A 57,671-nucleotide genomic window follows, 5' to 3' on the forward strand; every position below is an offset into this window, starting at 1 on the left:
CGAAGCTAGAAAACTTCGTGCAACAGCCCCTTTTTTGCGCTACATCAGCGCATCCATCGTATCAAAGATCGGCAAAAGTACAGAGAGCACAACGAAGAAGATCATCCCCGCAATGATGACGATCATCACAGGCTCTGCCAGCGCCTCGATCCGCGCTGCATATGCCCCTGCCCTGCGTCTGCAGTAATCTGCAGCATGCTGCAAAAGACGCTCCAGATCACCCGCGGCCTCTCCTGCAGAAAGCATACCGCGAATGAGCGGCGGCAGAGATGGTGCATCTGCAATGACCTGCGCAAAGGTACGCCCTTCGACGAGACGCTGTTCCATCCGCGCGAGATGATGTGCAAGTGCACGGTTCTCTGTCACCATGCGCGCCAGCCCCATGGCGCAATCCAGGCGAATGCCGCTGCGCAGCAAGATTGCAAGTGTGCGCAGGATCATCTGCCATGCGGCGAGACGCACAAACATCCCGAGCACCGGAATGCGGAGGAGAACGCCATCGGCAAAGAGACGCAGTGACGGCAGACGAAACAGCAGGAACAGAGCAATACAGCCACCTGTGACAGCTGCGGAGATCAAATACGGCTGCCCTGCTATGAAATCCGAGAGTGTGAGCAGCATCTGCGTCGGTAACGGAAGATCTGTTCCCAGATCACGCAGCAAGGCGGAAAAGATCGGCAGGACGAACACGGTCATGAGAAGCACAGAAAGCAGTGTGGCTATGCACAAAAAGAGTGGATAAGCAAGTGCACCGCGCAGCGATTCACGCAGCATCTGCGCCTCTGTAAAAACGGATGCGGCTTCCTGCAGGATTTCTGCAAGACGTCCGCTCTCTTCTCCCGCACGCACCATCCCGATCAAGGTTTTGGGAAACGAATCTGCCTGCATCTCCATGCCCTGTGACAGAGAAAGTCCACGCAGAACCTCTGCGTGCAGCGACGAGACCATTCGCCCATAGGCGCCTGCTCCCGCCTCGTCAACCAAGCGTGCCAACGCCTCATGGACAGGCAGCCCTGCAGCAAGCAGCGCCGCTAACTCGTGCAGAAACGCAATGCGCTCCTCTGCTGTAATCCCTCCGCGTCCTCCAAGGACAGTCGGCAGGGAAACGCTGCGCCGCTCTTTCAGATGCAGAACAGCCTTTCCTTCTGCCGCGAGAACGCGTACAGCGTCAGGTTCGGATGCAGCAGCAATCGTCCCTCGTACAGAGGTCCCGTCAGCGGCGCGTGCACGATACGAGAATGTCCTCATCCGATCAATCCTCTGACTCGCAGCGCAGTCTCAGCCATCTCCGCCGTCTGCATCCCCTGCGCCGCTCCGCTCATCATAACCGAGGCAAGCTGACCATAGTTTCCCTGCCGCAGTATATTCCGCACCGCAGTCGTTGCCGAAAGCGCTTCGAATATCGCGACACGTCCGCCTCCTTTCCGAGGCAGAAGACGCTGCGCAAAGATGCCTATCAGTACATCTGCAAACTGCGCCCGCACCGTATCCCGCACATCCGGAGGGAACATCCCCTCTACACGCAGTGCCGTCTGTGCTGCCCCCCGTGTATGGAGTGTGCCAAGTACGAGCACTCCAGTTGTTGCAGCCATGAGTGCTGCTTCCATCGTCGCACGGTCGCGAATCTCACCGATAAGCAGGATATCGGGATCCTCACGCAGGGCAGAACGCACCGCATCCGGGAATGCAGAAAAGTCACGTCCCGCCTCACGCTGGCTGAAAAATGCGCGCACTGGCGTAAAGAGATACTCGATGGGATCCTCGAGCGTGATAATGTGTGCGCTCCGCGTTTGATTGATAACTTCGATCAGAGCCGCAAGTGTGGTCGTCTTGCCTGCGCCTGTTGCACCGCAAATGAGAGCAAGACCGTCACACACCGCAGCAATCGCTTGGAGAGCCTCTGGCATACCAAGCTCCTCCGGCGTCGGTATGTGCTGTGGGAGAAGCCGCAATGCAATACCTAGCCCCTCCTGCATGCGGTAAACATTCCCGCGAAAGCGTCGCTCCTGATAGCTCCATGCAAAGTCAACATCGCGTTTACAGAGACTCTCCCAAGCCTCCTTTGAAATTATGCTTTGAACAAGGCTCTCCAGAAAGGAAGGGGTCGGAATCATCCCCTCCGGCACGAGCACCCCCTCCAGCCTCATCTGTACATGCTGATATGGCCCTGCGTGCAAATCAGATGCCTCCAGCGCAATCATGCGCTGGAGAATATCCTCCCATGCCGCTTTCTCATCCATAGAGTGCCCTCCCCACCTCTGCAAGGGTTGTCTCACCTGCAAGAACCTTTGATGCACCGTCCTGCCAGAGTGTCTCAAGCCCATCTTCCTCAGCCGCCTTTTGGAGGGCACGCTTGCTGTCTGCCGCGAGGATCACCGTGCGGATTCGCTCTGATATGGGCAGGATCTCATGGATTGCCATACGACCGCGATACCCTGTTCCGTGACAGCAGTCGCAGCCCCGGCCGCGCACGAGCATCATTCCAGGATGGTAGAGTTCTCCCAGTGCCAGCGCCTCACGTGAGCCGACAGTCACAGCATACTCCTCACGGCAGTTCACACACACCCGCCGCACAAGACGCTGTGCAATTACCCCCGATAAAGTTGCTGCAAGCAAATAAGGCGGAACGCCCATCTCAATCATACGAAGGATTGCTGAAACGGTGTCCTCTGTATGAAGCGTCGAAAAGAGTGCATGCCCCGTAAGAGCGATCCGCACAGCCATCTCCGCTGTCTCGCGGTCGCGAATCTCGCCGAGCAGGATCTTCTGTGCATCCTGACGAAGTGCCGCACGCAAGCCCGCAACAAAGGTCAGACCTGCCTCTGGATTCACCTGAAATTGGCTGATCCCCGCGATTCGACGCTCAACGGGGTCCTCGAGTGTCATGATGTGGCAATCCGGCTCATTCAACGCAGAGAGGGCCGCATAGAGTGTCGTTGTCTTACCCGAGTTCATTGGGCCACAAAGGAGGAGCAAACCCGTGCTTCGATGGATCAGACGCTCAAAGATTTCCCGATTGCGCGGCGTAAGATCCAGCTCATCACAGCTGAGAAAACGCTCCGCCGCATCCATGATGCGCACAACCATGCGTTCCCCGTCGACGACAGGAAGAACGGCTGCGCGCATGTCAATTGATCTGCCCTCATGTACATAGCGGATCTGTCCATCCTGCGGACGGTTGCGCTTTGCCGTGTCGATTCCTGCCATCACCTTGAGGCGAGCAATGATGACTGGTGCAACCTCCTGTGGAAACTGGAGCGGACGCTCACGCAAAAATCCATCTATGCGTATACGGATACGCAGGCCGCTCCCCATTGGCTCGAGATGAATGTCCGTTGCCTCCTCTGCAAGCGCCTCATTGAGGATGGCATTAACGAGACTCACGACATGGCTGCCGCGTGTCCCCTCCTCAGACACACCGCGTCGCAGTTCGCGGGCAGCCTCACCCACAAGTCGCTGTACCGTCTCCCATGGCATACTCAGCCCTCCCTTTCATCCAGCGCGGCGGTCTGCATATAGTCAACCGAGAGGAGGTACAGGCCGCAGGCAGGCGCTGTCGGGCTTGCAAGACGTCGATCACAGGCAGCAAAGATCTCGGCAAAACGATCCAGGGAAATGCGGCCAAGCCCAACATGCACTACTGTACTCATGATATTTCTCACCATATGGTAGAGAAAACCGTTCCCATGAAGATAGCAGGAGAGGCGTCCCTCCTCCTCTGTATCAAGGCGTATCTCGTCCAGTGTGCGTATGGGAGACATCGGCGCGCCTCCCGCTGCGCGAAACGAAGAGAAGTCGTGTGTCCCAATGAGCAGCGACAACGCGGCTCGCATTGCATCCACATCAAGGGGGCGAAAGATCTGCCATGCATAATTTCTCGTAAATGGATCCGGCACCGTACACTGCGCGAGACGGTAGATATAGGCCTTTCCTCTCGCCGAGTGACGCGCACTGAAATCCCATGCCACCTCCCATGCTGCAGTGACGACAATGTCCGGCGGCAGGAGGCCATTCACGGCACGCGGCAGACGTTCGACAGGAATACGTCCGTCCGTGAAGAAGTTTACGACCTGACCGTAGGCATGAACCCCCGTATCTGTACGCCCGGCAGCGGCGAGTTCCACCGCTTCCCCGCAGACCTTTGCCAGTGCGCGTTCGAGCACATTCTGCACGGCAACGACAGGCGGCGTCTGCCGCTGAAATCCATGATAATGCGTGCCGTCATAGGCAACGGTCAATGCCAGATTGCGTGCACGCGCCTTCATCCGCTCGACGCTCTCAGGGCGCAATGGGCAACCCTCCGAGACTCACGGCGCAAATCCCTGCCGCACCGAGCGTGAACACAGCAATCGCGGCGTAGTCGAGCCGCTCCGCACGCAGCTCCTTCATCTGCGTACGTCCCTCCCCGCCGCGATAGCAGCGTGCCTCCATCGCAAGCGCCAGCTCATCTGCGCGGCGAAACGCAGACAGGAAGAGCGGAACGAGGATAGGGACAACGGCACGCAGACGGCGTACAATATTTCCCTGCTCAAAGTCTGCTCCCCGCGCCTTCTGTGCCTTCATAATGCGATCCAATTCCTCAAGCAGCGTCGGCACAAAGCGCAAGGCAATCGTCATCATCATTGCCAGCTCATGCACCGGTACATGAAGACGTCTGAGCGGCGAGAGCAGAGCCTCCAGCCCATCGGTCAGGCTCAGAGGACTCGTCGTGAGCGTCAGGAGAGTGCTGAGCAGGATGAGCAAGACAAGGCGCAGTCCAATGTATGCGCCGCGCGCAATTCCCTCCCATGTCGCTGTGAGGGGGCCAAGATGAAATGCCTCCGCGCCTGGCGTCATAAAGAGATGCACGCAGAATGTAAAAAGTACGATCCAGAGGATCGGTCGAACTGAGCGCAGCTGCATCATAAGCGGTACTCTGGAAAATACCATGAGAAGTCCGACACTGAGTGCCAATGCGGCAAACCCCGCCATATTCTCCACAAAAAAAATCAAGAGCAGAAAGAAAAAGAGCAGAACGATCTTTACGCGCGGATCCATGCGGTGCAGAAACGAGTCTCCAGGAAGATACCGTCCGATCTGAATATCTTGCAACAAACTGATCACATCCATTTCGTTTTTCCCATTATACCATCAAAGCTGGCCTTTTTCATTTCTTTTCAGGCATATTTATGCTATAATGCTGTCATCTGTAAGAAGTTTTCAAAAGAATTTCCATTTCCGGTGAAAAACACCTGTGTAGATTTCATCTAAACCATAGAAAGGTTCCCTATGAAGGAAGCATTTATTGGCCGGCAAGCTATACTGGATCAGCAAAAACAAGTATACGCATATGAGATTCTCTTCCGCAGCGGTCTGCAAAACGCATTTGACCCTACCCTTGACGGTAATGTCGCAACGCAGAGCGTTATGGTCGGGGCTATGCTCGAATTTGGTCTCAAAAAACTGGTATCCGATAAGAAAGCATTCATCAACTTTACCGAGCAAAACCTGCTGAACCGAGCTCCGAAGCTCCTCCCACCGGAAAACGTCGTCGTGGAGATTCTGGAAAATGTACATCCAACTCCAGAGATTCTCGAAGCCGTGCAGGAGCTCAAAGAGGCAGGCTATAAGATCGCCCTCGATGATTTCGTCCTCATGCCAGGTTACGAAAAACTCATCGATATGGCAGACATTATCAAAGTAGACTTCCGCATCACGGCAGATCCCAAGGAGCGCAAAAAGATGCGTGATGTCCTCCCAAAACATATTCATCTCCTTGCGGAAAAAATCGAAACAGAGGAGGAATTCCAGCAAGCCGTTGAGTTTGGCTACGTCCTCTATCAAGGTTATTTCTTCTGTAAGCCGGTCATCCTGCACCAGAAGAAGCTTACGAGCAATACGCTTTCAAAAATGCGCCTCCTCAAGGAAATCAATCGACAGAACGTCGACTTCTCTTCGATCACCGGCGTCATCTCCTCCGATACCAACCTTGTTCACAAGCTTCTCACCTATATCAACTCCGCTGGTATGGGTCTCACCAATCACGTCTCCAACCTGAAACAGGCAACCGTTTTACTGGGCGTCAGTGGTGTACGTCGCTGGGTAACACTTGTCAGCCTCCAGACATTCTCTGAGGATAAACCGCCCGAGATCTTCACACTCTCACTCCTGCGTGCGAAGTTCTGTGAGCTCATCGCCAGCGAGCTCAAGCGCCCCGATGTCACACCGGATACCGGCTTCCTGATTGGAATGTTCTCTCTGCTCGATGTACTGCTCAGCCTCCCAATGGAAGAGGTGCTCAAGGAGGTCGCCCTCGCGTCCGATCTGAACGACGCTCTGCTCGGTAAGGACAACGATCTGCGTCGCATCCTTGACCTCGTCGTCGCTTATGAACAGGGTGACTGGGACAAAGTTCTCGTCTGCTGCGAGCGCGAGCAATATCCCATCGAACAACTGAAACCAAACTACGACGCCGTACTCGAGTGGTACAACCTGCTGCAAAGCGTAAACTAAACAATGAAAAGCCCGTCAGAGCAACTGAACCGCTCTGACGGGCTTTTAAACAGACTCATATGTTATTTGGGATTGTACTCGACAATTGTGATCTTCGTGTTCTCATTGAGATCGATCACCTCGTCATCCGAGATCGTGACAATCGGAAGAGGCACCACACCATGCGGGTATGCCGTAATCGTTCCCTCGCGGTGATTGCTGAGCAGCACACGCGAACCGAGGAATGCATTCTTGATATTCGTCAGCACGGGGATGCAGACTTCTGGGTCGAGCGCAGTATACATCTGACGTGCGATCTCCGACACAGCATCGAACGGCGTGCGGCGCGGATAGCCCTCACGTTCAACCGTGATATTGTCATAGAGATCAGCAACGGCAACGATGCGTGCATAGAGGTGAATGTCATCCCCCTTGATGTTAAATGGAAATCCGCTTCCATCCATCCGCTCATGATGCTGCAGTGCTGTCAGGCGAACGCCCTCTGTCAGCCCCGCAACATTGTTGAGGATCTGTGCGCCATCGACGGTGTGCTGAATATAGCGTTCATAGTCCTCTCCCTCGAGTGTCGCAATATTTTTTTCAAGAAGACGCTGATCAAATTTCGACTTGCCAACATCGTGCAGGAAACCAGCAAGGACTACATCCTTTGCTATCTCGCGATCGAGATGCATCCACTTTGCGATAACCCCCGAGAGAATGGAAACTCGAAGGGAATGGTTATAGATGTCGCTCGCCAGATGGTTGATCTCATTCAAATAGTCAATCGTGCCACTGCGGCGCGAAAGCGGCAAGAGATCTGTCTGCACCATCGTATTCGTCTCAGCAACAGGAACATTTCCCGTCTTCTTTGCCTCTTCGAAGATCGACTTCGCAGTCCCGACCACATTTTCATACTGCTTGATGAAGAGATTGCTGCGCGAAAAGATTGGGGATCGATCCTCCCGCAGCTCCGTCTCATCCTTGATATAGACAACGGGGATCTTCAAGAACTTGAGACGTGTGATATGCGCGTCGGTCAGCTCTGTATTCTCCGATACGACAACAACACGTTTAGCATTGACGATCGTTCGCGCAAGTATCATTCCACCTTCAAGATCGCTCACGGATATTGCACGCAAGATAAGCCCTCCCTCGATTACCCTTGCAGAGGCACACTCAGTCAATGCCTCTTCTATTTATATACGAAACTATTGCACCTATAAATATTTCGACCTTTAGGAAAAAAACCCTGCCTCAATAAAATAAAACTTGACTTTATTTTAATCTATACCGTATAATAACTTTACATCAGTACTTTATCTTGTTAAAGTAAAAGAATATAAGGAGCGATGTAAAGATGAATTTGAAAAAATTACTTACAGGGGCAGCGATCTTTGCACTGTCGGCGACAATTCTTGCTGGATGCGGCGGCGGAGATAAGGCTGCGGCGCCGGATAAAGCAGCGGATAAAGGGAAAATCGTTGTCGGACTCGATGACAACTTCCCCCCCATGGGCTTTAAGAACGAAAAGAATGAGATTGTCGGTTTCGACGTCGATCTTGCAAAGGAGGCGGCAAAACGTCTCGGGCGTGAGGTCGAATTCAAAGCAATCGACTGGTCGAGCAAGGAGGCGGAGCTCAAGAGCGGCCGCGTACAGATCCTATGGAACGGACTCGACATCACGGACAAACGCAAGGAGAATATGCTCTTCTCCAACCCCTATATGGACAACCGTCAGATTATCTTCGTGAAGAAGGGCAATACCGCCGTTACGGACGAAAAGAGCCTGGCAGGCAAAACGATAGGCACCCAAAGTGCAGGCACTGCTGAGGAGTACATCGATGCAACGCCCTTCTACAAGAACGATGTCAAAGAGGTCAAGAAGTACCCCGACTATGTTGCGGCCTTCATGGATCTTGAGAATGGACGTCTCGATGCGGTCATCGGCGATGAGATTGTCGGACGTTACTACATGAGCAAACATCCCGAAGAGCTTGAGGCTCTTGATGTTGTGGTCGGCCCAACGAGCGAGTTTGGAATTGCCTTTGCAAAAGACAATACGACACTGCGCGATGAGGTGCAGAAGGTGCTCGATGAGATGCAGAAGGACGGCACAACGGCAAAGATCTCGAACGACTGGTTTACGAAGGACATTACAAAATAAATTAATGGAAGCAGGCTGCCGTTTTGTGCGGCAGCCTTTTTCTTGTAAGGGCGATAGAACGAATGGATAAAACACTGGATACTGTACTGCTCATGCTCGAGGGTTCGACCGTAACCCTCGAAATTTTCTGCGTCACGCTGGCACTCGCCCTCCCGCTTGGACTTTTTGTCGCACTTGGGAGACTCTCACGATTTTGTCTGCTCAGTCGTCTCCTTGAAATCTACATCTGGATTATGCGCGGCACACCGCTCATGCTGCAGCTCCTCTTTGTCTACTTCGCCCTGCCGATGGTCGGCATCATGCTGCCCGACATCGCAGCGGCACTGCTTGCCTTCGTTCTCAACTATGCCGCCTACTTCGCCGAGATCTTCCGCTCCGGCATACAGGCAGTCCCGCGCGGGCAGTTCGAGGCGGCACGCGTACTCGGCATGAGTGCGCCGCTCACCATGCGGCGCATCGTCCTGCCGCAGGTGCTGCGCATCACACTTCCCCCGGTCAGCAACGAGACGATCAACCTCGTGAAGGATACCTCCCTCGTCTATATCCTTGCCATGAACGACCTCCTGCGCGTCGCACGCACCATCGTCCAGCGTGAGTTCGACATGACTCCCTTCCTCATCGCCGGCATCTTCTACCTCACAATGACCGCCGTACTCACCTATGGATTCAAAAAGCTGGAGGCACACTATGGCAGATACGAAAACTAACGAGATCATGCTCTCCATGCGCGGCATCCATAAATCCTTTGGTGATCTCAAGGTTCTCCGCGGCATCGACCTCAGCCTCGCACGCGGCGAGGTGCTCGCCATCATTGGCTCCTCCGGCTCCGGCAAGTCGACACTCCTGCGCTGCATCAACAAACTCGAGACGATCGACTCCGGCGACATCACAATTCGCGGAGAAAAACTCTGCTGGACGAAGGACGGCGAAAGCACCGCAACGTATGCGGGCACGAGTGACGTACGCCGCATCCTTATGTCAACAGGGATGGTCTTTCAGCAGTTCAATCTCTTCCCCCATATGACTGTCATCGAGAATCTCATTGAGGCTCCCTGCCACGTCAAAAGCCAGTCAAAGGATGAGATTCTCCCATATGCGCGCGAGCTGCTCGCCAAGGTTGGGCTGTCTAATCGAGAAAACTACTATCCTAGTCAGTTATCCGGCGGACAGCAGCAGCGCGTCGCCATCGCACGCGCACTTGCCATGAAGCCCGATATCATGCTTTTCGATGAGCCGACCTCTGCACTCGACCCCGAGCTTACAGGCGAGGTTCTGCGTACTATGCGCGCCCTTGCTGCAGAACGCATGACCATGATCGTCGTCACGCACGAGATGGCATTCGCCCGCGAGGCAGCAACCGATGTCATCTTTATGGATAACGGCGTCATCGTCGAGCAGGGAGAGCCACAGAGCTTCTTCTCCGCGCCGAAGGAGGAACGCACACAAGAGTTTCTTAGGAATATGCTTTAGTATTTCTACTCGGATATCATATTATTTTCATAACAAAACGGCACGCCGTACCTCGATGATTTGAGACAGCGTGCCGTAATTTTTTCCTATTATGCAGATATTTTTGGGGGTACTTTCCGCAGTGTCCGCTCTGTCCAGAAATAAGCGATAACAACAGGAATCGCCGCGCCGATCCATGCAAGGGGATGTGCCATGCATGCGCCGAGAAAACCGAGTGAACTGCAGAGGAAAATGGCTGCAACGGCACGCATGATGAGCTCCATCACACCCGCAATGGTCGGGATGACACTCTGTCCGAGGCCCTGCAGGACATTGCGGTAGACGAGCAGAAGCGCGAGGATGGTGTAGGTCGAACCGGTGACGATGAGATACGTGTGCCCATAGGCGATAACCTCCTCCGCCCCTGCCGCGTCTGCGCCGACAAAAAGCTCCAGGAAGAATGTGCCGAACGCGATCAGGAGGACGCCGATGCCGACGGCAAACGCTATCGACATTTTTAGACACGCATGCACCCCCATGCGGATGCGCTCATACTTCTGTGCGCCGTAGTTCTGCGCCGTGTATGCTGCCATTGCATAGCCGAACGAGAGCATGGGCATGAGCGCGACAGCGTCGATCTTCTGCGTCGCTGCGTATGCCGCAACGGGCAGCGCACCGAGATTGTTCAGCGCGACTTGCACAATGATCGCACCAATGGCAATGACAGAGGACTGGAACGCCATCGGCAGCCCCATGCGCAGATGAGCCATAAGGACGGAGGTATTCGGCTTCCAGTCCGACCAGCGCGTATGCAGCGCTGGTACACGCCGCCGAATATAGATCCAGAAGAGGAGCGCACCGATGCCCTGCGAGAAAACCGTCGCGAGTGCCGCGCCCGGGATGCCCCAGCCGAGCACGAGGATCGCGACTGGCTCGAGTGCGACATTGATCGCAAGCGTAACGGCAAGAAGGATGGTCGGCGTCTTGCTGTCGCCGAGCGCGCGAACCAGACAGTTTTGCAGATAGAGCAGGAGGAAGATCACAAGCCCCGCAAAGATGATCGAGATGAAGTCATACGCTCCGTCAATGATCTCGGGCGGTGTCTCCATCAGAATGAGCAGGGTCCACGTAAGCGGCAGGACAATCGCCGTCAGTGTAAGCGCCACCGCCGCACCGAGCAGAATGCACGCCGCCGCGCTCTGCCGCACGCCGCGCCGATCCCCTGCGCCAAAGCGCTGTCCCGTGTAGATCGTAACGCCCGTACAGAATCCCATGATGAAGCCCAGTGTCAGAAACATGAGGCTGCCCGTGCAGCCGACTGCCGCTAGCGCATTCACCCCGAGGAATCGCCCGACGATAAGCGTATCGACAAAAGCATAAAGCTGCTGCATCATATTGCCCGCAACGAGCGGCAGGGCAAAGAAGAAAATGAGCCGTGCGGGATTGCCCTCCGTCATGTTCTTCGTCATTCGAGGTGCCTCGTCACAAAGATGCGAAGTTTTTCTTGAAGATATACCGTGTTTGTGAGAAGCGCAATTGCATTCGGCGCAAATTTAACGAGATAGAGCTGCGGATTGCCGCTCACCCAAAAGTCTGCAGGATACGGCGTCACAGCAACTCCCTCCTTCTCAAAGTTGAGCACCGAGCGCGGCAGATGGAACGCCGAGGTCACGAGGATGGGGTGCGTAAAACCTTCGCTTCGAAGAATCTCCGCCGAGTAGCGTGCATTCTGCCCCGTCGTAAGACTGCGTGTCTCGACGTAGATCATCTCATCGGGCACGCCGAGCGAGAGGAGAACACGCCGTGCAATCTCTGCCTCCGAGCCCGTATCGCTGAACACCTGCCCGCCTGAGAGGAGAATTGGCAAGTTGTATAGGCGATGGAGGCGCAGCGTCGTGAGCAGGCGCGAGGACGGGCTCTGCGCGAGCATCCCCACTCCGTCCACATCCTGCACATCCGCAATTGCTCCGCCGCCGAGCATGACAATCACATCTCCCTCTGGATGCGCCGGCACTTCATACGTCCGCTCGAGACTGCCCATCAGCCGATCCGAGACAGCACCGATGGAAAGCAAATAAAGCGCAAGCGAAAGAGCGGCGAACAGCCCCGCTGTACGCTGCTGATTCCGTTTTTTCCAAAGGCAGGCGGCAAGCCCGAGTATCGCAAGAATGAAGATCCCCGGCGGCAGAATCCAACTCGCCCCGAATTTCAAAATATAAATCATAAAAAAGGAAAATACGCCTCCATCGCGAATATTTAGAATATAACAAAGCACATTTTCCAGCGCGCTTCGCTTCCCCATTCTATCAGAATCTGTGTAGAATTACAAAGGAGAGATCATTTCATGGCGATTATTGAATCCGAATACGTCGATGCCGAGAAGCGCTTCGGCGGCAACGGTACGATCCACATCCAGAAACTCATCGGTCCCGCAGAACTTGACGGAAAATGTGCGATGTATGCGCGCGTGACGATCCCACCCCACGCATCGATGGGTGTGCACAAGCACGAGGGCAATACAGAGACCTACCATATTCTCTCGGGACGTGCGCGTTACAATGACAACGGCACGGAGATCGAGATCGGCCCCGGAACAACGACGTTCTGCGCCGAGGGCGAAGTACACGCCATCGCCAATGCCTCCGAGACAGAGGATCTCGTATTTATGGCACTGATTATCAATAAGTAAAACATGATGAAACAAGCCCGCAGCGGAACATTCTGCTGCGGGCTTGTTTATTGGGTACTTTCCCGATTACTCATACCTAAGCGCGTCGATCGGATCAAGCCGTGCCGCCTTGCGTGCAGGATAGATGCCGAAGAATAGACCAATCCCGACGGCAAAGGAGAAGGAGACGAGGATCGGCAGGACAGAGATGGTGGTCGTGAGCCCGCCGAACGATCCGATTGCCTTGGAGAGCGAGACTCCGATAACGATGCCGATCACTCCGCCGACAATGCCGATAACCATGGACTCGATCATAAACTGCATGAGCACATTTGAGGAGGTCGCACCAAGGGCTTTGCGGATGCCGATCTCGCGCGTGCGCTCGGTGACGGAGACCATCATGATATTCATGATGCCAATGCCGCCCACAAGCAGAGAAATGCCCGCAATCGAGCCCAGGAGCAGCGTGAGCATATTCGTATTTTCCGTAAAGCTCTCCATGAGGCTCGTCATGTTGCGAACGGCGAAATCATCCTCTGCACCATGCTGAATGTGATGCCGCTGACGCAGCAGACTCTCGACGTCTGCCTGCACCTGATTCATCCGTTCGGGGCTCGATACCTGTATGTTGATAGAGTGGATGTGTGTAATGGCGAGCATGCGCTCCTGCGCCGTCGTGATGGGAATGTAGATGACATCGTCCTGATCCTGTCCGATGGACTGCCCCTTTTCCTCTGTCAGTCCGATGACCTTGAACGGCTGATTGTTGATGCGGATGTTCTTGCCGACAGGATTCTCCGCGCCAAACAGATTGCTTGCGACGGTCGGCCCGATGACGGCGACGCGGCTGCGCTTCTTGATGTCGCTCGCCGTAATAAACGAACCACTTGCAACCTTCAGAGAGCGAATCTGCATGAGTTCGGGAGCAACGCCCTCTACTGTCGTATTCCAGTTGAGATTGCCATTGACGACCTGATAGGCGGTGGAAACGGTGGGAGAAGCGTAGTCAATTCCCTTAATCTTGGCTGCAATCGCCTGGGCATCGTCGTATTTGAGCGATTTACGCGAGCCCGCTCCCCCATGTACGCCGCCATGATGCGCCGAACCGGGCATGACGATGAGCATATTCGAGCCGAGACTCGCAAAGGAGTCTGCAACACTCGTCCGCACGCCCATACCGATGGAAACCATCGCGATGACGGCGCCAACGCCGATGATGATGCCGAGCATGGTGAGGAGGGAGCGGAGCTTGTTCGCAAGGAGAGCATTCAGTGCCATGCCGAAGCATTCCTTAAACAACATCCATCACGACCCCCTTCCCCTCATCACGCGTAATCCTGCCGTCACGGACGAGCAGCTGACGACTCGCACGCATGGCAATCTCCGGCTCGTGTGTGACGAGAATGATCGTATGCCCCTTCTCGTGCATCCGCTCAAATATGTCCATGATCTCCTTCGTGGACTTCGTGTCGAGGTTGCCCGTCGGCTCATCCGCCATGATAATGTGCGGTTCGTTCACAAGAGCGCGTGCAATGGCGACGCGCTGGCGCTGTCCGCCCGAAAGTTCATTGGGGAGATGCTTTCCGCGGTCGGCAAGTCCCACGGCACTGAGCACCTCCTCCGCACGCTCCGTCCGTGCACGCCGTCCCACGCCTGCATAGACCAGTGGCAGCGCGACGTTGTCCAGTGCGGAGATACGCGGAAGCAGGTTGAAGTTCTGAAAGACAAAGCCAATCTTCTTGTTGCGCGTCGCGGCGAGCGCATCGTCGCTGAGCCCCGCGACCTCCGCGCCGTCGAGCATATAGGAGCCCTCACTCGGACGGTCAAGACAACCGAGAATATTCATGAGCGTAGATTTCCCGGAGCCCGAGGGTCCCATGAGTGCGGCAAATTCACCGCGCCCAATATCGAGGTCGATGCCGTCGAGCGCGGCAAGCGTCTCACCGCCGATGCGGTAGAGCTTGCGAATCCCGCGCAGGCGAATGGTCGAGGGCATTTCTTTTTGTTCCATCGAAATCCCCCCGTATCAGAACGGCGGCGGTCCGCCCGCCTGCATACTCATCGGAACGACCTTTGCCGTGTAGGTACTGACGACGCGCTCTCCCTCACTGAGTCCCGAAAGGATCTCCACATACTCATCGCTGTAGATGCCCGTCTCCACGTAGCGAGTCTCCTGCGTCCCATCCTCCTGCAGGACGAGGACATAGGATCCCACTGCGTCCGTCTTGAGCGTGGAAAGAGGCACGACGAGCGCATCGTTCCGATCTGCCGTATTGATGACAACGCGCGCCGTCATCGCAGGCAGGAGGAGATTGCCCGGATCGTCCACATCAAGCGTCACATAGTAGTAGATGACACTCGCGCTCGACGAGGAGGATGAAGACGACGAACTCGTATCCCAGCTGTTCGACACATCAGTCTGCGAGATCTTTGAGACGCGTGCCGTAAATTTCTGATCGGTATAGGCATCGACGGTGAAGGTCGCCTCCTGCCCGATACGGATGTTTCCGATGTCGGTCTCGTCCACCTTCGCCTTGATCTGCTTTTTCGAGAGATCCGCGATGCGCATGATGACGGTCGGGTTATCCGAGCCCTGCACTGCCATCGATCCTGCCGTCTTCGGCTCGCCCACGACAACACCCGAGATCGGCGCGGTGATGATCGTCTCGTTCGCATCGGAGTTCGCTTCCTCCAGCGTCGACTGCGCCGTATCGTAGTTGTATTCCGCATCCTCGAGATCGGACTTGGACTTCGCCCCGATGCTCTCGAGGTAGCTCATGCGGTTGTATTTCGCCCGCGTATTCGTCACGCGGTACTGTGCCTGATCCCGCTTTGCCTCATAGTCCTTGCCGTCGAGTGTCGCGACGATCTGCCCCGCTGTAACGGTATCGTTCTCCTTGACGAGAACGGAGGTGATGCGCGCCGTGATCTTGGAACTGACCTCCACAGAGTCCACAGGACGGATCGTGCCCGTTGCCTCAACGGTCGACTTGATGTCCATGCGCTGCACTGCTACCGTCTCGACTGCCTGTGCCGATTGGTCTGCCGCACTCGATTCCATATACCAATATACGCCGCCCGCGACCAGTACAGCCGCCAAAACGCCGATGCCGATGATTTTGCCACGTTTCATTTACTTCACCTTCTTCGCTGCAGCATCCGTACCGCCCTCAATATATGACGCCTTCGCTGCTGCACGCTCCTCTGCGGTCACAGCGGGAAGCCCCTCAGCCGCCGCATGCTCGCTTTCCGTCAGTTCTGTCCCCATCAGATTCTCGACCTGTGCGCGATAGCGTGCGTAGTCATAGCGCGCACTGATCGCATTCGTCTCCGCCGTGGCAAGCGCCGTCTGCGCGTCGATGATGTCGAGGAGAATGCCCTCACCCGCACGATAGCGTTCATTTGCAATATGATAATCCTCGCGTGCCTGACGAACCGCATCCCCGGTTGAGGTGAAGCGCTGTTCTGCCTCACGCATATTGAGGTATGCCTTGCGGAGGTTCAGATCAATGCTCTCTTCCTCCTTCTTCACGTTCAGCAGGGCGATGTCGCGCTCCGCCTCTGCCTCCTCAATCGCTCCGCGCGTGACACCGCCGTCAAAGATGTTCCAGCTGACGCCGACGGAGGCAGACACGTCTGAGCTCGTATCATGACGCGGCCGGAACTGACTGGTCAGCCCCGTGCCGAGCGTGAGATTGACGCTCGGTCTCTTCCCTGCCCGTGCACTCTCGACGGCGAGCTCGCGCTGACGGAGCTTTGCACGCGCGGCGGCGAGGTCCAGTCTGCTGCGATGGGCATAGGAAATACAGTTGTCGACGGAGGTGTCGAAGGGCTGATACGAAACCTCTGTCGTGAGCGTCAGCGGTTCCGCACGGTCAATGTTCAGCAGGTTCCGCAGAGTCGCGAGATGCACCACATAGGAATTCTCAGCGCGAACGAGTTCCTGCCGCGCATTCGATAGCTCCACAGAGGAGCGCAGCACATCGATTTTCGCCTGTGCACCCGCCTCGTAGAGCGCGGTGACATTCTTCAGATGCGCATCGTATTTATTCACTGTATCGCGCTGCACATCGATCTTTTTGCTTGCCTCCACTGCATCCCAGTAAGCGGCGGTCACCTCGTATTTCAGCTCCTCACGCGCACGCTCGGTGGTGAGACGCGCCGCACGCGTGCCGATCTCACTGGACTCAATGTTCGCCTCATTTGCACCGCCGCTGTAGAGCGGAAGACGTGCCGAGACAGACAGACTGTTGCTTGTCTGTGCATCCTCGTCCTTCACCTTGCTGGTACGCAGTGTGTCGGATACCTCTGCTGAAATGCTGTTCTTCCCACGCGCCTGCTTCAGCGCGGCATCTGACGTCCGCTCACCCATCTGCGTGACGCGCAGCCCCGTATTCGCGGCAAGCGCCGTCTGGATTGCCTCCGCGAGCGTAAGGTTCATCGCATCTGCAGGCATGGGCAAAGCGAGCGCCGAGCTCAGCACAAATGCGGCAAACACATGCCGTCTGCGCCCCTCTTTATGCATAAAATCTTCCTCCATACTAGGGACACACTGATAAATTCAGCACCGTCATCTTAGCCTATCTTTTTCGCCCTGTCTTTGTCGACAAATCCTTCACATAGCTTTGGCTATGCGTCCGGTTTATCTCCTTGACAGGACAAAAAAACTGCACCAATCCGACGGATTTCATTTTATCAGCGATTCCCTAGGAAATAAGTCCATATAATAATGCGCCCATGCTAACGCAAGGGCGCTATGCCTTTATTAGAGAAGTGTTATTTTTTCCTTAAAGCGAAGGATGTTCCGTGAGATACTGCTTCGCCGCCTCGAACTGAACATCCTTCGTATCGGAGGGCGAACGCTCAATGACAATATCCGGCGTGATGCCTGTGCCGTCGATGGAGCGGCCGTTTGGCGTCACATACTTTGCAATCGTGAGCTTCAGCCCGTCCTCGTGAAAGAGCGGCAGAACGGCCTGTACGGAGCCTTTGCCATAGGAGGTCGTGCCGATGATCGTACCCGCACCTGTATCCTGCAGGGCACCCGCGAGGATCTCCGAGGCACTCGCGCTGTTCTCGTCAATGAGTACGACAATCGGATATTTTCGTGCGGCAAGGGAGGAACGATAGACCTCCTCTCCCCCGTCGCGGTCGATCACAGAAACGATCGTACCCGCTGGGACAACCTGTTCGGCAACGGCAACACAGCTTGTAATCAGGCCCCCCGGGTTTGCACGCAGATCGATGATGAGAGAGGTCATACCGCTCCCCGCAAGACGGTTCATCTCTGAGGTGAACTCATCTCCCGTATGCTCAGCGAACGAGCCGATGCGAATGTAGCCCATTGTCGTCCCCTCGACCATCATCCCCCGAACAGACGGCACCTGTATGACATCGCGCGTGATCGTATAGTCCTGTTCCGTTCCATCACGCAGGATACGGAGAACAACCTGTGTCCCCGCCTCACCGCGGATACGCAAGGCAACCTCCTCATTCTGCAAAGCATTCGTCGGCGTACCGTCCACCGCGAGAATCTCATCCCCTGCACGCAAACCTGCAGTCTCACCCGGTGTGCCCTCGAGTACAGAGATGATCCGCACGACATTGTCCTTAAACCCCATCGTCACGCCGATGCCGCCAAACGATCCCTCCGTGTGCTGGCGCAGTTCCTTGAACATCGAGGGCGGCATATAGACGGAATGGGGATCGTCAAGCGATGCAACCATGCCGTCAATCGCACCGTCGATGAGTGCAGTCGTATTCGGCGCATTCACATAGCGTGCCTGGATGAACTTCATCACGCCGAAAAATCGCAGTACATCGTCCGCATACAGGCCCATGGAGCGGAGACCCGCCCCCGCCGCGAACAGTGTCAGCATACTCCCAAGGAGGGCTGACAGAACAACGACGATAATTAGTTTTTTTCTGTTCATATTCTCTTTCGTTTACAGATACGCCAGTGGGTTGACCGGCTCACCATTCACACGCACCTCAAAGTGACAATGCGGTCCCGTAGAGTTGCCCGTCGATCCGCATTCGGCGATCAGCTCGCCCTGTTCCACACTCTGTCCCGTGCTCACATCGAGCGACTGACAGTGTCCGTAGAGTGTGGAGATGCCTCCGCCGTGGTTGATGATAACGGCATTGCCATAGCCCGAGATCCAGCCCGCATACTCGACTGTCCCCGCCTGTGCCGCATAAATCGGATCGCCATAGTCACCGCCGATGTCAACGCCGCTGTGGAATCGCTGGGTTCCCGTGATGGGGTGTGTACGCCAGCCAAAATCGGAGGTAATCGGTCCCGCGAGCGGCCAAATCATCGCACCCGAGCCCTGCACGGGGAGATTGCGCAGGCCGCTGCGCTGCAGCATACGGGTAATGCGTTCCGACGCCGCGCGAGATTCATCCTGCTTGCGGTCAATCGTCGCCTTGTCGTACTTCATCTGGTCGATGAGCGCCTGCTGCGCCTCGACCTTCTCCTCCATTGCGAGACGCGCCTCACGAGCCTTCTTCTCAAGCGGTTCCTGCGCCGCCCGATCCTTCTCGAGCTCCTCTTTCAGCGCGAGCATCGCATTGCGTTGGGTCAGCACCTCATATACGAGGTCATAGTCCTGCTTGATGACGCGCTTTAGGAGATCCATGCGCGTCAGGAAATCCGAAAAATCCTTTGCCCCAAAGAGGACATCCACATAGGAGATCTGACCGTTGATATAAATATCGCGAACACGTTTCCCAAGCGCATCGCTCTTGCGTTCGTAGTCACGCTCGGCAGCCTCAAGTTTTTCCTCGTTCTCCTCGAGACGCTCGAGTGTCGCATTGAGTTCGGCACGACGCGCCTTGTGTTCGGCGATTGCCGTGCCGGCCTCCTCGTCAAGGATGCGCTTCTGCTCCGAGAGCGAGTCGATCTTGCCCGCCAGCTCCTCGCTCTGCCGCCCCAGCTCCTCAGCCTGCGCATCATAGTTGTCACGCTCCTCCTCGAGCGTTGCCGCCACGCCCTGCCCAGCCGTAAAAAAGGTCACGGCAAGCGCAAAGCAGAGCGTTTTTTTCATTGCTGATCTCATCAATTACACCTTCAGGAACCGTTTGAGGGACACCCATGCGCCCGCCGCACCAATCGCCATGCCGAGCAGAACAATGACAATGCTCACATACGTCATGAATGGGGACTGCGGAATGAGCGGGAAAAACGCCAGCGTATCGTAGACCTTGCTCGTCACACCCGCATAGAAGCTGCGCAGGACAAAAGCAGCGATCATCCCGCCGATGCACCCAAGAACGACGCCCTCAAGCACAAACGGCCAGCGGATGAACTCATCCGTCGCCCCGACGTATTTCATGATCGCAATCTCACGCCGCCGCGCAAACACCGTCAGGCGAATCGTATTCGCAATGATGAAGACCGTTGCGCCGCCGAGCAGGAGAATCAGCAATACGCCAAAAATGCGGACGAGGCGTGTAATATCAAAGAGATGCTCCACCACATCCTGACCATATTTCGCCGACTCCACGCCGTCCATGCGCTCGATCTGCTTTGCCGCCGTCTCTACCATATCTGGCTGACGCACTGTCACCTCATAGGCATTCGGCAGCGGATTCTTGTCCCCGAGCGCATCCAGCAGATATTTCTGCTCACCCAAGCGCTCCGAGAGGCGTGCGCGCGCCTCCTCACGGCTCACATAGGTAACCGACTCGATCCCTTGCAGCGCACGGATCTTTGCTCCCAGCTCTTCCTCCGCGTCCTCCTCGATATCATCCTGCATATAGACACTGATCTGTACCTGCGACTCGAGGAGCGATGCCGCCCGATTCATATTGAGCGCGAGAATGAGAAAGACGCCGAGGATGAAAAGAGATACCGCAACCGTACCGACCGCCGCGAACGTCATCCAATTGTTGCGGCGCAGGGAGCGAAAGACCTCCTGCACATAGTATTCGGCGGTTCTAATCTTCATATCCATAACCTCCGCGCAGCTCATCACGCACAATGTGCCCGCCCTCAATGGCAATGACACGGCGCTGCATCGTATCGACGATGTTCTTGTCATGGGTCGCCATGACAATCGTCGTCCCTGCGGCATTGATCCGCTTGAAAATATCCATAATATCCCAACTCGTCTCGGGATCAAGATTCCCCGTCGGCTCATCCGCAATGAGGATTGCGGGATCGTTCACGATCGCACGCGCAATGGCCACGCGCTGCTGCTCACCGCCCGAGAGCTGTGAGGGGAAATTACGGTACTTATCACGCAGCCCGACTACGTCGAGCACGGCATTCACACGCCGCTGGATCATCTGGCGCGGAGCCTCGATAACGCGCATCGCAAAGGCAACGTTCTCGTATACCGTCTTGTCCGACAACAGCCGATAGTCCTGGAAGATCACGCCAAGTCCACGCCGGAGATACGGCACATCCTTGAGATCCATGTTGACGACATCATGCCCATTGACGAAGAGCTCCCCCTCCGTCGGCAGCTCCTCGCGAAAGAGCAGCTTGATGAACGTGGACTTACCGGCGCCGCTGACGCCGACGACAAAGATAAAATCCCCCTTGCCAATCTCAATGCTTACATGATCGAGTGCAACGGCGCCATTATCATATACTTTTGAGACATTTTTCATTCGAATCATAGGTTCGTCTCATTCCTCTCCAATTCTGGGTGCCTCCATATGAATCAGGAGTCCCTAAAAACCATCCCTCATTATATCACAAATCAAAAAAACTACAAAACGGTGCGTTGCCATTTTTTCCCACACATGGTATTCTTCTTGATAAAAGTTATCTATAATTTAGAGGAAATCCAATGATTTTCAAAAAAATTTTCTATGTATCCCTCGGTCTTCTCAGCCTGGGACTCGGTATACTTGGTGCCTTTCTTCCCATCCTGCCGACCGTTCCTTTCGTTTTGCTTGCGGCCTTCTGTTTTGCCCGAGGGTCGCACCGCATGGATGCATGGCTGCGCACGACACAGATCTATCGCCAGACCATGCTCCTTATGAGGAACGGACGACGCGGCATGACCATCGCACAGAAACTGCGCATCATGCTCCCCATAACCACCCTCATGGGCATTTCCATACTCCTGACCGATCACCCACACGCACGCATCGCCATTGCTGTCATGTGGGTGCTGCACGTTATTCTTTTTGTCTTTCGCATTCCCACTATCTGAAAATAATTCGAGTAAATCCATAGGGAATCAATGCCGTATTTCATTTGACAAAGTGATACGGATTCGCTAGAGTATATATGTTAGCATATGCAAATCCATGGAGGCTATTTATGACAAACTGCAAAGAAATAAATTGGCATAGTACGCGGCTCAACCGTTTGATGAGCATACGCGTCTATGGGAATGCCTCCGGCGTTCCCATCCTCGTCTTTCCAACGCAAGATGCGATGAGCGACAACTTCGAGAACTTCGGCATGATCGATGCCGTCTCGGATGATCTTGCACGCGGTCGCATCCAGCTCTTCTGCGTGGACACCGTCGACACTGAGACATGGTCGAATACCTGGGGCGACAAAAGTTGGCGTGCAAACCGACAGGAACAATACTACGCCTACATCATTGACGAGGTCGTGCCGCATATACGAGCAGAGAATACGAGCGGACGTCTGCCCGTCGCCGCTGGATGCAGCCTCGGCGCGCTCCATGCTGCCATCGTGTTCTTCCGTCGTCCCGACCTCTTTGACGGCGTACTTTCCCTCTCTGGCGTCTACGATGCGAAATTCTTCACCGACGGCTGGATGAACGATGTTCTCTACGACAACTCACCGATCGACTTCCTCTCCAATATGCCGGGTGAACATCCCTACATTGATCTCTACAACCAACGGCGCATCGTCCTCTGCGTCGGACAGGGACGCTGGGAGGAGGAAGGCCGCCGTACAACCGCGCTCATGGGCGACATTCTCTACAGCAAAGATATTCATGCATGGATCGATTTCTGGGGCTACGATGTCGATCATGACTGGGACTGGTGGAAGAAGCAGTTCGTTTACTTCCTCCCCTTTGTCCTGCGTGAAGAGGCTTGAGGAGGTATCCTGATGAACTTTATCTTTATTTCTCCACAGTTCCCACGCGTCTACTGGAACTTCTGCGACCGCCTGAAAAAGAAGGGCGTCAACGTCCTCGGTATCGGCGACACTCCCTACGATCAGCTGGCGCATGAGGTACGCGAGTCGCTGACCGAGTACTACTTTGCCCCATCGCTGGCCGACTACGATCAGATGCTGCGCGCTGTCGCATTCTTTACCTTCAAATATGGACGCATCGATTGGATCGAGTCCAACAATGAGTTCTGGCTCGAAAGCGATGCACGCCTGCGCACAGACTTCAACATCCGCACGGGCTGGCAGAGCTCCGACATGGAACATATCAAGAACAAGTCCGCCATGAAGCCATACTACAAAAAGGCAGGCATCCCAACGGCACGACTCACAAAGGTTACAACCCTCGCCGCCGCAGAGGAGTTCCTGGCGGCGGTGGGCTATCCCGTCATCGTCAAGCCCGATACGGGTGTCGGTGCCACAGACACCTACCGCATCGACAATGGCGATGAGCTGCACCATTTCTACGCCTCAAAACCAATCCATCCATATGTCATGGAGGAATTCGTAACCGGTGACATCTGCTCCTATGATGCCATCGTCGACGCAGACTCTAATCCGATCTTCGAGTCCATGACCGTCTGGCCCCCATCCGTCATGGATATTGTCCTCTATCAGCTCGACCTCTCCTACTACACGACGGATATCGTTCCTGAGGCACTGAAAAAAGCTGGCCGTGCGACACTCAAAGCATTTGGCGTGCACAGCCGCTTCGTTCACTTCGAGTTCTTCCGGCTCACGAAGGCAAAGCCTGGACTTGGCGATGTCGGTGACTTCGTTGGACTCGAGGTCAATATGCGTCCTGCAGGCGGCTACACAACCGACATGATGAACTTCGCCCACTCCACGGATGTGTACGAGATCTGGGCAGATATGATCACAGCGAACCGCCGCCTTCTCCCCGATCGGAACGAACACTGCTACTGCGCATACGCAAGCCGCCGTGATTTCCATCACTACGTGCACACACATGAGGAGATTCTCGCACGCTACGCAGGCAAAATTGTCATGTGCGAGCGCATGCCGGAGATGATGTGGCCGCAGATGGGCAACCATATGTATACGGCAAAGCTGAGCGGGCAGACAGAGACCGATGAGTTTATCCGTTTTGTCCACGAACAGCAGGTATAACGGCACTAAAAAAGTTGTTGTATGAGATCATGTAGTGACCCCCAAAAGTTAGATTCTCTAAGTCTAACTTTTGGGGGTCAGGTCAACCTCGTACAACAACTTTTTATTACCGCACACCGCGCACGGCGATCCAATATTCTCCGTCCTGAAAGTCCATGTGTACAGACTGAAACCCCGCTGCACAGAAAAGCTGCTCGAACTCCTCAGGGGTCGGATTCGTCAGATTATAGTCCGCAATCTTCGTGCGGATGCCCGCAGGGAGATCATCCCGCCCGTAGATGTCTGCAAGCAGGAGGAACGTGCCGCCCGGCTTTATCACACGAGCGACTTCCTTCAAACATTCTTCGGGCCTCGGCCAAAAATAAAAACTCTCCACCGTCACTGCTGCATCGAAATGCGCATCATCAAAAGGAAGTGCTTCGACCGATCCGTGTAGGATCTCCGCACGTCCCACCTCGATGAGTTCGGCATTGAACGCACGCGATGCCTCTACCGAGGTCTCAGCGTAGTCAATTCCTGTGAGATGCCCCTCGGTCACGCGCTCCGCCATCCGTGCGAGTGTATTGCCGCCGCCGCAGCCAATATCGAGCACGGTATCGCCCGCACGGAGGTCGATGTGCGTGAGGCCCCAGTCCACGAGCCGCGCATGGCTCTCGTTCATACGCGCCAGCATCGCACGCCCTGCAGGCCCCTCGGGGCGGCGCGGATTCCCTTCTGCCGTCTCAGGATCTATTTTCTGCCAGTCTGCCTCTGCCATTTATTCCACCCCCATGGTCTGTTTCGATAGATCAAAGCCGAACTGCATCGGATCGACAGGATCCCATATCCTGGTCTCCTCGTTGTAACGTGCAGGCACGTAGAACGTCACCGTCCCCACTGGTTCGAGCTGACGAAACGCCTCCACCGTCGCATCCACTGCCGTTTTGCGCACTTCCTCGGGGGTGCTGTCCAGCTTCATCCGCTGACGCAGGAGGGAGGTTGCCTTTTCGCGTGCCGCCGGCATGTTAAACCGTGTCACCGTCACCTCAACTGTCGCAACTCCCTTTCCCTGCTCTGACAATGCCGTCTCAACGGTCGCACTCCGCAGCGACTCCATATAGGCGTCACTGATCTCTGCCGCCTCCTCCGGTGAGAGAATGGCCCCTGTTGTCTGGAGGGCATTCGCGAATGCCGCTTTCATATTGAATGAGTCCGTCGGTGCCCCATAGGAAGTCAGCTGCTTCTGCGCCGCCTCATCCTGGCGCACGAACGCATCACAGTACATTTTGATGCTCTCAGCGGCATCCGCGCGCTCCATGCGGCCAACCGTCCCCGCATACAGAGCAACCAGACTTGCTATGGAAAAAATCCCAATGACGATCACTGGGAATCGAATCTTTGATGGTATCACCTATTTATCACTCCTCTACTATATTCTATCGCACAAAGCTCCGCACCGTATTAGGCGCGGAGCTTTATTTCATCAGAATATAATATGTTGACCGTGTTAACCCCGTGTTCCAGTCTTCCTCATGCAGCTGATTGAGATCAAATCCCCACTCCTCGAAGAAGTCACTCGCGCGGAGCAGACAGATAGCCTCCTAAAAAACACGGCTGATCTCAGCCGTGTTTTTCGTTCATATCAAATCCCAAGGGCCGCGATCCAAGAGTTGATCGCCATGGGCGTCTCCCCCATCTCGAAGCGGCGGCCTTCCTTTACCACAGCTCCCTCTGCGGAGGGGCGCAGATGTACCGTGGTCTGCCCCATCGAGCTGCCGCCCGAGGTCGCAAACGGTATGATCGTCTTGCCTGTAAGGTCATAGCTCTCAAGAAAAGTGTTGATGATGTGTGGCGCCACATACCACCAGATTGGAAAGCCAATGAAGATAACATCGTATGGTGCAAGATCGGGCAGCGGCTCCGCAATCGCAGGACGGCTGTTAGGATCACGCATCTCGATGCTGGAGCGGCTCTTTTCGTCATTCCAGTTGAGGTCATCCTGTGCATAGGGTGTCGCCGGCACGATCTCATAGAGATCTCCGCCGATCACGTCCACAATTTTATGTGCAACCTGCGCTGTTCTCCGCGAGGGAGATGCAGAGAAATAGGCGATCAGCATTTTCCCATGCATACTATCTCCTCCTAGCAAGGTATTCGGAAGCAAAGCCAGGATTCTCCAGCAGAATATCCGACTCAAACATGCGATTCCACGGGAAAGTCACAACGACGCTGTCGACCTCCGCGATCGGCGGCAGGTTCTCCTCTATGAAGCGGTTCATCATACGTGTCGATCGCATCCCAACCGCATCGATCTTCGTTCCGAGACTGCCGTAGAAACCATCGCCGCGCAGCCATGTGAGCTGACGTGCGATGATATTGCGTACGTTCGCCTGATATGCCCAGTCATCGAGGTAACGCGTCGTGAGCAGGTGATCGATGGAGTCCCCATCCATGTGACGAACGAGCATCCCCTGTCCGAGGACAAAGCCGGAACTGTTTGTCGGCGTATTCCAGCCGGCATATGCCTGTATCTTGTAGAGCAGACCGCGTCGCTGAAGCTCCTCCAAGAGGGCGTTGTCGGCACCGTTGGCAAAGGCCACATCAGCAATCGAGACGGGGTATCCTTTTGCAACGTAGTCCGCCACAACATCTGCGAAATACGCAGTGCCGTCACGCGGCGTTCCGTCATTGAGCGGAGCATTCGCCTCATAGGTGCGGCCGTCCGGGTTCGTATTCACCGTAAGTACAACGTCAGCTTTCTCTGGTGCACGCACCATCATGCCGCCCGCTGCGATGACAGCATCACCGATTGATGTTCCGATCTTTTCATCCGAGTAAGCTGGCACGGTATCCGCACCACGTCCCCAGTTATAGCGTGCAAATACGAAGGGAACCTCGTGCTTCTGCTCGTTCACGGCACGTGTCAGCATGAGCAGGGCAATCTCATCAATGCCCGCCATAGTCTGGAAGCGCGTCTTGCCGAGATCGGCGCCGGCCTCCGTCAGGTGACGGCTCTCGAGATGCGTCTGCGAAAACGGCGCATTGTCATCGCGTCCAAGCGTGAGGTAACGGAACGTACCGTGTTTGCGCAGGAGGTCGATCAGATACTCATTCACCGCATAGTTTTTCTCACGGCGTCCCATCCAATCCGCAAGCGCCTCCTTAGGGATGAGTCGTCCGAGGAAGTCGTACTCCTTGCGCTCACGGCGTGTCAGCCCCTCGACCTCCTCTTTGTCACGGAGCACGGTATAGCGGAAAATGTCCGCGCCGTAGCGGCGGTAGTACTCCGGCTCCTCATGACCCGAGGCCTCGCCGGAGCGAGGGGTTCGCATGATGGAACCAAAGACGTAGAGCGGCATCTTTGGATGAGCGCGCTGGAGTGCATCAAAACGCGCCGCACGAGCGAGCACCTGGTCACGTGAAAAGCTATGCTTGCGCGAACCAACCAGGCTGCCGTAGATCATCGCATCCGAGGAGATAACTGCAGCCTTGACCCCTGGCTGCGAGAGATTTTCATCCAGCCATGTCCAGAGTTCATCCGGATGCCCCCAGTCCTCCCGATTCCCGAGCAGCTCCATCGGCGGCACAATGACCTCGTAACCGACGCGCTGCACCACATCCGCCGTCTGCTTGTTCGAGATCGGGCGGCTGTCATGCGGGATGAAAACAATCTTTTCTGTGATCGGCGGCTTCTTCGCCGCACCCGCGAGCTGCGGCACGAGAAATACGGCCAGCATCGCAAAACATAGCATTCGAATCAAAGGGAATCTCGTCAATGTGCTCCTCCTTCTTCTGCACCCTCTCCAGTTCCTGTCGAGCCTCCGCTCTGCAGGATCGAGCGGATCGTCTCTCGGACATCATCCGGCACATTTAGTTTCATATCAAACATGATGCCGCCCTCACGCACCTCGGCGCCCTCAATCTCGATCATTTCCATCAGATTGTGGCCGCGCAGCGTCGTCTGGCCTAGCTTCGATGCCGCGAGCACCTCATGAAAATCCACATATACTTTATTGCCGCGGATATCCACCGGCAGACGATCGGATACATCGAGGCGTCCCACCATGCGCTCCACCATCGAGAGTGATACACGCGAGAACACCCAGGACACGAACCCGTGATTTGGAATATTCTTCTCCCGCACACGGTAGACGGCATACGATTTATCACCGTCATGGACAAATTCCTCAATAATTCCTGAGAGTTCGATCTTCTTATACTTTTTTGTTGTCGTACAGGTGAGATTAAGGCGCCCGTTTGCATTGGATCGAAGCACGATGCTGCGGATGCTACCCCCCGTTCCGAGGTTCTTGGCAATCGCCTCATTCATGACCGAGTCGCGCACGAAGAGATGGCCCTCAGCGATCTGCGCGAGGGTCTCACGATCCCAGGTATCGCGCAGAACAGTCAGTGCAGGGCTGTAGTCCTTGACTGCCTCACGTACTGCGCTCCAATCAATATGTTTCGCCTGTTCAATAAAACTCGCAGGAATATCAATGACCATTAGCCGTTCGCCTTCTCCGCTTCCGCCTTCTTCTCACGCAGGTCAAGCCAGAGGTTCTGCGTGCGCTCAAAGAGCTTCACATCATTCTTGCGCACCTCCTGGTCGCTCATGATCTGCGAGAGCATCTGTGTCGCCTTCTCATAGTCGCCCAGACGATAGTACGCTGCCCCCGCAATGTAGAGCGCCATACTATCGCTCATCCCGTTGATGGGGTAGTGCTCCGTCATGACTGACTTCTCATACAGCTCAGCAGCACGGCGGAGAACCTCGGCCTCCTTGTCGTGCTCCTCTGTGTCGCGGTATACCCACGCCATCCCCATGCAATAGCCTGCCTGCTTCTGCAATGTCCACCCAAGACGCTCAGCGAAGTAGATCCCCAATTTATAGGCGCGGATCGCATCCTCAACCGTACGCTCCTCCGTGTACGGCAGGTTGATCTTGCGCCCCTCAAGGAGCTCTTTGACCTTCGTCTTGTCGCGCGCGGAGAGAGGCTCCTCCGTGAACTGCTTCTCGTCTGCGGCAAATCCACAGTGCTCGCACAGCCAGACGCGATAGCGATAGGGATTCACCCCCTCGTAGCGCACGCAGAAATCCTCATCCGTCTCGAGTGTGATGAGACGTGCCTTCAGCTTCGTCACATGCGTCTTTTCCCCACAGACCGGACACGGCTTCTCGACAGTGTATGTATACTCAGCCATCATTCTTCCTCCCTACGGTTCCTTCTCTCGATTAAAAATCCACTTTAGCATACCATAAAATACGGAAAAAAGAAAGAATCACACACACCTAACGCTTCCCTAGAACTAAATTGTAAGGAATTATGCTTCATGATATAATAAAGTATTATGAGAAGTTCTATGCCGTAAAAAAAGAAATGCAACGATAATTGCAGCTTGAGGTGAAACGTATGAAGTCAAATTTTGAATTTCTGCACGCAGACTTTCCTGTGCTTGCAGCCCTCGGATTGCAAGCCGAGACATACTGCTTCTCCGATCCGAACTCGTGTCTCATGAAACTCGGGATGATGGGCGAGACCGTCGTCAACCTCATGTTTACCTACGATAACATCAAGCTGCCATACGACAATACAGCAGCTGCTCGCATTGATACACTCCGTCGTGAAGACCTGCTCACAAGAGATTTAACTGATATTCTGCATGCCCTTAGAAAAACAAGGAACAAGGCTGTGCATGAGAACTATGCCTCCGTATCCGACTGCAACAGCCTGCTTGAGATGACACATAGTCTGTGTGAATGGTTCATGCAGACCTATGGAGACTGGAATTATCAGCACCGTACATTTATCCCCCCGATGCCGACGCATATTAGTGCGCCCATTTCCGTCACGATTCGACAGGAAGAAGAAGAAAAAACAGAAATCCTCGCAAAACAAGCAGAAGAAATTGCCGCTGCAGCAAAGAATATGCCCAAATCCGAACGCAGCAAACAGGCATCCAAAATGGCAAGTCAGCGCATGGTGTCGGAAGCCGAAACGCGTTACATGATTGACGAGCAGCTCCGACAAGTCGGTTGGGAGGCGGATACCGAAAATCTACGCTACGCGAAAGGAACACGCCCCGCGAAGGGGCATAACAGAGCCATCGCCGAATGGCCGACAAACTCCGCCACAGGACAGAGCGGACGTGCGGACTATGCCCTGTTCATCGGAACGAAAATGGTTGGCATGATTGAGGCAAAAGCAGCCCACATAGACATCCCCTCCGTACTCGACTATCAAGGCAAAGACTATCCGCGCAGCATCCGTGAGGAAGACAAGAAATATGTTCTGGGCACATGGGGCGAATATCTCGTGCCATTTACCTTTGCCACAAATGGACGTTCTTATCTCGAACAGGTCAAAACAAAGTCAGGCGTATGGTTTCTTGACTTGCGCGATCCGTCCAACACGCCAAAGGCATTGCATGGTTGGATCAGTCCCGCAGGAATCGAGGAGCTGTTAGAAAAAGATGTAGCGGCGGGAAATCAGGCGCTAAAATCCCTGCCCTACGACTTTCTCACAGATCCTAGTGGACTGAATCTGCGTCCCTATCAAGTGAATGCCGTCAAAGCGGCGGAACAAGCCGTCACGAGCGGCAGAGAAAACATCCTGCTGGCGATGGCAACAGGAACGGGAAAGACCAGAACCGTTCTCGGCATGATCTATCGTTTCCTGACCACAAACCGATTTAAGCGGATTCTCTTTCTGGTGGATCGCACCTCTCTCGGACAGCAGGCTGCCGACGTGTTCAAAGAGGTAAAACTGGAAGACCTCATGACACTCGACCAAATCTATGACATCAAGGGACTCGATGATAAGGGCATCGACAAATCCACGCGGATTCACATAGCAACTGTGCAGAGCATGGTAAAGCGCATCCTATATGGAGGCGGCGACTCGACGCCTGCGGTCACGGATTACGATTTAATCATCATAGACGAGGCGCACCGCGGCTATACATTGGACAAAGAAATGAGTGAAGCCGACTTCCTATACCAGGATCAGCGCGATTACCAAAGCAAGTATCGCAGCGTCATCACGTATTTTGATGCGGTTCGCGTCGCACTCACAGCGACACCCGCACTTCAGACGACGGAAATATTTGGCGAACCGGTCTTCAAATACACCTACCGCAAAGCCGTAATCGAGGGCTATCTCGTCGATCATGACGCACCGCATATTTTGCAGACGAAACTCAGTATCGAGGGGATCCACTTCAAGAAGGGGGACAATATTGCAGAATATGACCCCATTACAGGAGAAATCACAAACAGCGAACTCATGGATGATGAGCTTGATTTTGATGTAGAGCAGCTCAACCGTCAAGTCATTACCGAAAGTTTCAATCAGACGGTACTGAGCGAAATTGCACGCGGCATCGATCCCGAGGCCGAGGGAAAGACGCTCATCTACGCCGCCAACGATGCCCATGCCGATATGATTGTTCAGCTTCTGCGGGAAATATATGCGCCCACAGGAGTCCATAACAATGCCATCATGAAGATTACGGGCAGCGTCGGCGGCGGTGATCCAAAAAAAGTACAGGAAGCAATCAAGCGATTTAAGAATGAACGCTATCCAAGCATTGCCGTCACCGTCGATCTTCTGACAACGGGGATTGATGTGCCTGAAATCACCACGCTTGTTTTCATGCGCCGTGTCAAGTCCCGCATCCTCTTCGAGCAGATGCTGGGGCGTGCAACCAGACTTTGCCCCAAAATCCATAAAACCCATTTCTCCATTTATGACCCCGTCGGTGTGTATGAATCCCTGAGCAAGGTCAACACTATGAAGCCTGTCGCCGTGAATCCAAATGTGACGTTTACAAACTTGCTGGGCGGACTGAATGAATTGACCGACGATGCCCATATCGAGCAGCAGGTCAAACAAATCATTGCAAAGCTCCAACGAAAAAAGCACAGCACTTCGGATGCTATCTTGACCCATTTCAAGAGTATGACAGGCGGGAATGACTTTGCCGGATTCATCTCCGAAATCGAGCAAAAAAAACCGCAGGATGCGAAAAAATATATCCTCGCCCATCACGACCTGTTCAAGATACTTGAAGAAAACACGGCAACGGGAAAACGAAGCGTTGTCATCTCGGACAAAGAGGACGAATTGAAAAGCCATACGTTAGGCTATGGAAACGCAGGAAAACCAGAGGATTATCTGGATGCATTTGCCAAGTATATTAAGGACAATCGCAACGAAATTGCCGCCCTCAGCATCATCTGTTCCAGTCCCGGAGATTTGACATGGGAGGCTCTGCGCGACTTACGCTTGACGCTTGACCGCGAGGGCTTCAAGGAGATCGACCTCAACAAAGCAATCCGCAAAGTCGATAAGAAGGAAATCACGGCTGACCTGATCAGCCTCATTCGCCGCTATGCCATCGGTGCGCGCCTCATCAGCCATGAGGCGCGGATCCGCCGTGCTGTGACACGCCTGCGCGAAGCACACGACTTCTCCGCACAGGAACTGAGCTGGATTTCCCGTATAGAAACCTACCTCATGAACGAATCGGTACTCAACGTACACAGCTTCAACGGGGACAGCCGTTTCAAACGTGAGGGCGGATTTAACCGCATCAACAAGATCTTTCAAAACAATTTGGAGAGCATCGTATGCGAACTGAACGAGTATCTGTACGATGATGGAGGAGAAACCGCATGACCACACAGGAAATCGTATCAAAGCTCTGGAATCTCTGCAACGTCCTGCGCGATGATGGAATCACCTATCATCAGTATGTGACGGAGCTGACCTATATTCTGTTTCTAAAAATGGCAAAGGAAACCGATACTGAGGAGCAAATCCCCGAGAAATATCGTTGGGATGAGTTAAAAACGCAAAGCGGAATTGCGCTCAAAAAATATTACAAAGAACTGCTCACCGAACTGGGAGACAACAGCACAGGACGCATCCGTGAGATCTATCAGGGAGCATCCACCAATATCGGTGAGCCGAAGAATCTTGAGAAAATCATAAAAACGATAGATGCTCTTGATTGGTACTCTGCCAAAGAGGAAGGGCTTGGCAATCTGTACGAGGGACTGCTTGAGAAGAACGCCAACGAGAAGAAGTCCGGTGCAGGGCAGTATTTCACACCGCGTGTCCTCATTGACGTTATGACGAACCTGATGAAGCCGCAGGCGGGTGAACGTTGCAACGATCCCGCCTGCGGGACATTTGGCTTTATGATTGCCGCGCATCGTTATGTTGCAGACCAGACCGACAATTTTTTCGAACTGGATGCGGAACTTGCGGAGTTTGAAAAAAACGCTGCCTTCACCGGCTGTGAACTCGTACACGATACACATCGTCTCGCACTGATGAATGCCATGCTGCATGATATAGAGGCGCCAATTGTATTGGGAGATACTCTATCAAATCTGGGTAAGACGATGAATGGATACGATCTGGTACTGACCAATCCTCCGTTTGGCACGAAAAAAGGCGGCGAACGTGCCGCACGTGATGACTTCTCCTATCAGACCAGCAACAAGCAGCTCAATTTTTTGCAGCATATCTACCGCAGTCTTAAAGCAGACGGCAAGGCACGCGCCGCCGTTGTTCTGCCCGACAACGTACTCTTTGCGGATGGAGACGGCGAGAAAATCCGCCGCGATCTGATGGAGAAATGCAACCTGCATACCATTCTGCGCCTCCCTACAGGAATCTTCTACGCGCAGGGTGTTAAGACAAACGTATTATTCTTCACACGCGGGGAAAAAGATACAGGCAATACGCAGGAAGTTTGGATCTACGATCTCCGAAATGAGATGCCGTCGTTCGGTAAGACAAGTCCGCTGAAGCCCACTCATTTTGATGAGTTCATCGCGTGCTATGCAGATGCCGACCTGTCAAAACGCAAAGAGACATACAGCCCAGAGAACCCAAATGGCAGATGGCGCAAGTTTACCATCGAAGAAATCCTTGCAAGGGATAAGACCAGTCTCGACATCACATGGATGAAGGCAGCCTCTGATGTGGATAACTATACCTTGGCAGAACTTTTGGAGCAAATTAAGGAGCAGTCCGCAAACATATCAAAGGCAGTCGCCGAACTGGAAACGCTCATAGGAGAGGTGGAAGAGTAATTGGATACAGAGACGCTGAGAAAGAAAATACTTGACCTTGCGATACGCGGCAAGCTCGTCCCCCAAGATCCGAATGACGAACCTGCATCGGTTTTGCTCGAACGAATTCGTGCGCAAAAAGCCCAAATGGTAAAGGATGGAAAACTCAAAGCAAAGGACGTAAAGAACGACACCATCATCTATGTTGGTGAGGATAATTTGCATTATGAGAAATTCGCCGATGGTACGATCAAATGTATCGAAGACGAGATTCCGTTTGAGGTGCCAGAGAGTTGGGCGTGGGCGCATCTCTCGGATATAGCACAAATACTAAATGGTGATAGAGGTCAAAATTATCCTGCAAAAAACAAACTACAAGACACTGGAATCCCCTTTGTAAGCGCATCCAATATTGAATCTGGAGTCGTAATATCAAACAACTTACTATGTATGACAGAGGCTCAATATAAATCTCTTGGCGCAGGCAAACTTATAACAAATGATATCGTTTATTGTATCCGTGGATCATTAGGGAAATGCGGCTTTTTCACAATGTCAAAAGGTGCTATTTCTTCCTCGTTAGTTATTGTTCGTCCATTTAGGGAGAACAACGTAATCCGAAAATATCTCTTTCTGTACCTAAACGCATCTTTAGCTGAATCAGAAATAAAAAAGTATGATAATGGTAGTGCTCAACCAAACCTTGCTGCTAAAGACTTTGCTAGATTTTTAATTCCTGTTCCACCATTAGATGAACTCGATACGATTGTCAAAAAAACAGATAATGTTCTTATGCTCGTGGAGCAGATAACCAACAATAAAGAATCTATAAAAAATATAATATCGCTTACAACATCAAAAATCCTTGATCTCGCCATCCACGGCAAACTCGTCCCGCAAAACGATAACGATGAACCTGCATCGATGTTATTGGAACGGATTCGGGCAGAAAAAGAAGAACTCATCAAGCAGGGAAAAATCAAACGTGACAAGAGAGAATCTGTCATCTACCGGGGTACGGATAACTCGTATTATGAGAGGTTTGCCGATGGGAGTGAAAAATGTATTGATGAGGAGATTCCGTTTGAGATTCCAGATTCATGGACTTGGGTAAGACTTGGACATATTATAAAAAATATACAGTATGGGTTGAGTAGTTCAGCAGAAATTTCAGGTACTTGTCATCTCTTAAGGATTACTGATATTCAAAATGGAAAGGTGGATTGGGATACAGTTCCTTATACAAGCACAAATAATCTTGATAAGTACTTGCTACATATCAATGATATTTTATTTGCTCGGACTGGTGCAACGGTAGGAAAATCTTTTCTAGTAACTCAGCTTCCCTGTGACTCTGTATATGCGTCATATCTAATTAGAGTTCAGCTATTAGATAATATCTGGATACAATACATTCATAAGTTCTTCAATAGTAATAGTTACTGGGCTCAAATTAGAGATAAAATGGTCGGTGTTGGACAACCAAACTGTAACGGGACATCGCTTAAAGAGTTATTGATCCCTTTTCCACCCCATTTGGAACAAAAACGCATTACATTGTGTATGAAAGATTTGATCAACAAGATTAACTCAATGATAGACTATATATCATGAACGAATGACACCATCATGTTACTGATGGTGTCATTCGTTTACCACGTCACAATTTTATCAACCAATGCTTGTTGCTCACTCGCTGTTCTGCGGAGATAGATGCGCGTTGTTTCTATGCTCTCATGCCCCATCAGATCAGCAAGCAGGGCAATATCGTTGTATTTCTCCAAGAAATTCTTTGCATAGCGATGTCGAAACGAATGGGGATATACGACCTTCGTATCAAGCCCGTATTTGACCGCATACTTTTTGAGCTGCTGTGCAATCCCACGCGGGGTGATTCTCTGCCCATATCGGTTCAAAAATAAATATCCCGATATTCGGTTTGTTTCCTTTAACCAAGCAAGTGTTTCGAGCCTTAACTTTTTAGGAATGTAGAGTCTACGAAGTTTGCCACCTTTTGTATATAGATCAAAATATCCGAGATTGACGTGCTCGATCTTTATTTGTACCAGCTCGCTCACTCTCGCTCCTGTTGCGGCAAGATACCAAACAACGAAGTACCATTCTATTTTCCCATCGTGTTTTAGCTGCTTTTTCAAAAAGGCATAGTCTGCATTGCTGATAACATTTTCAAGGAAATTCTTCTGCTGAATTTTGACGGATTTCAAACGTAACTGCGTTAATCCAAGAAACTCAAGATATTTATTGATTGCCTGTATGCGCAGGTTAACCGTCTTCGGCTTGAAGTTTTCCATCAGATACCCTTTATAGGCGAGAAGCGTCTCTGATGCAGCAGTGCCAAAGTGTTGGATAAAATATTCTGCTGTCCAACAGTATGCATCAACGGTATTAGTAGAGAGGTTCTCCTTTCTCAAAAATTGTTCAAATGTAATCTCTTGCCTCAAAACAAGCACCTCCATAATGTGTAAAGAACTGGACAGTACGTATTATGGAGGCATGCTATATGAGGTGATAGGGTTTCACGAGAGTTTTTAATCGATTATCTGATGCATATTCTCAAGAAGCGTAAACAGACTTCTTATCTTGTTACAAATTCGTTTTTGTTCCCTTAGTGGTGGTAAAGGTACGATTGTCTCTGCCATAGCTGTACCTGATATTTCCTTGAACGTTGTCCCTGTCGCTCTTAATACAATACTGGGCGTTCTTTCTTTGAGACAGAAATATACGAATAAACTCATCCTTGTGTCATGCGGAACAACGGACTTGAAACCCTGATTTGTTGCAAGAGCATTTGCAGCGATTGCGATGTGACCGATGGGAGCACGACTTGAATAAAGCACGGTATGAGCGGGCATCAATGTTGCAGATGAATCTTTCAAGCCAAGTTCCGTGATGGAACGAGAACCATGTGAAATATAGATATCGCTATGATTGCTTAAATCTGCCGGGGTAATCCAATAAATATTTCCATCCCAATAAGATTCATTGGATGTTCTTGGCGTGCCACCGCCAATAATACTGCCGATTTCTTTCAGTCTGACGAACAACCACGAACCTGGAATCTCAAACGGAATCTCTTCATCAATACATTTCTCACTCCCATCAGCGAATCTCTCATAATACGAGTTATCCGTACCCCGGTAGATGACAGATTCTCTCTTGTCACGTTTGATTTTTCCCTGCTTGATGAGTTCTTCTTTTTCTGCCTGAATCCGCTCCAACAAGACCGATGCAGGCTCATCGCTCTCGTCTTGTGGGACGAGTTTTCCTCGGATTGCAAGGTCAAGGATTTTTGATTTTGTTGTATTGATGGTTTCTATTAGGTTTTCTTTATTAGCTTGAATTGATGCGATTATAGGAATAAGTTTTTCGATTTTAGAAACACATCTGCCTTGTTCTGATATTGGTGGAATTGGGATTAGTGTATGCCTAATATGTTCAAGGTGAAGATTAGGAACGCCAATTCCTTTTAATGACTTAAAAAAATGTGCCTGAACATAAGTGCTTCTTATGGCATAAAGCGTAAAGTAGGAGTTTATATCCTTAACGGTTCTAATTAAAGCAAGGCTCACATAAATATCAAAGATTTTTTCTTCGTCAATAATAGCCGCAGCTCCTGTAGTTCCATTTTTTGCAAGCAAAATATCTCCAATACGAGGTGCAACTCTACTATATAGTTCTTGATGTAGACTTTCTGGAATGTACATGATGTTGTCCCAGTCGATTTTCCCAGAAGTTACATTACGAGAGGATAGAAAAATATATCCTGAATTACTATATTGTGGAGTTTTGTGAGTGCCATCTGTTATCATTGTTGAAATGCTTTGAAGCCTCGCCCACGCCCAACTCTCTGGCACTTCAAACGGAATCTCGTCTTCGATACATTTGACCGTACCATCGGCGAATTTCTCATAATGCAAATTATCCATACTTCTACAAACGAAAAGAGTCATTGCAGAAAGATGTGCAATGACTCTTTTCGTTTGCTTATATACGCTCGCCTTACCTCGTCACCGATGGTAACGCACACAGAGTGCCTGCAGCTTCTTCGGATCGAGCTCGAGAAGATAGTCCTTCTTGAGGCTCCAGCGCCAGTTGATGCCGACAGTGCCCGGCGTATTCATGCGTGCGCGCTCGTCGAGGGCGAGGAGATCCTGCATGGGGATGATCGCCATACGTGCGCGCGAGGCATACGCTGCCTTGATGAGGCGCTTGCAGATGGTCTTGGGGCGATCGGAGGTCGTTCCCGTCATATTCGCAAGCGTTTCACGCAGAACCTCGTCAATATCGTGCGTGAACCAACCGACAGTGGTATTGTTGTCGTGCGTCCCCGTGTAGACAATGCTGTTCTCAGGTGTGACGAAGCCGACACGCCCCGACGCGTTCGGCACGAGCATGAAGAGAACAATCTTCATACCAGGGAATCCGCATTCATCGCGCAGCCGCTCCACGTCCGCCGTAATGATCCCGAGATCCTCGGCAACGATGTCGAGTGTGCCGAGCTCCCGCTCGATTTCATCGAAGAACGGCTTGCCCGGCCCCTTGATCCAATGCCCGTTGATCGCCGTCTCCGCCTTTCCATCAATCGACCAATAGGACTCGAAGGCGCGGAAATGGTCGATGCGGATGATGTCCACCTGCTCGTGCAGTTTCTGAAAGCGCCGCTTCCACCACGCATACTGCTCGGCCTTCATGGCCTCCCAGTTATACTGCGGATTGCCCCAGAGCTGCCCATTCGCAGCGAAGTAGTCAGGCGGCACCCCCGCTACCGTGCGCGCCGTACCATCCTCATTGAGATCGAAAAGCTGCTGATGCGCCCACGCATCCGCGCTGTCCTGTGCCACAAAGATGGGCATATCGCCGAGGATCTCAATCCCCTTCTTCCGCGCGTAGTCATGCAGGCGATTCCACTGCAGATGAAAGATGTACTGCTTAAACCGATCGAGCTCGACCTCATCCCGCTGGCGCTCCGCAAGCGCCGCGAGCGCTGCTGGGTCGCGATTCTTGATCTCGTCGGGCCACTGCATCCACGGTGTACGATGATACTCCTTCTTCGCCGCATGAAAGAGCGCATAGTCATTGAGCCAGTATGCCTCCTTTTTACAGAAGTCCTGGTACACCTTGTCCGCTGCGCACTCCCTGCGGAATACGTGAAATGCCTTTTCGAGCAAATCCTTTTTGAACTGTTTGACACGTGCAAAATCGATGAAGGCAGTATTCGCCTCATACGGCAGGAAGAGATCTTTCTCCGTCAGCCAGCCACGGGCGGCAAGCTCCTCAGGATCGATCATCATGATATTGCCGGCAAAGGCAGAGATGGACTGATAGGGCGAGTAGCTGGGGCCGACAGGACTGAGCGGCAAAATCTGCCAGACCTTCTGCCCCGCCTCGGCGAGAAAGTCGAGGAAGCGGTACGCCTCCTTTCCAAAATCCCCCACGCCGTATTTCGACGGCAAAGAAGTCGGATGCAGGAGAATGCCTGCCTTGCGCTCATAACGGCGCGGTTCCTTGCGCTCACGAAGGAGTAATCCGAAAAGCGGTGGTATCTTGATGCGGAGTCTTCCGCGCTCTACCTCATAGGTACGTGACGGCTTGAATGCATCCTCGAAGATCCCGCATGCAAAGTCGCTCACATCGACCTCGATCGTCAGTGTCTCCGTCAGGTTCCGATTAAACGCGGCAATAAAAACGCCGTCTTCCTTCTCCTGGTTGAACACATCGTAGCCCGAGCGGATCGTCCGTGCATAGGCGATCACATCACCCGCACCATAGAGCGGCAGGATGTCACCTGTGCGAAGGGCATCGTTCTCATTGCGCACAGCAATGAATCGCTCAAACCAGCCACGAATCTCCTTATTGCCGTTCTCCCAGTCATAGGGACGGCGGTTGAAGGGATCCTTGAACCCCTGCATGCCGATCTCGTCACCGTAGTAGACGCTCGGCACACCAGGATAGGTCATCTGCCAGAGCGTCGCCATGAGGAGGCGGCGCGATCCGAGGTCAAATTGCTCGGGTGTCATGCGTACGCGCGACTGCTCAATCGCAGGCATCCCCTCGTAGTAGGGCACACCGGCGAGAACGGTAATCGCACGCTGCACGTCATGACTGCCGATGAGGTTCATCATGGCATAGAGATTTTCCTTCGGATAGTTCTCGATCTGGCTTGCAAGCCGCCGGGCAGTCTGACGTCCATCCACAGTCCCCGTGAGGAAGTCGAACATCATCGTACGCAGCGGATAGTTCATCGCCGAGTCCATCTCGTTTCCGGAGAGGTATTCGCGTGGTGTCCCATAGGCAACCTTGTTCGATGCATCCTCCCAGACCTCACCGATCATGACGGCGTCAGGATTGGTCTTTTTAAGCTCGGAGAAAAATTTCTTCGAGAATGTCGGCGGCAGCTCATCAATGACATCAAGGCGCCAGCCCGCAATGCCCTCATTCATCCAGTGATGGAGCACACTGTCCTTACCCGTAATGACAAAGTCCATATAGGCAGGATCGGTCTCATTGACATTTGGTAGCGTGTCAAAGTTCCACCAGCAGTCGTATTCATTCGGATAACTGCGGAAGTGATACCACGAGTAGTACGGTGACTCCTTCGACTGGTAGGCGCCGATAGATCGATACTGATGCTGGCGATTGAAGTAAATGCTGTTGCTGCCCGTGTGGCTGAACACGCCGTCAAGAATGATCCGGATGCCCCGCTCGTCCGCTGCTGCAACGAGCGCGCGAAAATCCTCGATATCCCCAAGTACAGGATCAATCTTATGATAGTCCCCGGTATCGTAGTGGTGATTGCTCTCGGACTCAAATACAGGGTTGAAGTAGATGCAGGAGACTCCTAAATCCTGCAGATAGTCCAGCTTCTCCATCACGCCGCGCAGGTTCCCGCCAAAGAAATCATAGGCGATGATCTCCTTCGTATCAGGATCCTTGAGATACATGGGGTCGTCTGTCCAGTCTGTTCGAATGACCGCACCTTTTTTGCGTACAATAGTATCGCCCGAACGCGCAAAGCGATCTGGAAAGATCTGGTACATGACTGCATTCTTGAACCAGTCGGGCGTACGTGCCCCCTTGTTGTAGATCGTGATCTGATACGATGCAGGGGCCTCTCTGCTGAGTGCCCCAACACCGCCAAGCAGCTCCTCGTTGTTCCCATAAAAATAGGTGCCGCTCTCCATTGTAATGATGAAGTAATACCAAAGAAGACAGCCATAGTCCGGCAGGCTGATCCACGTGGTATAGAATTTCTGCTCATCCCGTACATCCTTTGTCTCCAGCGCAATCAGACGCTCCCCCGTCTGATCCTGCCACAGTCGCACGAGCACCTGGCGAATCGGCTCATAGGTACGAATGCGGATGCCAAGACGCAGCCGACTGCCTGCCTCCGCCGCCCCGACAATAGAACGAAAATAAATATCCTGAGAATTGTGCTCCACCTGATAAGATTCCAGCATAGCGCCCTCTCCTTTCCAAAAGGAAACGCACAGAAACCACTGGCGAATCAAACAGTCTTAATTGATTCCAATTCGCCAGCGGTTTCTTAAGGAGTGCGTCATGTAAAACTTGAATGCGATCAATCCACTCACAAATCAGATTGCCAGAACGAGATGATCTCAGTTTTCAAGCAAAAGTCGCTCATAGAGCGTCTCATACTCCTTTGCGGAGCGCTTCCAGCTGAAGTCACTGTGCATCGCCGTAAAGATGAGCTGACGCCACTCACGCAGGTTGCCATAGGCAGCGAGTGCACGCTTGAGGGCATACATCATCTCATGCGCATTGTATTCGTAGAACAGGAACCCGTTCCCCTTGTCGACATCCGTGCGGTCAAATTGGACGACGGTATCCTTGAGCCCGCCCGTCTCACGCACGACGGGGATCGCCCCATAGCGCATGGCAATGAGCTGTCCGAGTCCACACGGTTCAAACATGGACGGCATAAGGAAGATGTCGGATGCCGCATAGATGCGCTGCGCGAGCTCATTCGAGAAGCGGATGTTGATGGACACCTTGTTCGGGTAGCGCCATGACAATTCCTTGAACCAATCCTCATAGTTGCGATCTCCCGTGCCAAGCAGAACGAACTGCACGTTCTCATGTTGGAGGATCTCATCCAGCACACGCACGACGAGGTCGAGGCCCTTGTTCGCAACGAGGCGTGTGATCATCGCGACCATCGGTGTACGGCGGTTCTCGGGAAGCCCAAGATCGTGCTGCAGGCGCACCTTGTTGTCGCTCTTGCCCTCGACTGCTTTTTTGATATCATAGTTGACGTAGAGATTCTTGTCCGTCTGCGGATTATAGACATCATAGTCAATACCGTTGACAATGCCGAAGAGTTCTTCGCGGCGCTTCTGCAGGAGCCCCTCCAGATGTTCACCGTAGTATTCGTACTGAATTTCCTCGGCATAGGTCTTGCTGACGGTCGACACGTAGTCGGCATAGATGATGCCTGCTTTCATAAAGTTGACCGCATCGAAGAATTCAAAGTCACCGTTGTTGAAGTACCGCCAATCCAGTCCGAGCACATCGGCCATGACATCTTTGGGGAATACCCCCTGATACTTCAGATTGTGAATGGTAAAGAGCGTCTTGATCCCAGTGTAGCGCAGGTCATCCATGTGTTCGAGCCGCAGGAATACATTGACGAGTGCAGAATGCCAGTCATTCGTGTGGATGATGTCCGGCCAGAAATCGAGTGCAGGCAGAAGGTTCAGGACGGCACGGCTGAAGAAGGAGAATCGCTCCGCATCATCGGGATACCCGTAGAATCCGTCGCGGCCAAAGTACTCCTCATTATCTATGAAATAGAAGGTTACGCCGTTTAGCACGTACTTATCAATGCCGACGAACTTATCCCGCCACGCAACATTCAGTATGCCGTCATAGATATGCTCCATCTCGTTGCGAATGTCCTTGGCAATCACACCGTATTTCGGCAGGATTACACGGCAGTCCACCCCATCCTTTACGAGCGCTGCGGGAAGTGAGCCCGCAACATCTGCAAGACCGCCCGTCTTGACAAAAGGAACTGCTTCCGATGCTACATATAGTACCTTCATCCCAATATCCTCCTTTTTCTCACAGGAGGGTGCCGTAATCCCTCCGTGAGCTGATCATCATATTGTCCAGTCGCTGTCATTCTCCTATCACGTTGTACCGCAGCTTATGCCTTTGCTGTACGCGTTTTCTTTGGTTCCACCTCTGCCTCTGCCGTCTTCTTGCGCGTGGTTTTCTTCGCTGCCGTCATAGCAGTAGACTTTTTCACCGTCTCCGTTGCCTGATTCGCAGGTTTTGAGGCAGCCTTCGTCTCCTTCGCCGGGGTCTTCTTCGGCGCAGCTTTCTTCACAGGCTTTTCCTCAGTCCCAGTTTTTTCAGCCGTGGTTTTCGTCGACTTTTTCGCAGGTGTTTTCTTCGCAGCGGCAGATGTCTCATCCGTCTTTACAGCGCCTGTCGTTTTGGTCGTCTTCTTGGCCGCTGGCTTTGGGGCAGATTTCTCCGATGCTGCCTTTGCCGTACGCTTCTTTGGCGCAGGTTTCTCCGCTGTCGCATCGCTATCGGCCTTCTTGGCGGCAGCAGCACGTGACTTAGATGCTGCTGGCTTTTTTTTTGCAACGGCATCCGCTGTTTCAGCCACCTCACTGACGGGTGTCCCCGCACCGCTCTGCCGCTTAAGACGATAAAATGTCGAGGCGAGCGGCGGTACTGTGATGACAATGGACTGCTCGCGTCCGTGGAACGCATGGTTCTCGCTCACAATATCGCCGGCATTGAGCACGCCGCTGCCGCCGTACGCCTCCTCATCCGAGTTGAACACCTCGACATAGGTGCCCTTTGTCGGTACCCCGATGCGGTAGCCGTGGCGCACCTCAGGCGTGAAATTGTGCACGCAGATGATAAAGTCACTCGGATCCTCTGCACGACGAATGAGTGCGATAATGCTGTTCTCACTGTCGTTGCAGTCGATCCACTGGAAGCCGTTCCAATCGAAGTCGACCTGCCAGAGCGCCTTGTTCTCAATGTAGAACTTGTTGAGCGCCTTCGAGTACGCAAGCATCTTCGTGTGCATCGGATACTGCTCGACCAGATGCCAGTCCATGCTGTCGTCGAAATTCCACTCGATGAAATGCCCGAACTCGCCGCCCATGAAGAGCAGCTTCTTGCCCGGATGCGCCATCCAGTAGCCAAAAAAACCGCGAAGCCCTGCGAATTTCTGCCAATAGTCGCCCGGCATCTTGCTGATGAGCGAGCACTTGCCGTGCACGACCTCATCATGCGAGAGCGGCAGGACGAAGTTCTCGGAGAAGGCATACATGAGAGAGAACGTGATCTTGTCCTGATTCCACTTGCGGTAGATCGGGTCAAGGCTCACATAGGAGAGCATATCGTTCATCCAGCCCATATTCCACTTGTAATTGAAGCCCATGCCGCCCATGTAGACGGGCTTCGAGATGAGCGGCCACGAAGTCGACTCCTCTGCGATCATAAGCGCGTGCGGATGATACTTGAAGATCGTCTCATTGAGCTTCTTCAGGAAGTCCATCGCCTCGAGGTTGCCCGTATCGCCGTACTTGTTCGGCTGCCACTCACCGTCCTTGCGCCCGTAGTTGAGGTAGAGCATATTCGCGACGGCATCGATGCGCAGCCCGTCAATGTGGAACTCCTCGAGCCAGAACAGTGCGTTCGAGATGAGGAAGCTCTGCACCTCCGTGCGTCCGTAATCAAAATTGGTCGTGCCCCACTCCCAGTTCTCCGCGCGCATCTCATTATCAGACTCGTAGAGGTTCTTGCCGTCGAAATGCCGCAGGCCCTGCTCGTCTTTGCAGAAATGCCCCGGCACCCAGTCCATGATGATGCCGATGCCGTTCTGATGCGCCGTATCGACCAGATAGCGGAAATCATCGGGCGTTCCATAGCGGCTCGTCACAGCAAAGTACCCCGTCGCCTGATAGCCCCATGATCCGTCATAGGGATGCTCACAAAGAGGCATAAACTCGATATGCGTGTAGTTCATTTCCTTGACATAGCCGATCAGCTGATCTGCCATCTCACGATAGGAGAGATATTCCCCCTCGAGCGTGCGCCGCCACGAGCCTGCATGCACCTCGTACGTGAGCATCGGACGCTCGTAGGAGGATTCGCGTACCTTGCGCTCCTGCCACGCCGCATCGCCCCACTCATAGTGGTTCATATCATAGGTGCGGGACGCCGTCTGCGGCTTTTTCTCCGCGTAAAAACCGTAAGGATCCGCCTTCATGATGCGGGGACCGCCCCACTGCGGCTCAATTGCGTATTTGTAAATTTCTCCCTCGCCAAGGCCCTCGACAAACGTCTCCCAGATCTCGCCGTCGCCGATGCGGCTCATCGGGTGCATGAGCACACTCCAGTCGTTGAACTCACCGACGACACTGACCGCATTGGCATTTGGCGCCCATACCGTAAAGCGAACGCCTTTTTTGCCATTCTGTTCCACAAAATGCGCTCCAAGCATTTCCTGAGCATGATAGTTTGTGCCCTGATGAAAGAGGTAAAGATCAAACTCGCTGAGCGTAGATGTTTTCATACGATCCCCTCCTGTATGTTCCTCGTAAACTATGCAATGATGACGGGATGTATATCCCAGATCTCTCGTGCATACTCGTCAATCGTGCGGTCGGATGAGAACCCGCCGGAGTGCGCAACATTCATTGCCGCCGTACGTGCCCACCCGTCCTTGTCTCGGAACCGCCGCATGACCTCAATGCGCGCATTATCGTACGCATTGAAATCCTTCAAGATAAAGAATTCATCGTTCGCGTGCAGAAGATAGTCATACAGCGATGTGAAATCTCCATAGGTGCCGTCAACGAGTTGATTCATCACCGTACGAACCTTCTCGTTCGTGTGGTATTCATCCCATGCAGAGTAGGCTCCTGTCGCGTAGTAGTTCATGACCTCCTCGGCCTTGAGTCCAAAGATGACGCAGTGCTCATTGCCGACCGCATCACGGATCTCGACGTTTGCACCATCAAGTGTTCCGAGCGTGATCGCGCCATTCATCATGAACTTCATGTTGCCCGTACCCGACGCCTCCTTCGACGCCGTTGAGATCTGCTCACTGACATCCGCCGCCGGATAGACCAGCTCGCCGATGGAGACACCAAAGTTTTCGATGAAGATGACCTTCATGAAGTCATTCACGCGTTTGTCCTTGTTGATCCGATCTGCAACCACATTGATGAGTCGGATCGTCTCCTTCGCGATGTAGTAGCCTGGGGCCGCCTTGCCGCCAAAGAAGTACGTCACGGGCTGCGTCAGGAAGGACAGCTCACTCTGCGCACGGTGGTAACGGTACATGATGTGCAGAATATTCATCAGCTGACGCTTGTAGGAGTGAATGCGCTTGACCTGGATGTCGAACATCGAATCCGGGTTGAGTTTCACACCGTTGTGCTGTTCGATGTAGTGTGACAGCCCCTCACGGCGCAGATGCTTGATCTTCATGAGCTGCTCAAGGAAGTTCCTATCCTCAACGTGATCATGCAAAGCGTCCATATTCTCCGGGTGACGATGCCACTCACGGCTGCCGATCGTATCGTCAATCAGCTGGGCAAGCTCTGGGTTTGCCCCCATAAGCCAGCGCCGGTGCGTGATGCCGTTTGTCTTGTTGTTGAACTTGCGCGGCGTATAGTCATAGAAGTCCTTGAGCGTTGTGGACTTTAGGATGCCCGTATGGATCTTTGCTACGCCATTGACGCTGTGTCCGCCGACGATTGAGAGGCGTGCCATGTGGATCACGCCATCCTGGATGATCGAGAGTGCGCGTACCTTGCCCTCGTTGCCGGGATAGCGGCGACGCACCTCCTCCAGATGACGGCGGTTGATCTCATCGATAATCATGTAGATGCGCGGCAGGAGGGGACGGAACATATCAACGCCCCATGTCTCGAGCGCCTCTGGCATAATTGTGTGATTCGTATATGCAATCGTATCACGCGTGATCGCCCACGCATCCTCCCACGTCAGCCCCTCATCATCGACGAGGATGCGCATGAGCTCTGCCACACAGAGCGCGGGATGCGTATCGTTGATATGGATGCCGATCTTCCTGCCGAAGTCGTAGATACTGCCGCCTTTGCTCTTGTAATGACGAACGATGCTCTGCACGCCGGCCGAAACGAAGAAGTACTCCTGGATAAGGCGCATACGGCGTCCCTCAAAGGTACTGTCATCGGGGTAGAGGTAGCGCGTAATCGACTCGACGAAGCTGCGGTAGTCGTTGCGCTGCTGAATCTGCTCCTGCGTCAGGAGCCCATAGTCTGAGAAATCGCGGTTGACCTCGGCGTTCCACATGCGCAGCGTATTGACCGTCGCGTTGTGGTAGCCGACAATCGGCATATCATACGGCACAGCCATGACGATCATCGGGTTCTCATGGACAAGCTCGAGCTTTCCGCCTATGTCACGCATATAGGCGTTGCCGCCAAACTTGACATCGACCGACTTGTCCGGCTTGCGGTACTCCCAGGCAAAGCCGTCACGCAGCCAGTTGTCGGGAATCTCAACCTGATTGCCGCCGACGATCTTCTGCTCGAAGAGGCCATATTGATAGCGGATGGTACACCCGTGCCCCGGCAGACGATGTGCCGCGAGCGAGTCGATAAAGCAGGCAGCGAGACGTCCTAAGCCGCCATTGCCAAGACCTGCGTCCGGCTCCATCTCGTAGGCGTCCGAGAGCTTTAGCTTGAAGTCTCCGAGGACCTCCTGCAGGGCCTCTTCGATGCCGAGGTTAATGAGGTTGGATTTGAGAAGCCTGCCGAGCAGGAACTCGATTGAGAAGTAATAAATCTGCTTCTCCTGACGATCCTCATATTGCTTGTTCGTCTTAATCCAATTATCCGAGATGGACTGTTTGGCTGTGGACGCGATCGTCTTGTAGATCTCGATTTCTGTCAGTTCCTCTACGTCGCGGCCAAACATAACATGTGCAGTTGTGATAAAACGGCTCTTCAAGATCTTCTTCATCGTCTCTAGAGCTTTCCCTGTCGGTCGATTGACCTGATCCTTCTGTGCCAAATCGTCCACTCCTTTTCCAATGCTCTTGTTCCCCCCGGCCTTCGTTTCCTACGCATGGCAGAGCCCCCTCAGAAGTATCAGAAACAAGAAGCCGTTATCGTTCCTCATGCTCCGATGAACGGAGCGAAGCAGGAATCCGTAACGGCAAATAAACGAATTACATTAAATCGTAATATTCTTTTTGATCACCAGCGGATACTCGGCGGCCCCCTTCAGCCACTTTTCCGCAGTGATAACAACATTCTTGTCACAGATGACATTCTCGACAAGCGCACCATCCTGAATGTCACATTTCTGCATGATGATCGAATTCCGAACCTGTGCGCCCTTGCCCACCTTTACTTCGCGGAACAGGATGCTGTTCTCCACCTCACCGCGAACGATGCAGCCATTCGCAATGAGGGAATTCGTGACCTTGGCAGTCTCCTTATACTGGACAGGTACGCCGTCCTTGATCTTCGTATAGACAGGACGCTCCCCCATGAAGAGCTCCTGCCAGACCTCCGGATCTAGGATCTCCATATTCGTCCGATAGTAGGTCGACATAGAGTCCACATGCGCCATATAGCCGTCATGCTCATAGGCAAATATCGTATAGTCTCCAGCACGGCGAATGATGCCGTCAAGCACGAAGTCCTGTCCGCCGTGCTCGTAGGCATAGCGAACGGTCTCAACGAAGGCCCCCTTGTCCATGAGGTAGATCCCCATGGACACCTTCGTCCCCTGATAAGCAGCTGGCTTCCCAGCAATATCTCGAACGAACCCGTTTTCCGCCATATCGAGAACAATGTTGTTCCCCGTATTCTCATCGATGGTCGTATGCGAGACGAGTGTGATGTCCGCACCTGTATTCTGGTGGAAGCGGAGCACCTGATTGAAGTCCACGTTATAAACAAAGCTGCCGTTTGTCAGCAAAATGTAGCGTGAAGATGCGTGCTCAATGAAGTCCAGATTGTGATAGAAATTCTTGAGGTCACCCTTACGGCGCTGTCCATCGTCCTGTACCGACGGCAGATAGAACAGTCCATCATGGCGACGCGCCAGATCCCAATCTTTGCCAGATCGCAGATGATCCAGAACCGAGCGCGGTTCATCGGGGAGCATAATGCCCACTTTGCTGATGCCGGAGTTGACCATGCTCGAGAGTGCGAAGTCGATCAGGCGGTAGCGGCCGGCAAATGGAATGGATTCAACCGCACGGCGATCCGCCAGTTCACGAATCAGGCTTCCATCCTCATGCAGGTTGATGAGCCCCATTACGGTATTCATTGTACGTTCACTCCGTTCTCTTCCCGCAAATCAGCCGACACGTTGTTCCGAAGAAGCATGTGATACCGTCTCTCCCTCAGGGACAACAGTAATCTGCGTCTCCTCACCGATGACTTGTGCTCCCTCCTCGATCACGGCGTGCTGCGCGAGAATTGCATAATCAACGACAGCGCCATCTGCGACCACCGCCGACGGGAGCAGAACCGAATTGCGCACGACGGCACCCTTGCCGACACGAACCCCGGGGAAGATCACAGAGTTTTCAACCGTCCCGAGGATCATGGTGCCCTCACTGATCATCGAGCGCGTGATCTTCGCGTCCTTGCCAACAAACTGCGGCGGCATGGAGGGGTTGAACGAGTAGATGTGCCACTTGCCCGAGAGTTCAAACGGCGGCTCATCCTGCAGAAGATCCATATTGGCCTGCCAAAGGCTCTCGATCGTTCCGACATCCTTCCAATAGCCGCTGAACGCGTAGGAGTATAGGCGCCCCTCATCCGCAAGCATCTTCGGGATGATGTCCTTGCCGAAGTCATGGCTCGAGGTCTCGCTCTTCGCATCTGCCGTAAGGTACTCGGCCAGATAGTCACGATTGAAGATATAGATGCCCATGGATGCGAGATTGCTCTTGGGCTTTGCCGGTTTCTCCTCAAACTCGACAATCCGTCCGCTCTCGTCCGTGTTCATAATACCGAAACGCGGTGCCTCATCCCATGGCACCTCAAAGACACCGATCGTTGCCTGTGCCTTGTTCTTTTTGTGGTTTTCGAGCATCCACGAGTAGTCCATTGTGTATATGTGATCACCGGAGAGGATAAGCACGTAGTCAGGATCTGCCATATCGATGAAGTTGAGGTTCTGATAGATCGCATCTGCCGTACCGCGATACCACTCTGCCCCCTTCTCACGCGCATAGGGCGGCAGGACAAAGAGCCCTCCGTCGCGCTTATCGAGATCCCACGAACTGCCCGATCCAAGATACTGGTTCAGCTCCAGCGGCCGGTACTGCGTCAGTACACCGACCTTTTCAATACCAGAGTTCACACAATTACTGAGAGGAAAGTCAATGATGCGGTACTTCCCCCCAAATGGAACCGCCGGCTTTGCGACACGCTTCGTGAGCGCACCAAGGCGGCTGCCTTGTCCGCCTGCCAAAATCATTGCCAAGCACTCTGTTTTTCTCATAGGTAATTCTCCCCTCACGGATACCGGGCGGTATCCCCAACATATATGCAATGGCAAAGCGGGTGAGCTTGCGGTACACCCATCCGTTTCGCCGCATTTCTGCTGATCTAAACGAGTTGTCACTCATTTCTTCTGTATTGCTCTCCTTTATCATTTCTTATATTACTAAACCTAATTCGATAAATACGCTGAATTTCCTGCTAGTTTCCAGTCTTCTTTCAGACTTTTTTCAAATTATTATATACCCATAATTTTGTACAGGTCACACATTCTGCGGCAAAAAAATCGGTGCAATCAACGCGGTATACATCTCCGTCATTTCCTGCGGCGTACGCTGACATCCTCCCTGCATCCACCACTCCACCATCAGCACGAAACTGCCTGTAATGTGGTTGATGAGGAAATCAGTGGGAAGGCGATGTTCGCACAGCAGCACATGTCCACGCGCCGTAAGTGTTTCGCTGAGCTTTTCGCGAAAATATCGAAGGAAGAGATCTCTGCTCTCACAGGTCAAAAGACTGCGGATGTTTTTCTGCTGATCCTGCATATGGTAAAGCATATGTGAGATGATGACGGTCGGGTTGTCTGCATCGTGAGAGAAGTCGTGGCTCCCCTCATCGGATACATCCTCAAGCACATGTGCGAACATATCCTCACACATCGCACGGAGCAGCGTATCCTTCGTCTCAAAATGCGTGTAAAACGTGCTGCGCCCGACATCCGCCTCCTCGATGATGTCCTGAACAATGATGTTTTCGTATCGCTTGTTTGCGAGGAGGGTTTGAAACGCGGCGAGGATTGCCTGTCTCGTCTTTTTGCGGCGTCGTTCCATACAATTTCCTTTCGTTCGATGGATTCATATGAACATATTATTTCTTTTGTCCGATAACGGACAGTTTCAGTAAGGTGTTTCTTACCTAAATCCCAATTTTATTGTACTATATGTTCAGAACTGAAACAAGTTCTGTTTTTGAGAATACAAACCAAAGGAGGTTTTCATAATGACTCGCTCATGGCTGGAGAGTGCACCGTGTCCAACGGTAATCTGTGCGCTGATCTCGCTTGCTGCGCTCCTTTGCAGTGCCTTCATGGAACAGCCGCACGCTGTTGATCCCGCGTGGATTGCGGTCATTCTCAGCGGCAGTCCCATTCTATACACCGCTCTTCACAGTCTCTTCTGTCTGCGAAAAATTCACGCCGAGCTTCTCGTCTCAGCCGCGCTGATCGGCACATTGACGGTGGGTGAATATCTTGCAGCGGGCGGGATTGCCCTGATCATGTACGTTGGTACGATGCTTGAGGATCAGATCATCCTGCACACGCACCATCGTATCAGTGCGCTTTGCTCGCAGGAGAACATGAACGCGGGCATGCACTCAATCGACACGCATGATGTATCGATGGTACAGACGGCCAAGCGCAGAGCATCACAGCTCATTCTGCTCGCATTTGTACTCGCGGGTGCTGTTTGGTGGACAACAAACGATGTTGACCGTGCTGTCACGGCACTCGTAGTCTTCTGCCCCTGTGCCTTCGTTCACGCAGCCCCGATGGCAGTCTCAGCTGCTGTCGGCAGTCTCGCACAGCAGGGCATCCTCCTGCGGACGAGTCACGCTCTCGAGCGCCTCTCCCATATGGAGAACGCTGTCTTCACGCTGGATGCCATTGCACCTGCAGGATATTTGGATGCAGATGCAGCGCAGCTTGTCACAAAGCTGCGCCGCATGGGGATGCACCCGGTACTCCTCGGCTCCGTGGATGCGCACACAGCTCAGATTGCCAAACAGGTAGGTATTCGGGATGTGCGAACTGCCCTCCCTCCATCAAATGACCCCTTCACCGCCTGGACAGCGCTGATTCGCCGGGAGACGGACACGTGTGCTGCAGGGCTGACACACTGTCTGCACATCACGATAGGCAGCATATCGGACAAGACAGATGCAGATGTCGTATGCGCCGCAGCGGATCTTTCCCGCCTGCCCGCGCTGCTCCTCACAGCACGTCGGATACGCCAGAATATTGAACAGAACACGCTGTTTGGACTAACGCTCAACTTCATCGCACTTGGCCTAGCCGCATGCGGCTATCTCAGTCCACTCGCAGGTGCTGTCTGGCACAATGCCGCGGCCATCTTCATTGTGCTCAACGCGGCTCTTCTCACTGCCTCGGCAGATCGTGAAAAAAAGTTTGCTTTTTCGACATCGCTGTGATAGAATGACTCAGTACATTTTTCGTTGAGGGGGTGAACGATTTGCCAAATATCAAGGCATCCATTCTGAGTGTAAAGTCTGACGCCAAGCGCCGTGCACGCAATGTTGCGGAGAAGACACGCGTCCGCCGTGCCATCCGCAGTGTCAATGATGCTGTTGCTGCAGGCAACGCAGATGAGGCGAAAACCCTCCTCGTTGCGGCATACAAGTCGATCGATCAGGCGGCTGCAAACAACGTCTATCACAAGAACGCTGCAGCACGCAAGAAGTCACGTCTTGCCAAAAAGGTCAACGCGTTGGCTCAGTAAGATAGAAAACGCCATTCCATACGGGATGGCGTTTTTTGTATAAAGAAACCCTCTCCCGTTTGCTGTGGGAGAGGGAAAGCGGAGGGGACTCCCAGAGGGATTCTCCTTCATCTGTCTTTATTGCCGTCCGCCGGACGGCTTTTTTTATCGAGTTTTTCGCGGATTTCCTTCTCGCGTGCCTCACGCGCTTTCTTTTTCTCCTTCATCCGCTTTTCATACGCACGCTTGTCCACAGCCTCTAGGTATTCATCTGGAATGCGATCCAGAGCCTTTGGTTCGACGGCGTAAAGCTTCTTGAAATACTCCTGCGCCTTTGCCGTATCCTCCATCTCATCATAGAGTTCGGCGGCAATCAGATAGCCGTATGGATTCTTTGCATCCGTTTCGATTGCCTTCATCGCATCGGAGAGCGCGCCATCGCGATCACCGAGCATACGGCGCACATCGCTGCGGTTCAGCCATGTATAGACATCCTTCGGATCGTCCGCGACGCCCTTGTCCGCATCCGAAAGCGCACGCGCCGCGTCGCCCTCCACGGCATAGGCGCGCGCACGAATCACGTGACTGAGGGCAGGGCTGTCGTCATGCGGTGAGGCAAATACGCGCTCCATCAGTGCAAGTGCCCGCTCGCTGTCTCCATAGTCGCTGTACGCATCGCTGTTCTCACGGATCTTCTTGATCGCCTTCGCGTCGGCATTCTCCACCTCGGCGCGCTCTGCAGCAAGGGCTTCCGCGCGTGCCTTTTCTGCCGCGCGCAGCTTTTCCCGTGCGCCGCTTGCCGCTTCACCCGCGTAGGCATTGTGTACGAGCGTTTGCAGAAGTGCCCCCGCCTTTTCCTTTGCGAGAAAATGCACAAGCAGTTCATTCACACGCGAATCACCGCCGAGAGTTGCCCCACCATCCCGCGTCAGTGCGAGGTTCCAATGCTCCGCACGGTCATAGTCATGGAAGGCACGCGCAAGTGCACCCGCCGTGAGATAGGCATTCTCGGGACTGTTGTCATAGTCCTCATTCGTCCACGTGACAGTCAGAAGCGGCGACCCGTCAATACAAATTGTTTTTCGATCAATCACCGTTACATGACCCGCGCTGTAGTCTGTCATGAAGCCGGCGAGCTTCGCCTCGCGCCGCTCCGTCGCAGGATGGTCCGAGAAGTCGTCCTGCGGCAGATCCTTTTGCGTCGGATCCTGATACTCCGTGAGATCCTGTGTCACATAGGTCAGATAGTAGCCCATGCGTGCCATCGCAGCAGCCCCGCCGCCGGGATTGAATCCCGCGCTCGTCATAATGCGGAAGCCCCCCTCGTCCGCCTCGTACTCCGTGGGCAGCGTGACATTCTTGGCGACGGAGTAGCCCACGAGTGCATTAAGCTTGTTCCAGTCCATCAGACCGAAATTCATGTTGAGGAAGCTCATGCCGTAGAACTGGGCTGCCGCCTTCGCATAGTTGTGTGCGCTGTGCTGGCGGATACCATGCGTCATCTCATGCCCGAGCACGGCAGCAAGCTCATCCACATTGCCGCCCAGCCCACGAATAAGACCGCGATTGATCGTCACATAGTCTGTCGGATAGCAAGCGGCATTAAAGACGGGACTGTCCGTCACCGCCCATGTGAAGGGGAGCGAATTCACACGGAGTACATAGTCGCCGTCCTTCACAAGGCGCTCCATAATCTCATCGACTAGAGCAATATCACGTGCGTTACGTGCACGTCCATTTTCGGCGAGATCTTGCCGTCGGCTCTCCACCTGTGCATGCACATCGTTGCCAAGCGCGAGCACTGCGCCGAGTGCCGAGTGGTATGCACCGAGCACACCGAGTGCCTGCGCCGCAATTCCCCATGCGTCGATCGCCTCCGCGCGTGCAGGTGGAAGGGCAATGCACACCGCCGCCATCAGTGCAGCAAGAAGGCCCCTTGTTTTTTTCTGCATCGTTCACCTCATTCCTCGAAAGCTCACGAACTCAGCATAGCGAATCTTTCTTGGATTTTGCTGAAAGCAAAACAGCCCCGATGTGGCAGCCCCGTGAAAATCAATACTGCTGAATGAGGCGCGCATTCTCCAAGTCGTTGCGTTCCAGGCAGTAATCAACGGCCGTATGCCCCGCCCCATCGCGCAGACTCGTCACTGCGCCCGCAATATATTTTTTCATCATACATCTCCCCTCATTGCAAAAGATCTTTCCTGTTTTTCGATAACATTCATAGTATTCGCTGCCCATACGGGATTTCCTCCAGCACTCTTGCCCTGCTTCCTTGCCGGATATGTTATACTGATGACAAAGGAGGTTCTATTATGGAATTCAATAAGCTCATTCAGGAGCGCTTCTCCTGTCGTTTCCTTTCCGATGCGGAAATTTCGCACGAGGCACTTGACCGCATTCTTGATGCAGCACGCATCGCGCCCACGGCAGTCAACAAACAGCCGTTCAAGATATGGGTAGTGAAGAGCCCTGATGCGCGGACAAAGCTTTCGGAGACAACGAAATACACCTTCGGCGCAGGCATCTTTCTCGTAGTTGGAGGCAAATCAGACGACGCATGGGTACGGCAATACGACGGGCGCAATTTCGCCGACGTGGATGCCTCCATTGTCGCGACGCATATCATGCTCGCCATTCACAACGAAGGTCTGCGCTCGACGTGGGTCGGGCATTTCGATGCAAACAAGCTGAAAGCATCGTTCCCCCAGATGGCGAACTACGAGCTCATTGCCATCTTCCCCATCGGATATGCAGCGGAGAATGGCGTCCCCTCCCCACGACATGTGCAGCGAAAAGACGTGGCGGAGATTGTCGAGGTGCTGTAACCCTCCCTGCCCGCACAAAAATCCCCCGCCGCAGCGGGGGATTTTTTACATCCATAACGGGATATCTTACTTTGTGAAGTTAAACGCACGCTTGCCCGGATAGACTGCACTGCCGCCGAGCTGCTCCTCGATGCGCAGCAGCTGGTTATACTTCGCCACGCGCTCGGAGCGGGACGGTGCACCTGTCTTGATCTGCGCCGTGTTGAGTGCGACTGCGAGATCGGCAATCGTAGTGTCCTCGGTCTCACCCGAACGATGTGACGTAACCGCCGTATAGCCCGCCTTGTGGGCCATCTTGATCGCCTCAAGCGTCTCGGAGACAGAGCCGATCTGGTTGAGTTTGATGAGAATGGAGTTGCCTGCGCCGAGCTCAATGCCCTTCTTCAGACGCTCTGTGTTTGTGACGAAGAGGTCATCGCCAACAAGCTGAACCTTATGTCCGAGCGCCTGGGTCATCGCCTTCCAGCCATCCCAGTCCTCCTCATCGAGACCATCCTCGATCGAGTAGATCGGGAACTGATCAACGAGAGACTCCCAATGCTTGATGAGCTCATCCGACGTGAACTGCTTGCCGGACTTCGGCTGATGATAGAAGCCCTTGCCCTTCTCGCGATCCTTCCACTCAGAGGATGCCGCATCCATCGCGAGGACGAAATCCGTACCGGGCTTGTAGCCGGCATTCTCGATTGCTTTGAGAATATGCTCGATCGTATCCTCATCGGAGTCAAGATCCGGCGCAAAGCCGCCCTCATCACCGACCGCCGTCGTCTTGCCCGCCTTTTTGAGGAGAGACTGAAGGGCGTGGAACACTTCAGTCGACCAGCGCAGCGCCTCACGGAACGTCGGAGCGCCTGCGGGCATGATCATGAACTCCTGCGTGTCAACGGAGTTCGATGCATGCGCACCGCCGTTGAGAATGTTCATCATCGGAACAGGCAGGACGTTTGCCTGAAGCCCGCCGAAAAAGCGATAGAGGGGGATATCCTGCGACTTTGCCGCTGCATCAGATGCCGCAATTGAGACCGCGAGAATTGCATTTGCTCCGAGCTTAGACTTATCCTTTGTGCCATCCACATCGAACATCGCCTGATCAACGGCATAGATGTCGCATGCCTCAATGCCGCAGAGAGCAGGAGCAATCTTGGTGTTCACATTCTCGACGGCCTTGGAAACGCCCTTGCCGCCGAACTTCGCCTTATCACCGTCACGCAGTTCGAGTGCCTCGAATTCACCCGTGGATGCGCCCGAGGGTGATGCGCCGCGGCCGATCGTTCCATCCTCGAGAACAACCTCCGCCTCTACCGTCGGATTGCCGCGCGAGTCAATGATCTCACGGCCGATAACCTGAGCAATTCTTAAGTAATCACGCATGAATATTCCTCCTCATCACCAAACAAAGGGGCCATCCCCTTTGAATACGCCAACAAACAGTGCGTATTCTCCTTCTCAACATTATACGGTCTTTCCCATGAAAAAGCAATGTAGGAGCTCTGCGGAGAGGCAATTATCCCCTCTCTTTTCTAAGAATTTTTCAAATTTCATCAGCACGCCTCCCGCGAGAAAGATTTCAAGCAAATTTTATTCTTAATATATATTTTTCTCTATTATGTGACTTGGGTTACAAAATTTTCAAAAAAAATATGATATAATACGAATGTCAACAGGGAGATACGAAACGTCCTCCCCGACATTTTACCCTGTTGATCATCCCTCTAAGGAACGTCTCCCTGCGTTCCTCTTGTAAGGCAAACACCCTTAC

Annotated in this window: 48 protein-coding genes; 14 read left to right on the forward strand and 34 right to left on the reverse strand. The window is 53.3% G+C overall.

The genetic code is table 11. The annotated features are described in order from the left end of the window. Positions 1-39: 39 nt before the first annotated feature. From HMPREF1992_RS00060 to HMPREF1992_RS00080, 5 genes are read right to left on the reverse strand one after another with little or no spacing between them, the layout of a single operon-like run. Positions 40-1,248 carry a type II secretion system F family protein gene (locus HMPREF1992_RS00060; protein WP_021683745.1) on the reverse strand — a complete coding sequence of 403 codons (1,209 nt, stop codon included), beginning with the start codon at positions 1,246-1,248 and terminating at the stop codon, positions 40-42. Then, the gene (locus tag HMPREF1992_RS00065; RefSeq protein WP_021683746.1) at positions 1,245-2,240 is read right to left on the reverse strand and encodes a type IV pilus twitching motility protein PilT; all 996 of its coding nucleotides are present in this window, start codon (positions 2,238-2,240) and stop codon (positions 1,245-1,247) included. The genes HMPREF1992_RS00060 and HMPREF1992_RS00065 overlap by 4 nt, the downstream gene beginning before the upstream one ends. Further along, a complete protein-coding gene (locus HMPREF1992_RS00070; RefSeq protein WP_021683747.1) occupies positions 2,233-3,477 on the reverse strand; it encodes a GspE/PulE family protein in 1,245 nt (414 codons plus the stop codon). The genes HMPREF1992_RS00065 and HMPREF1992_RS00070 overlap by 8 nt, the downstream gene beginning before the upstream one ends. Positions 3,478-3,479: 2 nt before the next feature. Continuing rightward, positions 3,480-4,265 carry a tRNA pseudouridine(38-40) synthase TruA gene (gene truA / locus HMPREF1992_RS00075; RefSeq protein ID WP_021683748.1) on the reverse strand — a complete coding sequence of 262 codons (786 nt, stop codon included), beginning with the start codon at positions 4,263-4,265 and terminating at the stop codon, positions 3,480-3,482. A 13-nt stretch (positions 4,266-4,278) separates the two neighbouring features. Beyond that, positions 4,279-5,094, reverse strand: a complete 816-nt coding sequence (locus HMPREF1992_RS00080; protein ID WP_037357703.1) for an energy-coupling factor transporter transmembrane protein EcfT — start codon at positions 5,092-5,094, stop codon at positions 4,279-4,281. A gap of 174 nt (positions 5,095-5,268) precedes the next feature. Here HMPREF1992_RS00080 and HMPREF1992_RS00085 point away from each other — a divergent pair, with 174 nt between their 5' ends. After that, positions 5,269-6,492, forward strand: coding sequence for an EAL and HDOD domain-containing protein (locus HMPREF1992_RS00085; RefSeq protein ID WP_021683751.1), 1,224 nt, complete (start codon positions 5,269-5,271; stop codon positions 6,490-6,492). A gap of 62 nt (positions 6,493-6,554) precedes the next feature. Here HMPREF1992_RS00085 and HMPREF1992_RS00090 read toward each other — a convergent pair whose 3' ends face one another. Continuing rightward, positions 6,555-7,574 carry an HD-GYP domain-containing protein gene (locus HMPREF1992_RS00090; RefSeq protein WP_021683752.1) on the reverse strand — a complete coding sequence of 340 codons (1,020 nt, stop codon included), beginning with the start codon at positions 7,572-7,574 and terminating at the stop codon, positions 6,555-6,557. A 254-nt stretch (positions 7,575-7,828) separates the two neighbouring features. On the opposite strand from HMPREF1992_RS00090, the gene HMPREF1992_RS00095 reads away from it, so the two are divergent. The 3 genes from HMPREF1992_RS00095 to HMPREF1992_RS00105 all read left to right on the forward strand — a co-directional run bounded on the left by HMPREF1992_RS00095 (position 7,829) and on the right by HMPREF1992_RS00105 (position 10,105). Beyond that, entirely contained in the window at positions 7,829-8,635 is an 807-nt protein-coding gene (locus HMPREF1992_RS00095) for an amino acid ABC transporter substrate-binding protein (RefSeq protein ID WP_021683753.1), read from the forward strand. Between the two features lie 62 nt (positions 8,636-8,697). Further along, the gene (locus tag HMPREF1992_RS00100) at positions 8,698-9,342 is read left to right on the forward strand and encodes an amino acid ABC transporter permease (protein ID WP_021683754.1); all 645 of its coding nucleotides are present in this window, start codon (positions 8,698-8,700) and stop codon (positions 9,340-9,342) included. Then, positions 9,323-10,105 carry an amino acid ABC transporter ATP-binding protein gene (locus tag HMPREF1992_RS00105; RefSeq protein WP_021683755.1) on the forward strand — a complete coding sequence of 261 codons (783 nt, stop codon included), beginning with the start codon at positions 9,323-9,325 and terminating at the stop codon, positions 10,103-10,105. Before HMPREF1992_RS00100 ends, HMPREF1992_RS00105 begins: the two co-directional genes overlap by 20 nt. Positions 10,106-10,194: 89 nt before the next feature. Here HMPREF1992_RS00105 and HMPREF1992_RS00110 read toward each other — a convergent pair whose 3' ends face one another. Together HMPREF1992_RS00110 and HMPREF1992_RS00115 are read right to left on the reverse strand one after the other, a co-directional pair. Next, positions 10,195-11,553: an MATE family efflux transporter gene (locus HMPREF1992_RS00110; protein ID WP_021683756.1), complete on the reverse strand. Its 1,359-nt coding sequence runs from the start codon at positions 11,551-11,553 to the stop codon at positions 10,195-10,197. Continuing rightward, a complete protein-coding gene (locus HMPREF1992_RS00115; protein WP_037357671.1) occupies positions 11,550-12,308 on the reverse strand; it encodes a YdcF family protein in 759 nt (252 codons plus the stop codon). The genes HMPREF1992_RS00110 and HMPREF1992_RS00115 overlap by 4 nt, the downstream gene beginning before the upstream one ends. 120 nt (positions 12,309-12,428) lie before the next feature. Between HMPREF1992_RS00115 and HMPREF1992_RS00120 the strand changes: the two genes are divergently transcribed. Continuing rightward, on the forward strand, positions 12,429-12,773 hold the full coding sequence (locus HMPREF1992_RS00120) for a cupin domain-containing protein (protein ID WP_021683758.1): 345 nt from the start codon (positions 12,429-12,431) through the stop codon (positions 12,771-12,773). Positions 12,774-12,839: 66 nt separating this feature from the next. Here HMPREF1992_RS00120 and HMPREF1992_RS00125 read toward each other — a convergent pair whose 3' ends face one another. From HMPREF1992_RS00125 to ftsE, 8 genes are all read right to left on the reverse strand, one after another. After that, on the reverse strand, positions 12,840-14,054 hold the full coding sequence (locus HMPREF1992_RS00125; protein WP_021683759.1) for an ABC transporter permease: 1,215 nt from the start codon (positions 14,052-14,054) through the stop codon (positions 12,840-12,842). Then, complete coding sequence (locus HMPREF1992_RS00130) at positions 14,044-14,763, reverse strand: ABC transporter ATP-binding protein (RefSeq protein ID WP_021683760.1); 720 nt, start codon at positions 14,761-14,763, stop codon at positions 14,044-14,046. The genes HMPREF1992_RS00125 and HMPREF1992_RS00130 overlap by 11 nt, the downstream gene beginning before the upstream one ends. Positions 14,764-14,778: 15 nt before the next feature. After that, positions 14,779-15,885: an efflux RND transporter periplasmic adaptor subunit gene (locus HMPREF1992_RS00135; protein ID WP_021683761.1), complete on the reverse strand. Its 1,107-nt coding sequence runs from the start codon at positions 15,883-15,885 to the stop codon at positions 14,779-14,781. Next, positions 15,886-17,277: a TolC family protein gene (locus tag HMPREF1992_RS00140; protein ID WP_037357674.1), complete on the reverse strand. Its 1,392-nt coding sequence runs from the start codon at positions 17,275-17,277 to the stop codon at positions 15,886-15,888. A gap of 262 nt (positions 17,278-17,539) precedes the next feature. After that, entirely contained in the window at positions 17,540-18,685 is a 1,146-nt protein-coding gene (locus HMPREF1992_RS00145) for a S41 family peptidase (protein ID WP_021683763.1), read from the reverse strand. Between the two features lie 12 nt (positions 18,686-18,697). Then, positions 18,698-19,813, reverse strand: coding sequence for a murein hydrolase activator EnvC (locus HMPREF1992_RS00150; protein ID WP_037357677.1), 1,116 nt, complete (start codon positions 19,811-19,813; stop codon positions 18,698-18,700). A gap of 3 nt (positions 19,814-19,816) precedes the next feature. Beyond that, a complete protein-coding gene (gene ftsX, locus HMPREF1992_RS00155) occupies positions 19,817-20,704 on the reverse strand; it encodes a permease-like cell division protein FtsX (RefSeq protein ID WP_037357680.1) in 888 nt (295 codons plus the stop codon). Further along, positions 20,694-21,380 (reverse strand): cell division ATP-binding protein FtsE, encoded by a 687-nt coding sequence (gene ftsE, locus HMPREF1992_RS00160; protein ID WP_021683766.1) that lies wholly within the window; start codon positions 21,378-21,380, stop codon positions 20,694-20,696. The genes ftsX and ftsE overlap by 11 nt, the downstream gene beginning before the upstream one ends. Positions 21,381-21,553: 173 nt before the next feature. On the opposite strand from ftsE, the gene HMPREF1992_RS00165 reads away from it, so the two are divergent. The 3 genes from HMPREF1992_RS00165 to HMPREF1992_RS00175 all read left to right on the forward strand — a co-directional run bounded on the left by HMPREF1992_RS00165 (position 21,554) and on the right by HMPREF1992_RS00175 (position 23,994). Beyond that, positions 21,554-21,922: a YbaN family protein gene (locus tag HMPREF1992_RS00165; RefSeq protein ID WP_021683768.1), complete on the forward strand. Its 369-nt coding sequence runs from the start codon at positions 21,554-21,556 to the stop codon at positions 21,920-21,922. A 110-nt stretch (positions 21,923-22,032) separates the two neighbouring features. Continuing rightward, entirely contained in the window at positions 22,033-22,788 is a 756-nt protein-coding gene (locus HMPREF1992_RS00170; RefSeq protein WP_037357683.1) for an esterase family protein, read from the forward strand. A 12-nt stretch (positions 22,789-22,800) separates the two neighbouring features. Next, positions 22,801-23,994, forward strand: a complete 1,194-nt coding sequence (locus HMPREF1992_RS00175) for an acetyl-CoA carboxylase biotin carboxylase subunit family protein (RefSeq protein WP_021683770.1) — start codon at positions 22,801-22,803, stop codon at positions 23,992-23,994. A gap of 106 nt (positions 23,995-24,100) precedes the next feature. Here HMPREF1992_RS00175 and HMPREF1992_RS00180 read toward each other — a convergent pair whose 3' ends face one another. The 6 genes from HMPREF1992_RS00180 to HMPREF1992_RS00205 all read right to left on the reverse strand — a co-directional run bounded on the left by HMPREF1992_RS00180 (position 24,101) and on the right by HMPREF1992_RS00205 (position 29,175). Further along, positions 24,101-24,751, reverse strand: coding sequence for a class I SAM-dependent methyltransferase (locus HMPREF1992_RS00180; RefSeq protein ID WP_021683771.1), 651 nt, complete (start codon positions 24,749-24,751; stop codon positions 24,101-24,103). After that, positions 24,752-25,384: a hypothetical protein gene (locus tag HMPREF1992_RS00185; RefSeq protein WP_037357685.1), complete on the reverse strand. Its 633-nt coding sequence runs from the start codon at positions 25,382-25,384 to the stop codon at positions 24,752-24,754. Between the two features lie 231 nt (positions 25,385-25,615). Beyond that, entirely contained in the window at positions 25,616-26,104 is a 489-nt protein-coding gene (locus HMPREF1992_RS00190; protein WP_021683773.1) for a flavodoxin, read from the reverse strand. Position 26,105: 1 nt separating this feature from the next. Continuing rightward, the gene (locus HMPREF1992_RS00195; RefSeq protein WP_051290467.1) at positions 26,106-27,710 is read right to left on the reverse strand and encodes a DUF4127 family protein; all 1,605 of its coding nucleotides are present in this window, start codon (positions 27,708-27,710) and stop codon (positions 26,106-26,108) included. A 35-nt stretch (positions 27,711-27,745) separates the two neighbouring features. Then, complete coding sequence (locus tag HMPREF1992_RS00200) at positions 27,746-28,477, reverse strand: hypothetical protein (protein ID WP_021683775.1); 732 nt, start codon at positions 28,475-28,477, stop codon at positions 27,746-27,748. Then, positions 28,477-29,175, reverse strand: a complete 699-nt coding sequence (locus HMPREF1992_RS00205; RefSeq protein ID WP_037357688.1) for a DUF2225 domain-containing protein — start codon at positions 29,173-29,175, stop codon at positions 28,477-28,479. The genes HMPREF1992_RS00200 and HMPREF1992_RS00205 overlap by 1 nt, the downstream gene beginning before the upstream one ends. Before the next feature lie 209 nt (positions 29,176-29,384). On the opposite strand from HMPREF1992_RS00205, the gene hsdR reads away from it, so the two are divergent. From hsdR to HMPREF1992_RS00220, 3 genes are read left to right on the forward strand one after another with little or no spacing between them, the layout of a single operon-like run. Further along, positions 29,385-32,651 (forward strand): type I restriction-modification system endonuclease, encoded by a 3,267-nt coding sequence (gene hsdR / locus HMPREF1992_RS00210; protein WP_021683777.1) that lies wholly within the window; start codon positions 29,385-29,387, stop codon positions 32,649-32,651. Beyond that, positions 32,648-34,078, forward strand: a complete 1,431-nt coding sequence (locus HMPREF1992_RS00215; RefSeq protein WP_021683778.1) for an N-6 DNA methylase — start codon at positions 32,648-32,650, stop codon at positions 34,076-34,078. Before hsdR ends, HMPREF1992_RS00215 begins: the two co-directional genes overlap by 4 nt. Then, the gene (locus tag HMPREF1992_RS00220; RefSeq protein WP_021683779.1) at positions 34,079-35,671 is read left to right on the forward strand and encodes a restriction endonuclease subunit S; all 1,593 of its coding nucleotides are present in this window, start codon (positions 34,079-34,081) and stop codon (positions 35,669-35,671) included. Positions 35,672-35,709: 38 nt separating this feature from the next. Here the strand turns inward: HMPREF1992_RS00220 and HMPREF1992_RS00225 are convergent, their stop codons facing one another. The 9 genes from HMPREF1992_RS00225 to HMPREF1992_RS00265 all read right to left on the reverse strand — a co-directional run bounded on the left by HMPREF1992_RS00225 (position 35,710) and on the right by HMPREF1992_RS00265 (position 51,419). After that, positions 35,710-36,519: a tyrosine-type recombinase/integrase gene (locus HMPREF1992_RS00225; RefSeq protein ID WP_231366932.1), complete on the reverse strand. Its 810-nt coding sequence runs from the start codon at positions 36,517-36,519 to the stop codon at positions 35,710-35,712. A gap of 87 nt (positions 36,520-36,606) precedes the next feature. Then, the gene (locus HMPREF1992_RS10900; protein WP_051290462.1) at positions 36,607-38,028 is read right to left on the reverse strand and encodes a restriction endonuclease subunit S; all 1,422 of its coding nucleotides are present in this window, start codon (positions 38,026-38,028) and stop codon (positions 36,607-36,609) included. A gap of 57 nt (positions 38,029-38,085) precedes the next feature. Next, entirely contained in the window at positions 38,086-41,535 is a 3,450-nt protein-coding gene (gene malQ, locus HMPREF1992_RS00235) for a 4-alpha-glucanotransferase (protein WP_021683782.1), read from the reverse strand. Positions 41,536-41,694: 159 nt separating this feature from the next. Next, on the reverse strand, positions 41,695-43,140 hold the full coding sequence (gene glgA / locus HMPREF1992_RS00240; protein ID WP_021683783.1) for a glycogen synthase GlgA: 1,446 nt from the start codon (positions 43,138-43,140) through the stop codon (positions 41,695-41,697). A 104-nt stretch (positions 43,141-43,244) separates the two neighbouring features. Further along, a complete protein-coding gene (glgB, locus tag HMPREF1992_RS00245) occupies positions 43,245-45,641 on the reverse strand; it encodes a 1,4-alpha-glucan branching protein GlgB (RefSeq protein WP_021683784.1) in 2,397 nt (798 codons plus the stop codon). A 29-nt stretch (positions 45,642-45,670) separates the two neighbouring features. Further along, positions 45,671-48,133, reverse strand: coding sequence for a glycogen/starch/alpha-glucan phosphorylase (locus HMPREF1992_RS00250; protein WP_051290464.1), 2,463 nt, complete (start codon positions 48,131-48,133; stop codon positions 45,671-45,673). 162 nt (positions 48,134-48,295) lie between these two features. After that, entirely contained in the window at positions 48,296-49,402 is a 1,107-nt protein-coding gene (gene glgD, locus HMPREF1992_RS00255; protein ID WP_021683786.1) for a glucose-1-phosphate adenylyltransferase subunit GlgD, read from the reverse strand. Positions 49,403-49,432: 30 nt separating this feature from the next. Then, a complete protein-coding gene (locus tag HMPREF1992_RS00260) occupies positions 49,433-50,587 on the reverse strand; it encodes a glucose-1-phosphate adenylyltransferase (RefSeq protein WP_021683787.1) in 1,155 nt (384 codons plus the stop codon). 262 nt (positions 50,588-50,849) lie between these two features. After that, positions 50,850-51,419 carry a TetR/AcrR family transcriptional regulator gene (locus tag HMPREF1992_RS00265; RefSeq protein WP_021683788.1) on the reverse strand — a complete coding sequence of 190 codons (570 nt, stop codon included), beginning with the start codon at positions 51,417-51,419 and terminating at the stop codon, positions 50,850-50,852. 169 nt (positions 51,420-51,588) lie between these two features. Between HMPREF1992_RS00265 and HMPREF1992_RS00270 the strand changes: the two genes are divergently transcribed. Together HMPREF1992_RS00270 and rpsT are read left to right on the forward strand one after the other, a co-directional pair. After that, the gene (locus HMPREF1992_RS00270; RefSeq protein WP_231366934.1) at positions 51,589-52,797 is read left to right on the forward strand and encodes a hypothetical protein; all 1,209 of its coding nucleotides are present in this window, start codon (positions 51,589-51,591) and stop codon (positions 52,795-52,797) included. Between the two features lie 41 nt (positions 52,798-52,838). Then, the gene (gene rpsT / locus HMPREF1992_RS00275; RefSeq protein WP_006693343.1) at positions 52,839-53,105 is read left to right on the forward strand and encodes a 30S ribosomal protein S20; all 267 of its coding nucleotides are present in this window, start codon (positions 52,839-52,841) and stop codon (positions 53,103-53,105) included. A gap of 107 nt (positions 53,106-53,212) precedes the next feature. On the opposite strand, the gene HMPREF1992_RS00280 is transcribed toward rpsT, so the two are convergent. Then, on the reverse strand, positions 53,213-55,036 hold the full coding sequence (locus HMPREF1992_RS00280) for a M48 family metallopeptidase (protein ID WP_021683792.1): 1,824 nt from the start codon (positions 55,034-55,036) through the stop codon (positions 53,213-53,215). 100 nt (positions 55,037-55,136) lie between these two features. Further along, positions 55,137-55,259 carry a hypothetical protein gene (locus HMPREF1992_RS11885; RefSeq protein ID WP_255346831.1) on the reverse strand — a complete coding sequence of 41 codons (123 nt, stop codon included), beginning with the start codon at positions 55,257-55,259 and terminating at the stop codon, positions 55,137-55,139. 140 nt (positions 55,260-55,399) lie between these two features. Between HMPREF1992_RS11885 and HMPREF1992_RS00290 the strand changes: the two genes are divergently transcribed. Further along, the gene (locus HMPREF1992_RS00290; protein WP_021683795.1) at positions 55,400-55,912 is read left to right on the forward strand and encodes a nitroreductase family protein; all 513 of its coding nucleotides are present in this window, start codon (positions 55,400-55,402) and stop codon (positions 55,910-55,912) included. A 66-nt stretch (positions 55,913-55,978) separates the two neighbouring features. On the opposite strand, the gene eno is transcribed toward HMPREF1992_RS00290, so the two are convergent. Next, positions 55,979-57,283, reverse strand: coding sequence for a phosphopyruvate hydratase (gene eno / locus HMPREF1992_RS00295; protein WP_021683796.1), 1,305 nt, complete (start codon positions 57,281-57,283; stop codon positions 55,979-55,981). Positions 57,284-57,671: the final 388 nt, after the last annotated feature.

The organism is Selenomonas sp. oral taxon 892 str. F0426 (assembly GCF_000468035.1).
GTDB lineage: Bacteria > Bacillota > Negativicutes > Selenomonadales > Selenomonadaceae > Centipeda.

What these genes read in the sequence shown, in the direction of transcription:
- HMPREF1992_RS00060 (WP_021683745.1), bottom strand. Translation starts at nt 1,248, where the DNA reads ATGAGGACATTCTCGTATCGTGCACGCGCCGCTGACGGGACCTCTGTA.
- HMPREF1992_RS00065 (WP_021683746.1), bottom strand. Translation starts at nt 2,240, where the DNA reads ATGGATGAGAAAGCGGCATGGGAGGATATTCTCCAGCGCATGATTGCG.
- HMPREF1992_RS00070 (WP_021683747.1), bottom strand. Translation starts at nt 3,477, where the DNA reads ATGCCATGGGAGACGGTACAGCGACTTGTGGGTGAGGCTGCCCGCGAA.
- truA (WP_021683748.1), bottom strand. Translation starts at nt 4,265, where the DNA reads ATGAAGGCGCGTGCACGCAATCTGGCATTGACCGTTGCCTATGACGGC.
- HMPREF1992_RS00085 (WP_021683751.1), top strand. Translation starts at nt 5,269, where the DNA reads ATGAAGGAAGCATTTATTGGCCGGCAAGCTATACTGGATCAGCAAAAA.
- HMPREF1992_RS00090 (WP_021683752.1), bottom strand. Translation starts at nt 7,574, where the DNA reads ATGATACTTGCGCGAACGATCGTCAATGCTAAACGTGTTGTTGTCGTA.
- HMPREF1992_RS00095 (WP_021683753.1), top strand. Translation starts at nt 7,829, where the DNA reads ATGAATTTGAAAAAATTACTTACAGGGGCAGCGATCTTTGCACTGTCG.
- HMPREF1992_RS00100 (WP_021683754.1), top strand. Translation starts at nt 8,698, where the DNA reads ATGGATAAAACACTGGATACTGTACTGCTCATGCTCGAGGGTTCGACC.
- HMPREF1992_RS00105 (WP_021683755.1), top strand. Translation starts at nt 9,323, where the DNA reads ATGGCAGATACGAAAACTAACGAGATCATGCTCTCCATGCGCGGCATC.
- HMPREF1992_RS00110 (WP_021683756.1), bottom strand. Translation starts at nt 11,553, where the DNA reads ATGACGAAGAACATGACGGAGGGCAATCCCGCACGGCTCATTTTCTTC.
- HMPREF1992_RS00115 (WP_037357671.1), bottom strand. Translation starts at nt 12,308, where the DNA reads ATGATTTATATTTTGAAATTCGGGGCGAGTTGGATTCTGCCGCCGGGG.
- HMPREF1992_RS00120 (WP_021683758.1), top strand. Translation starts at nt 12,429, where the DNA reads ATGGCGATTATTGAATCCGAATACGTCGATGCCGAGAAGCGCTTCGGC.
- HMPREF1992_RS00125 (WP_021683759.1), bottom strand. Translation starts at nt 14,054, where the DNA reads ATGTTGTTTAAGGAATGCTTCGGCATGGCACTGAATGCTCTCCTTGCG.
- HMPREF1992_RS00130 (WP_021683760.1), bottom strand. Translation starts at nt 14,763, where the DNA reads ATGGAACAAAAAGAAATGCCCTCGACCATTCGCCTGCGCGGGATTCGC.
- HMPREF1992_RS00135 (WP_021683761.1), bottom strand. Translation starts at nt 15,885, where the DNA reads ATGAAACGTGGCAAAATCATCGGCATCGGCGTTTTGGCGGCTGTACTG.
- HMPREF1992_RS00140 (WP_037357674.1), bottom strand. Translation starts at nt 17,277, where the DNA reads ATGCATAAAGAGGGGCGCAGACGGCATGTGTTTGCCGCATTTGTGCTG.
- HMPREF1992_RS00145 (WP_021683763.1), bottom strand. Translation starts at nt 18,685, where the DNA reads ATGAACAGAAAAAAACTAATTATCGTCGTTGTTCTGTCAGCCCTCCTT.
- HMPREF1992_RS00150 (WP_037357677.1), bottom strand. Translation starts at nt 19,813, where the DNA reads ATGAGATCAGCAATGAAAAAAACGCTCTGCTTTGCGCTTGCCGTGACC.
- ftsX (WP_037357680.1), bottom strand. Translation starts at nt 20,704, where the DNA reads ATGAAGATTAGAACCGCCGAATACTATGTGCAGGAGGTCTTTCGCTCC.
- ftsE (WP_021683766.1), bottom strand. Translation starts at nt 21,380, where the DNA reads ATGATTCGAATGAAAAATGTCTCAAAAGTATATGATAATGGCGCCGTT.
- HMPREF1992_RS00165 (WP_021683768.1), top strand. Translation starts at nt 21,554, where the DNA reads ATGATTTTCAAAAAAATTTTCTATGTATCCCTCGGTCTTCTCAGCCTG.
- HMPREF1992_RS00170 (WP_037357683.1), top strand. Translation starts at nt 22,033, where the DNA reads ATGACAAACTGCAAAGAAATAAATTGGCATAGTACGCGGCTCAACCGT.
- HMPREF1992_RS00175 (WP_021683770.1), top strand. Translation starts at nt 22,801, where the DNA reads ATGAACTTTATCTTTATTTCTCCACAGTTCCCACGCGTCTACTGGAAC.
- HMPREF1992_RS00180 (WP_021683771.1), bottom strand. Translation starts at nt 24,751, where the DNA reads ATGGCAGAGGCAGACTGGCAGAAAATAGATCCTGAGACGGCAGAAGGG.
- HMPREF1992_RS00190 (WP_021683773.1), bottom strand. Translation starts at nt 26,104, where the DNA reads ATGCATGGGAAAATGCTGATCGCCTATTTCTCTGCATCTCCCTCGCGG.
- HMPREF1992_RS00195 (WP_051290467.1), bottom strand. Translation starts at nt 27,710, where the DNA reads ATGCTGGCCGTATTTCTCGTGCCGCAGCTCGCGGGTGCGGCGAAGAAG.
- HMPREF1992_RS00200 (WP_021683775.1), bottom strand. Translation starts at nt 28,477, where the DNA reads ATGGTCATTGATATTCCTGCGAGTTTTATTGAACAGGCGAAACATATT.
- HMPREF1992_RS00205 (WP_037357688.1), bottom strand. Translation starts at nt 29,175, where the DNA reads ATGGCTGAGTATACATACACTGTCGAGAAGCCGTGTCCGGTCTGTGGG.
- hsdR (WP_021683777.1), top strand. Translation starts at nt 29,385, where the DNA reads ATGAAGTCAAATTTTGAATTTCTGCACGCAGACTTTCCTGTGCTTGCA.
- HMPREF1992_RS00215 (WP_021683778.1), top strand. Translation starts at nt 32,648, where the DNA reads ATGACCACACAGGAAATCGTATCAAAGCTCTGGAATCTCTGCAACGTC.
- HMPREF1992_RS10900 (WP_051290462.1), bottom strand. Translation starts at nt 38,028, where the DNA reads ATGACTCTTTTCGTTTGTAGAAGTATGGATAATTTGCATTATGAGAAA.
- malQ (WP_021683782.1), bottom strand. Translation starts at nt 41,535, where the DNA reads ATGCTGGAATCTTATCAGGTGGAGCACAATTCTCAGGATATTTATTTT.
- glgA (WP_021683783.1), bottom strand. Translation starts at nt 43,140, where the DNA reads ATGAAGGTACTATATGTAGCATCGGAAGCAGTTCCTTTTGTCAAGACG.
- glgB (WP_021683784.1), bottom strand. Translation starts at nt 45,641, where the DNA reads ATGAAAACATCTACGCTCAGCGAGTTTGATCTTTACCTCTTTCATCAG.
- glgD (WP_021683786.1), bottom strand. Translation starts at nt 49,402, where the DNA reads ATGAATACCGTAATGGGGCTCATCAACCTGCATGAGGATGGAAGCCTG.
- HMPREF1992_RS00260 (WP_021683787.1), bottom strand. Translation starts at nt 50,587, where the DNA reads ATGAGAAAAACAGAGTGCTTGGCAATGATTTTGGCAGGCGGACAAGGC.
- HMPREF1992_RS00265 (WP_021683788.1), bottom strand. Translation starts at nt 51,419, where the DNA reads ATGGAACGACGCCGCAAAAAGACGAGACAGGCAATCCTCGCCGCGTTT.
- HMPREF1992_RS00270 (WP_231366934.1), top strand. Translation starts at nt 51,589, where the DNA reads ATGACTCGCTCATGGCTGGAGAGTGCACCGTGTCCAACGGTAATCTGT.
- HMPREF1992_RS00280 (WP_021683792.1), bottom strand. Translation starts at nt 55,036, where the DNA reads ATGCAGAAAAAAACAAGGGGCCTTCTTGCTGCACTGATGGCGGCGGTG.
- HMPREF1992_RS11885 (WP_255346831.1), bottom strand. Translation starts at nt 55,259, where the DNA reads ATGATGAAAAAATATATTGCGGGCGCAGTGACGAGTCTGCGCGATGGG.
- HMPREF1992_RS00290 (WP_021683795.1), top strand. Translation starts at nt 55,400, where the DNA reads ATGGAATTCAATAAGCTCATTCAGGAGCGCTTCTCCTGTCGTTTCCTT.
- eno (WP_021683796.1), bottom strand. Translation starts at nt 57,283, where the DNA reads ATGCGTGATTACTTAAGAATTGCTCAGGTTATCGGCCGTGAGATCATT.